Genomic DNA, 57,671 nt, shown 5'->3' on the forward strand with positions numbered 1-57,671 from the left:
TCGACAGGAATACGCCATCAGGATTTAAAGCCAGCACATCGGCAGCGCTTGACTGCGCCGGCAGCACGGTGACCTTGCAACCGCGCTCAGCCAGCATACGCAGGATGTTGCGCTTCACGCCGAAGTCAAAAGCGACGACGTGGAATTTCGGATCAGTGAGCTGACCGTAACCTTCGCCAAGCTTCCACTCAGACTCGGTCCATTGATATGCTTGTTTGGCCGATACGACTTTCGCCAGATCCATGCCGGACAGTCCCGGGAAAGACTTTGCCAGCGCAATCGCTTTTTCCGCATCATCTCCCACCAGAATCGCACCGCCCTGCGCACCTTTTTCACGCAGGATGCGCGTCAGTTTGCGGGTATCGATACCGGCAATCGCGACGATGTTCTGGGATTTCAGGTAATCGGAAAGGGAGGATTCAGAACGGAAATTAGACACCAGCAAAGGCAGGTCTTTAATGATCAGGCCGGCAGCGTGGATTTTTTCGGACTCAACGTCTTCGGCATTGATACCGGTATTACCGATATGCGGGTAAGTCAGCGTGACGATCTGGGAACTGTAACTGGGGTCGGTCAGAATTTCCTGATAGCCTGTCATCGAGGTATTGAAAACCACTTCGCCGACGGTATGGCCGGCAGCGCCGATAGCATATCCTGTAAAAATGGTTCCATCTGCAAGAGCAAGTATCGCGGTGTCCTGGCCGGAACGAAGAAGGGACTGCGGAATGGGCAGCAAGGGCAACTCCTGTATTGTTACCGCCGCTGCGACGCCCCAAGCTGTCGTTTTCCGCAGGCCGAGCAAAGATGCCGCGCAGCCTGAAAAAAGATGATGGAGCGATGTGAATTTGGGTAGGCGCTACGGCGAGATTTCGGATTAGTTAAACCCTCGAATTATAGCCCGAAACAGCCTTTCAGGCAAATTCCCGCCGCAGAAATCCTGCCCCGTCATCCACGAATTACGTCTGGCCGCACGAGGATGTGATCAATGTGCCATCATCTCGTGCAGCCTTGAACTGAAATTACAGCCCCAGTGCTGCAATCCCTGCTTTTGCAATCTGTGCATCTTCCTGGGATTTGACGCCGGAGACGCCGACTGCGCCTACGCAGAAACCATCTGCCATGATTGGTACGCCGCCTTCCAGCATCCCCTCCAGCAAAGGTGCGCTCAGGAATGAATAACGGCCATTATTGATAATGTCTTCATAAATCTTGGACTCACGCTTGCCCAACGCGGCAGTTGCCGCTTTGGCAGGTGCGATGTGTGCAGAAATCGGCGCCACGCCATCCAGACGCTGGAGCCACATCAGATGTCCGCCATCATCGACAATCGCGATGACCACCGGCCATTGATTCGCCTTCGCTTCCGCTTCGGCTGCTGCCGCAATTTTTTTCACATCATCCAGAGTCAGCATTGGTTTGGTTTGCATCTTTTCCTCCATGTCAAAGTGCCGCGATTGTACGCCAGAGATCGCTCATCAGGAGTAAAAACAGTTTTGCCTTCCAGCCCGAGTTTTCAGATTAACCAGAGAAACAGTCAAAAGGTTTACATTGTTTGGAACTTCGCTTAAAGTGGGGCGGTTTTCAAGGACAGGACCCCAAAGATGCAGAGAAACGTTTCCAGGATTGCCACTCTTAAAAGATTTGCGCTCTTAGCGCTGATCACTGCGTCCCTGCAAACCACTTTCTGCCAATCCGCCTCGGCTGTCGATGCCCTCACCTCCGGCACAGACACCTCTTCCACACTGAGCAAATTACAGGAAATCCGGCAACGCGCCGCCGATCTGACCATGAAAGCGATCGATTTCATGGGCATCCGCTATAAACGCGGCGGCAGCACTCCTGAAAACGGACTGGATTGCAGTGGATTCGTCCGCCTGGTGTTTAAAGACGCCCTCGGTGAAAACCTGCCCCGCACAGCGGCAGAAATCAGCCGCGTCGGAGAAAACGTGGATCAAAAAGATCTGCAGCCCGGCGATCTGGTGTTCTACAACACATTGCGCCGCGGTTTCTCGCACGTCGGGATTTATCTGGGTGACAATAAATTCATCCACTCGCCATCCGCCGGTGGACAAATTCGCGTTGAAAGTATGGATATCGCGTACTGGAAAAAACGCTTCAACGGCGCCCGCCGCATCAGTGAAGAAAACACCAAGCAGTAATCATGATGACCTCGCCGGCTATGCACCTCCGGCAAAAGCAGGTCAGGAGCGCGCTCCAAAAACACACCGCAGATGCTCCGTCCAGATTACAGGGGCGGCCAGCGCATCCAGAGCAGACGCAGATACTCCCCCTGCTTTTGAATCAATCCAGCCTGATGCCAGCATTAATATTAGCGTCTGAAACATACTCCCCCGGAGTATATTTTTCTCCGATTACCGCTCCTGCAACAATTTGATTTTTTGCCTTAACTCCGGCATCGCCAGCATGGCCGCTTTTTCACCAGCCAGGATCGCCAGATTACGCCCGGCAAAATCACTGCCTTTCATGCTCGGCAACTCTGGACGGATCACGATATCCGCCTGTTTCAGCTCAAACTGATTAATGCTCTGCCCCATGATGGTGACCGTCTGCAGCAGAATATCAATGGTACTGCTGCCATTCTGGGTTTCGGGTTGCTGGGATATATTGACCGCAATCACCAGATCCGCGCCCATATCACGCGTAAAACGAACTGGCACCGGCGCCACCAGACCGCCATCGACATATTGACGGTCATTGATTCTGACTGGCTGGAACACGGCAGGAACCGCCGAAGACGCGCGCACCGCGGTGCCGGTATTCCCCCTCTGGAACAACACAGCCTGTCCGGTGGACAGATCGGTCGCCACAGCACCAAACGGCTTTTTCAGTTTTTCAATGGGTACATGATTCACCATGCGGTTAACGTACGCCTGCAAAGCATCGCCCTTTAAAACACCGCTGGATTTAGAAAACAAAGGTAAAGACCAGTCAGAAATGGTCGCCTCATCCATTTCCAACGCCATCTTTTGCAGGGCAAAGCCATTATTCCCCGCCGCATACATCGCCCCGACGACACTGCCCGCACTGGTTCCCACGATCACGTCAGCAAAAATTCCCTGCGACTCCAGCGCCTTGATCACGCCGATATGCGCAAAACCGCGGGCGGCCCCGCCCCCCAGCGCCAGTCCGATCCGGACAGGACGAGGTGTTTTTTGCACCGCTACCGGCGCGACTTGCTGGGTAACCGCTCCCTGAGTCGCAAGCGGCGTCGTGCCGCAGGCAGACAACATCAGTGCCGTGGTTGCAGCCACCAGCAAAGGAAAAACATCAATGCGCCGACGCATTGCATTCAGTGAAGAAAATATCGACATAAACCTGCGGTCCCAGCACAAAAATCAGACACAAACAAAACAGGGCAAGAAATGACAACTGCCCGCGAGAGGATGAAAGCCATCCCAAAAGGCAGTGATTATATGACCTTCCCAATGGGGTTGCACGTCGTCACACGTGCGAACCATCATCGATCAGTTCATCTTGAGCGATTTTAGCGGTTGATCACTTTATTTTCGGCGCAATAAAAGCCAGACCTGACATCAGACGCCAGATGAAAATTTCACGACGATCAGCCATGGCGATATAAAGCTGTCATCATATTGACATATTCACCATTGATAATTGCCCGATCATCCGGTCCAGGATGAAAAATAAGCGGCCTGCTCAATAATGATTTACTTCAAAAAGCAATCGATTGCGCAATCGTTAAAATCATTTAAAACAAGTCTATAAAAATCCACTGGGAATCATCCAATGAAAAAACTTATCTGGCTTTCCCCGCTGGCAACGCTCACGCTTGCAGCCTGCGGTAACAGCAACATCCTCAGCACGACTCCGGCCATTCCTGAAGGCACCACATTGAAAGTAGCGTTGCTGGAAACGACAGACCTGCATCAGAATATCCTGAGCTATGATTATTACGGACTCAAAGCAGACACCAGCCTGGGGCTGGAGAGAACCGCGGCCCTGATCAATTCTGCACGCGCAGAAAACCCGAACACCGTTTTGCTGGATGATGGCGACGTGATTCAAGGCACCCTGCTTGGCGATTACCAGGCTATCGCCTCGCCGGTTCCTTGCAGCGGTACAATGGCGATTCACAAAGTCATGAATGCCTTGAAATACGATGGCGCCGGCGTCGGTAACCATGAATTTAACTACGGCCTGAATTTCCTGAGCCAAATCACGAATACTGATTTTGGTATCAGTGATGTGACCAAGCCAAGCAATTGCGGCGCCCCGAGTTTCCCAGTTGTGCTGGCCAACGTGGTCGGTGCTACCAGCCAGAAGCCGATTTTCAATCCCTACTCCATCATTCCGAAACAGTTTTCCGCCACCAAACCGGATGGCACTTCCATGAACGTCACGTTGAACGTCGGCATCATGGGCTTCGTACCACCACAGATCATGGATTGGGATCAGAAATACCTGGCCGGCAAAGTCATGGTCAACGGTGTCGTTGAAACTGCCAATCAGTATGTTCCTGAGATGCGCAACAAGGGTGCCGACCTCGTCGTCGCGCTGTCACACGGCGGGCTGGATGCATCGGCTTACAGCCCTAAAATGGAAAACGGCAGCCTGTACCTGTCCACCACCGGTATCGACGCCCTGATGCTGGGCCACTCACATCTGATTTTCCCGCAGGCTAAAGAAGTCAACGCGCCGAAAATCGATGCTTCGCTGGCTGCACTGCCTGCGGATAAAGTTGATACCGCCAAGGGTCTGATCAATGGCATACCGGCAGTCATGGCGCAAAGCTGGGGCCGCCGCCTGGGCATCATTCAGATGACCCTGAAATACCAGAGCGGAAAATGGGTAGTTCAGAAAGATCTGACCAACGTCGAAGCACGCGGTTTCAAATACAAAGACGGCATCACCATCGTTGATGCCGATGCGTCTGTAGCGCCACTGGTCGATACGGAACACAAAGCAACGCTTGCTTATGCCACTCAGCCGTTAGGCACCACAACCGACTTTGAAATGTCCGCCTATTTTGCACTGGTCGGCGATGTCAGCGCGATTCAGATCGTGAATCAGGCGCAGATCGATTATGTTAAAAACTTCATTGCCAACTCAACCGACGCCACGATCGCCAGCTATAAATCCATCCCGGTGATCTCCTGCAGCGCACCGTTCAAAGCTGGCCGTAATGGCGCAACCGACTTTACCGATGTGGCACCAACCGCCACCAGCACCAGTCCGGTCGGCCTCCAGGTGCGCAACCCGGGCGACCTCTATTTGTACGGCAATAACAATCTGCAAGCCGTTAAAATCAAAGGTTCCGATCTGAAAAACTGGCTGGAAACCTCCGCCAAACAGTTTGCCCAGATCAATCCGGCGCTGACCACCGAGCAGGATCTGGTTCCATCCTACTCAACCATCTACAACTATGATGTGTTCTACGCTGAAAACAATGCGCTGCAATACCAGATTGACGTCACTCAGCCAGTCGGAAGCCGTATCGTGAATCTGACCTATGCCGGCAAACCGGTCGCAGCCACTGATGATTTCATCGTCGGCACCAATGATTACCGCGCTGGCGGCGGCGGTAATTTCCCGGGAATCGACGGCAGCAAAACCATCATCAAATCGCCGGATGCCAATCAGGCCGTTGTCAGCAGATATCTGAAGAAGCAAAGCAAAATCACGCTGGCGAATAATGGTTCCGGCCAGAGCTGGAGTTTTGTCAAAGTCGCGACACAAGGTCCGGTCATTCTGCGTTCAGCGCCGGGCAAACTGGCCGTCGCGAATACCGCAGGTCTGGCACGTGTGAAGTCTGAAGGTGCACTGGATGCCAATGGCTTCTCCAAATATGCCATCGATCTGAGCAAATAAGTAACTGACTTTCAGAACCTTGCATGACCAACGCACTTCCATGTCCAGTGGAAGTGCGTTTTCCCGTTTAAATAAACCATGAAAATATTGTTGATCATCACCCTGTTCAGCCTGTTCGTCAGCGCATGCACGCCCGCCCCCAGCGCTCTGCCCACGACTGCTGAAATTGAATCCGCCGGAATGCGCGCCATGCACGGACAGCAAGACGAAGCTTTTCAGCATCTCCGCATCTGGGCAAAACAAGGCAATCCACAGGCGCAACGCGAACTGGGATTAGCGCTCAGCGCCAAGACAGATCAGTATCCGGAAGCCATTCACTGGCTGGAGCAGGCCGCCAAGGGCGGCGATGCACAGGCGCAATTCGCAGTCGCTGAAGCAAATTACAAATCCGGACTGGGATTAACCCAAAACTTCACGCTCGCCTGGCAATGGTATGAACGGGCAGCCAACCAGCACCACCCCAAAGCCAGCTTCATGCTGGCACGTATGGCGAAATATGGAGAAGGCACCAGACAAGATCTGCAAACATCCGTCCATTGGCTGCAAATCGCCAGCGATCAGGGAAATGCGCAGGCGATGTTCCTGCTGTCGAATGCTTATGCTGCAGGTGAAGGTGTACAAGTAAATCCCCAAAAAGCCAGAGAGTGGCTGGAACGATCAGCAGAAGGAGATTACCCGGTCGCCATCCATGCCCTCGCTCTGGAGCTGAGCGGATCCACAGAAAACCGGCCGACTGATTTGCAGACGTCGCGGCATCTGATCAAAGAAGCCTCAGATGAGCGATTGTTGAGATGGAACAGGTATCAATAACAAGAAAATAGGAAAGAAACGATCTTTTAGATCTTATTTTCGCATGTCATTTTTAATATACGGCAACAAAAAAGACGGCAGCATTGCACTACCGTCTTCTTATGCTTCGCCAAAAACAACGAGGAATCCGAGAAACCTCAATTCGCAATCATTGCGGAGTCATAATGCATCAATTTTCTTTCTACTTCGCACATAACCGGCACAACAGAAACAACCGGGGCTCAAAAAACAATAACTCTGAAAGTAAGATAATTTTTTATGCCAACCTCCCGTTTTGAACCAGTTACAGCTTCACTATAGGCTTTTCATCAAAAACCGGAAGAAAATTAAAACTATCTGCATCGGATACAAGATTGAGAAAATTAAATAAATTAAATAACTCAACCCTTGCCACCCCATCAGTGTAAAAAGTTTTTATTCCCCTTCCAGAGAGAGGTCATTGCAGCAGCCCCCATCGACGCACCGAATTTCTTCAAAACTCTCTCCGGCAAGCCATCTTTCTGCGTATAGTCGACAACGTTATCAGCCTTGAATACATCACGGGCAACTGTGTCGATCGTGCCAAAATCGTCTGCCAGTCCCATTTCAACAGCCTTGCTGCCAATCCAGAACAAGCCGGAGAATGTATCAGGTGTCTCTTTCAGACGTGCGCCCCGCCCTTTGCGAACGACATCAATAAACTGGGCATGTATCTCATTGAGCATTGCTTGCGAATAAGCCTTCTGCTTTTCCGTCTGCGGAGAAAACGGATCCATAAATCCTTTATTTTCACCCGCAGTCATCATCCGGCGCTCAACTCCCAGCTTACTCATTAAGCCAGTAAAACCAAAACCATCCATCAGCACACCGATAGAACCGACCACGCTGGCTTTGTTCACATAGATTTTGTCAGCCGCCGAAGCAATGTAGTAGCCGCCTGACGCACAAATTTCGTTCACGACAACATACAATTTTTTATCCGGATACTCTGTCCTGAGGCGAACGATTTCATCATTAATCATGCCGGCCTGAACCGGACTCCCTCCGGGACTGTTAATGCTGAGAATAACGCCAACCGATCCCTCGTCTTCAAACGCACGATCGAGCGCAGGAATCACCTCGCGCGCACTCGCATTACCTTCCGAATCAATTTCACCATCAATTTCGACTAATGCGGTATGCCGGCCAGGACTTTTCATTTCTATATCACTCAACCCTGCGATTTGGTAAATACTAAATACGATCAATATCAGGGTCGTCAATTTAAAGAAAATTCCCCAGCGCCGGCGCAAACGTTGTTCGCGCAAGGTTTCAAATGCCAGCTTTTCCAGGACATCCCGCTCCCAGCCAGCACTGGAAACATTTGCGCTTGCCGCGGACGTATCCGTTTGCGGTGTTTGTTCATTTATCATCACGTCAGTTTCAATCAGGCAATAACAGGTTGAATATAATCATCAGGATGCCAGTAAATCATTCCATCCGATTCGGTTACATGGATTTTTCTCAAACGGGCTCCGCGGCATGGTCCGCCTGAACAATGACCTGTTTCAGGTTCGTAAATAGCGCCATGCGTTGCGCACATGATGTAAAGCCCGCTCGATTCCAGAAACTCGCCGGGATTCCAGTCCAGCTCCACCGGCACATGGGCGCACCGGTTCAGATAAGCATGCACAGCACCCGCATAACGAATCACAAAACCAACTGCATCATCACTGCCGGCAGTCACCGGAAAGCGAATACCCAATCCGCCTTCAATTAAGGCATCAGACTGGCAAATTGATATCATTGTCACTCCCGCTCCACTCTTCTCAGGCGTTTTGCATCAGCCAGGCATGCAAATCACGTACAGTTTTTGCCGAATACAACGGGTTCAGCGCAGCCAGCGCATCGGCCTGGTGCGCGCCGTATTCAACCGCGACAGAAGCTGCGCCGGCATTGTTTGCCATCTGAAGATCATGCGTGGTGTCACCAATCATCAGTGTTCTCTGCATATCCTGCCCCAACTCCCGCGTCAGTTCCTGCAACATCGCAGGATGTGGCTTGGAAAAGGTTTCATCAGAGCATCGTGTTGCATCGAATACTGAAGTCAGTTTTGCTGTATGTAACGCACGGCTCAGACCAACCCTGCTTTTACCGGTTGCCACCGCCAGGAAATATCCCTCCTGCACCAGCTCATTCAGCATATCCCGCACACCGTCAAACAATGGCAGCTCGTGATCTTTAAGCAAATAATGGTAACGATAGCGCTCCACCATCCGCGGATAGTATTTAGGGTCAATGTCCGGTATCGCTGCTTTCATCGCATCAGCCAGCGACAAACCGATCACATAAGATGCAGCACTGTGATCCGGAACAGGCAACCCAAGATCCTTTGCTGCAGCCTGAATGCACTGCACGATCGTGGCAGTGCTGTCCATCAGCGTACCGTCCCAATCAAAGACAATAAAATCAAACTGCTTTTTTGACATGTTCTTAAATGCTCAGTTATTTCAAAATAGCAACTATGTTGCCGGAAAATAACGGCATCATACCACTTTGGCAAAGTAAGTTTTGAGCGACTGGCTCACGCCACGAGTCGCAAGATCATCCCAGGCTGAACAAAAATGCCTCGCAATCTTCAGGTAATCGGGCATTCACCGTCATGACCTTTCCATTTTCCGGATGCATAAAAGTAATCTGATGTGCATGCAGGAACATCCTTTTAAAAGCACCGTGATCCGTATTTGCCTTCTGTAAGGATTTATTCAAGGCGAAGTCGCCATATTTCTCATCTCCGACAATCGGAAATCCGCTGGCCGACAAGTGCACCCGAATCTGGTGGGTACGTCCCGTCTTCAACTCCGCCTCCAACAAAGCAAAACGCTGGTATTTTTTCTTCAGGGAAAATATCGTATGAGATGCCATCCCATCCGCCTGCACCCGTACCCGTCGCTCACCGTCTGCAGTCGTGTATTTATGCAATGGCAATTTGACATGCTGCCGGGCATTTTTCCAATCCCCGGCAATCAAGGTGTAATAGCGCTTGTCAGTGACGCCATCACGCATCTGTTCATGCAAATTAGTTAATGCAGTACGTTTTTTTGCAATTAACAGTATTCCGGAGGTTTCACGATCCAGGCGATGCACCAGTTCCAGAAATTTAGCTTCCGGCCGGGAAGCCCTCAGTTGCTCAATCACGCCATAGCTGACGCCTGAGCCGCCATGTACAGCGACACCTGCTGGTTTATCAATAATCAACAAATAAGGGTCTTCATACAAAATAGGAAATTCCAGCTTAGGCACCACCTGCACAGACGTTTCGGCGACACGGATAGGCGGAATCCTCACCACGTCCCCCTCTGCCAGGCGATACAACTGATCTATGCGCCCTTTGTTAACCCTCACCTCGCCGGAACGTAAAACTCGATAAATATGGCTTTTAGGCACCCCTTTGCAAATGCGCAGCAGGAAATTATCGATACGCTGACCTGCCTCTTCTTCTGAAATAGTCAGCAACTGCACGCGTGGCTGCGACGTCGAAGACTGCTCGGGGAAAGAATTTTGCATTTGTTTTTGCTTCGTTTCCCGATTAATTGTCGCTAAGTCCTTCATTTTGAATATATAATCATTTGTGCTTCAGCAATTACGCTTGAGCAGTGTAAGAGAAATAAACGACTATTTTACACAGGGGTCAGTTCATCAGCCTCGCCTGTTCGCAAATATGATGAAAAAGATGTGTATGCGACGGCATCTGCAACCAGGGTAATAACCGATTGTTATTATCGGGTCTGAGCAGAAGCGGTTGGATCAGAGAGTACAGATAGCAAGGATAAATAGGATAAGAGAGGCTGGTTCGCACTGCACCGCTGCGCTTATCCTGAAATTGATTTTTGTAGTAAAGGCGATTCCGTCAGGCACAACAGAAAAAGATGGCCTGACACCAAAGTTGCGCATCGCCTGGCGTTGACTTTAGCTATTGCACAAATATAGCTGAAGAAATAATGCGGGGAACGTGTGCACTCGGCTTTCTATTGAAATTTTTACGCGCCTGGCGCGAAGCAGAAAAAATGACAAATAATATTGCATGCAGCCTTGTGCTGATTGCAGTCATTCTGCTGCGCCACTGGCATTTACCCTGCCCTCATACTCCGTCCTGCATACATCCCCGATAGCACAGCTGCCTTATTATAATAAAGTGCGGCAAAAGATGACCAAAAGGTCACGGAGTAAAAAATGAAACGTATGTTGTTCAATGCAACGCAGCAAGAAGAGCTGCGCGTTGCCATCGTCAATGGGCAAAAACTCATCGACATCGATATTGAGACTGCCGGTCGCGAATTGCGCAAGTCAAATATCTACAAGGGTGTAATCACCCGTATCGAACCCTCCCTCGAAGCCTGTTTCGTCAACTATGGCGAAGAACGTCACGGTTTCCTTCCTTTTAAAGAAGTGGCCCGCACCTATTTCAAGGAAGGTATTGATGTACGCAATGCCTCCATCAAGGAAGCGCTGCGCGAGGGCCAGGAAATCATGGTGCAGGTTGAGAAAGAAGAACGCGGCAACAAAGGTGCCGCGCTGACTTCATTCATTTCACTGGCCGGGCGTTATCTGGTGCTGATGCCAAACAATCCTCGTGGCGGTGGCGTATCGCGCCGGGTTGAGGGCGAAGATCGCCAGGAATTGCGCGAAACCATGGACAAACTGGATTTGCCATCCGGCATGTCCGTCATTGCCCGTACAGCAGGCATCGGCCGCAATGTGGACGAACTGCAATGGGATCTGAACTACCTGATGCAATTGTGGCGGGCAATCGAAGGTGCCGGCAAGTCTGCACCGGGCGCCTTCCTGATTTACCAGGAGTCATCCCTGGTCATCCGTGCGATCAGAGATTACTTCCAGCCGGATATCGGTGAAATCCTGATCGATACCGACGATATCTACGAACAGGCTCAGCAGTTCATGAGCCACGTGATGCCTGACATGGTGCATCGCGTCAAGCGTTACAGCGACGATGTGCCGCTATTCTCACGCTTCCAGATCGAACACCAGATCGAAACCGCATACAGCCGTACCGTCCCACTGCCATCCGGCGGCGCGATTGTGATCGACCATACTGAGGCACTGGTATCGGTTGACGTCAACTCAGCCCGTTCGACACGCGGCGGCGATATTGAATCCACCGCGTTCAACACCAATCTGGAAGCAGCTGAAGAAGTTGCGCGCCAGTTGCGTCTGCGCGATCTGGGCGGCCTGATCGTGATCGATTTTATCGACATGGAAAATGCCAAAAACCAGCGTGAAGTTGAAACCCGCCTCAAAGATGCACTGCGCTATGACCGTGCACGCGTCCAGATGGGCAAAATTTCCCGTTTCGGCCTGATGGAGTTGTCGCGTCAGCGCCTGCGCCCTTCCCTGTCTGAAGGTAGCCATGTGACCTGCCCGCGCTGCAACGGTACCGGCCATATCCGCGATACCGAATCATCCGCACTGCAAGTCCTGCGTATCATCCAGGAAGAGGCTATGAAGGAAAATTCGGCAGCCATTCACGTACAGGTGCCAGTCGATGTGGCAGCTTTCTTGCTGAATGAAAAACGCGGCGAAATCCTGAAAATTGAAACGCGTCACCGTGTGACCGTGATCCTGATCCCGAACAAGCATCTGGAAACGCCGCATTACAAACTTGACCGTCTGAAAAACGATGATCCACGTCTGGAAGATCATCACGCCAGCTACGCCATGGCAGAGCAGGCAGATACCGACATCGGTTACAACAAACGCCAGAAAGAAGACGTCAAACCGCGCCAGGAAGCCGTCGTCAAGAGCATCACGCCTGAGCAGGCGCCGATCGTGGAACGCAAAGAACCTGCACCGGCAGCACCGGTATCTGCACCAGCAGCACCGGGCTTCTTCGGCAAACTGTTTGGTTTCTTGTTTGGCAAATCGGAAGCTGCGCCAGCGCCATCCGCTGAGGCAGAAGAGAAACCGGCAGAACGGGAACGCAACGGACGCAATCCGCGCAGCAATCAACGCAATCGCAACCGTCGCAACCGCGAAGACCGGGAAGACAAACCAGCATCCGCACGCAATGACAAAGCAGAAGTAACTAAACCTGCGGTCACCGAGCAGCCATCCCGTCCGGGCAAACAGGCAAAACCGCCAAGGGAAGAACGCGAGCCACGCGAAAGTAAAGAAGCCAAAGAACCAGCCGAAGGCCGCCGCGAACGCCAGCAGCGCCTGCGTGAGGAACGCAAGGAAGCGATGTTAACGGAAGCCAAAACCGAAGACAAAGACAGCATTCAGAAGCACGCTGATCCGGTGCCAGTTCAGGTCATGCCCGACGCGGCGCTGCAAAATCAGGAAACAGGTCCTGACAATGAGCTGGGCGAACAAGGTGAAGAGCGTCGTCGCCGCCGCCGCCGTGGTGGTCGCAACCGCAACCGCCGTGAACGTGAAGCAGGTGAAATGAACGAACAGGGCGAATTGCCTATTGATGCAAACGGTGATGCCGGCCTGTCTCCTGTATTTGAACCTGTGGCAGAAATTGCTGAAAATCACGTCGCCCCGGCTTCGCTTATCCAGCTTGATTCTCAGACTGAACAAGTTGCGGTGACTTATACAACCGAAGTCACGGCAACAATACCAGTCCAGACGGAGACAGCATCCGCTTCTCAGACTGCTGCTGACACTCACGTGGCAGTTGAAGCACCGTCGGCGGTAAAGCCTGTCGTTGATGTATCAGTGGCATCAGTAGCATCAGCGCCAGCAGTTGAACCGGAACAAGCCGCAGTCACTGCAGCTGCAATTGCAGACACAGTTCCTGCTGTACATCAGGAACCTGCATCCATTCCAGCACAACCGGTGAATGTAGCGCCTGCTGTAGCAACTCCGGTCACTCCTGAGATCACGGCTCCGGTACAGGTGGTTACAACGCCTGCTGCAGTCAAAGCGACCTCGACTGCAGCACCATCCGCAGCAATCATGCCCGTTGATGATTTGCGCCAGATGTTGCAGGCGGCCGGTCTGGAACTAGCAAGTACGGATCCGGTGAAGTTGCGTACAGCACAGGAAAGTACTGAGAAAATCGTACCTGTACAGCGTGTTCCGCGTGAGCGGAAACCGCTACCGCCAGCCTCCAGCGAACCGCTGGTTCTGGTTGAAACACGGCGCTGATCTGAGCGCCCGGAAAAACCGGCAAGCCCGAACAGGTCTTGCCGGTTTTTCTTTCAAGGGTGATGCTCGCTGATACAATGGACTTAAGAGCCTGACGCAATCTCAGTCACTGACTGCGTCTATAGGCTTGGATGTGCTGAAGATGCACTTAGGAAGCGCCAGCGCTTTCTGAACAGATGCCGTATCTGCACCGGATTTTAAAACCAGCGACTCTTCATCAATTCTATTTCCATGACCGTCAGTCAGACTCAAGAGCAACCGGAAACCATCTCACTCAGAACTGCCTTCTGGTACTGGCTCAAACTCGGTTTCATCAGCTTTGGCGGACCTGCCGGTCAGATTGCAATGATGCACATTGAACTGGTGGAAAAACGTCGCTGGATTTCGGAGAACCGCTTCTTACACGCGCTGAATTACTGCATGCTGCTGCCAGGACCGGAAGCAACCCAGCTTGCCGTGTATATTGGCTGGCTCATGCACAAGACTGCAGGCGGACTCCTTGCGGGAATACTTTTTATCTTCCCCAGCTTACTCATGCTGATTGGACTATCCTGGCTCTACGTGCTGTTTGGACAACATGCCATCGTCACAGGCATCCTGTATGGAATTAAACCTGCCATTGTGGCCATCGTGCTCGGCGCTGCATGGCGTATCGCGCAGCGTAGCTTAAAGACCAGAACGCTCATGGTCATCAGCTTTTGCGCGCTGATCGCAATCACTCTGCTTCAGGTTCCATTCCCCGCGATTATTGTCGCAGCAGCAGTTGCAGGAATACTGTTTCGCCATCAATGCAGCCCCATCAGCGCCAATCCCCATGCAGCAGGCAACACTCAGCAGCACGCGCCGGCACTCATCGACGATCACACTCCCACGCCGCCTCATGCCCGATTTTCCTGGAAAGGACTGTTTCGTTTTGCTGCCGCAGGACTATTGACCGGGAGCGCGGTCTGGCTGACCTTATTCCTGACACTGGGGCTGTCTAATCCACTGACGCAAATGGGCTGGTTTTTCACCAAAACGGCGCTGCTCAGCTTTGGAGGTGCTTATTCTGTATTGCCCTATGTATTTCAGGCTGCAGTCGGTGACTTTCACTGGCTCACAACCCCTCAGATGATGGATGGACTGGCACTCGGGGAAACAACGCCCGGACCATTGATTATGGTGGTCGCTTTCGTCGGTTTTATTGGCGGCTGGAGCACTCAGGCAATGGGCGCCGGCGCTACTGCGATGGCTGGCATTGCCGGCGCAACTGTTGCCTGTTTCTTTACCTTTTTACCGTCTTTCGTTTTCATTCTTGCAGGCGGGCCGCTGGTTGAGTCGAGCCGGCATCAATTTCATCTGACGGCACCACTCAGAGCCATTTCAGCGGCAGTCGTCGGTGTGATTATCAGTCTGGCGTTTTTCTTCGCCAACCATGTTTTTTTTAACCCTCTGCATCAACCTGATCTGCCCGCTATTGGGCTGACAGCCGCTGCCTGTATTGCGATATTTCGATATAAAACAGGTACCGTCATATTGCTGCTGATTTTTTCCTTTCTTGGATTTCTCATCCGGCAACTGACCTGATTCGCCGTATTCCAGTCACTTCGCTGCACTCATGGTATTGTGTGAGCCTATGCCTGACTTTTTTACTTTAGTATTGCAATGACGGAAAAATTCATCCCGATCACTGACATGCGCCTGCATGCTTCCCAGTCGGACATTCCCGCAGAACTGGTTGCTCCTGCCGGACATCTGGCCGACAGATTGCAACGGCCTTTACATGATCTTCGGATCTCAGTCACAGACCGCTGCAATTTCCGGTGCGTGTACTGCATGCCCAAAGAGCTGTTCGATAAGCATTACCAATACCTGCCGCATAACGATTTACTCAGTTTTGAGGAAATCACCCGACTGGCCCGGATTTTCGTTGCACATGGCGTCCGAAAAATCCGGCTGACGGGTGGCGAACCACTGCTAAGAAAAAATATCGAAGACCTGATTGCCATGCTGGCCGTCCTGCGCACTCCTGACGGTGAAAAGCTTGATCTGACATTAACCACCAATGGTTCCTTGCTGGCGAAAAAAGCCTCTGCCCTGAAAGCAGCAGGACTCAGCCGCATTACCGTGTCACTCGACTCGCTGGACGATGGCATTTTCAAGCGCATGAACGATGTCGACTTCCCCGTTTATGATGTCCTGGAGGGTATTGACGCAGCGCATGCCGCAGGCCTGGGACCGGTCAAAGTCAATATGGTAGTGAAAGCAGGCGTCAACGATCAGGAAATTGTGAGCATGGCGCGTTATTTCCAGCATACGCCGCACACACTCCGTTTTATCGAGTACATGGACGTCGGCGCTTCCAATGGCTGGCAATTGAATGAAGTGATTCCGTCGGACGAAATCGTGCGCCGCATACAGCAAGCCGGCATGCCTCTGATCCCGCTCAAATCCAGCCGTATTGGAGAAACTGCGGAACGCTGGCAACATGTCGGCAGAAGTAGCGAAATCGGCCTCATTTCCAGTGTGACACATGCGTTTTGTGGTGATTGCAACCGGATTCGGCTCTCCACGGAGGGCAAATTGTACACCTGTCTTTTTGCCAGCCATGGGCATGATTTACGCGCATTATTGCGGGACGCAAAACAATACAGCGATCTTCAGTTATCGAATGCGATCGCGGCCATCTGGCAACGCAGAACCGACCGGTATTCCGAATTGCGCAGCCAGCAAACTGAAGCGTTAAACGATCAAACGAAAAAAATTGAAATGTCTTACATCGGCGGCTGAATTCCCATCATTCAGCCACGATCTCAGCACAGGTATCCGAAAGCATCTTTTATGACAGGTATTGATCAGCAACTGATTACCGGACTGATTCTGGCAGGCGGGCGCGGTACCCGTATGGGACAGGTCGATAAAGGCCTGCAGAATTTTCGTGGCGCGCCAATGGCATTGCATGCATTGATGCGGCTATCCCCGCAGGTCGGTGAAATCATCATTAACGCCAATCAGAATCTGGCTGTCTATGAAAGTTTTGGCACCCAGGTGTGGCCGGATCAGATCGAAGGTTTTGCCGGCCCGCTGGCAGGTGTGCAAACCGGGCTGCAGCATTGCGAAACACCTTATATGCTGACCGTACCTTGTGATTCCCCCTTATTACCGGAAAATCTTTGCGCCCGCCTATCCGCAGCCCTGCTCAGTGACGATGCCGATCTCGCGCTGGCAGTGACGCTGGAACAGGAAGATGGCATTACCCGCCGCCAGACGCACCCAGTATTTGCGCTGATGAAAGCCAGCTTGCTACCCTCGCTGACAGATTTTCTTCAACAGGGCGGACGAAAAGTTGACGCCTGGTTTCAACACCTCCGCATTACTGAAGTGCTCTTTGAAGACAGCAGTGGCTTCAGGAACATCAATACCCTGCAAGAACTACGTCAATTTGAATGCTGATATCCCGCTATGAAATCCCTCACTTCCGCCTCCCCGTCCTGTTTGCAAGAAATTGTCAGCTGCTTGTCCGATTACGACCCAGATGCCCTGCCCGTCTCGCAGGCACAGGACATCATCCGGCAATTTATGACTCCCGTACAGTCAGTCGAAAAAGTCGCCATACGTCAGGCTCTGGGACGAGTCCTTGCCAAGGACATGATTTCCGGAATTGATGTTCCGGCACACAATAACTCGGCAATGGATGGCTACGCATTGCGCGGCAGTGATCTTCCAGCGACAGGCCAGCTGACATTCCGCATTATTGGCACGGCTTTCGCCGGGCGCGCCTGTGAAAGTGCCGTTACTGCCAACGAATGTGTTCGTATCATGACAGGAGCCGTTATGCCTGCCGGTTGTGATACCGTGATTCCACAGGAATTCACACTCGACAGCACCGATGCGTCAGTCATCATCCCCGCAGGAAAAGTGCACCCAGGCGACAACCGCCGGCTGAAGGGTGAAGATCTGACGGCGGGACAAGTGGCGCTGAAAAAAGGCAAGATTCTGCGCCCTGCCGATATCGGGCTACTCGCCTCGCTCGGAGTGGCCGAGGTGCCAGTCCAGCGCCGGTTGCGCGTTGCTTTTTTCTCCACCGGGGATGAGCTGCGGTCCTTAGGTGAACCGCTGGATACCGGCTGCGTTTATGACAGCAACCGCTACACACTGTATGGCATGCTGCAACGGCTTGGTTGCGACATCATTGATATGGGCGTCATCAAAGATGATCCGGCAGAACTCGAAGCCGCTTTTCGTTCTGCCTGTGAAAATGCGGACGCCATCATCACGTCGGGTGGTGTATCAGTAGGTGCGGCAGACTACACGAAGCAGATCATGGCAACGCTTGGCGATGTCGCCTTCTGGACCATCGGCATGCGCCCGGGCAGACCGATGGCATTCGGCAAAATCCACTCCGGCGGCAAAAGCGCGTATCTGTTTGGCCTGCCGGGTAATCCGGTCGCAGTGATGGTGACTTTCTATTTCTTTGCCCGTCAGGCATTGCTCTATATGATGGGGGCCGATGCTGCACCATTGCCGCTGCTTCCCGCCATCAGTAAAACCGCCATCCGCAAACGCCCCGGCAGAACCGAATACCAGCGTGGAATACTGAGCATCAATCAGGATGGACAGGCCGAAGTCGTCGTTACAGGCTCTCAGGGTTCAGGTATATTGCGCTCTATGTCAGAAGCAAACTGTATGATTGTGCTTCATCATGAACAAAATCAGGTACTGGCAGGCGATCAGGTGAGTGTTTTATTATTTGAAGGACTGATCTGAATGCCTTGTCATGGCATAATCCGGCAGACATAAAATCGTTTATTCGCTGCTGCGGCAGCGGTGGGCATCACGATTGTTCCTTGCGTTGCCATCTCCGGCAAGCAGGTACAACGCATTTTTCTATATATGGAGATCAGATTGAACGCATCAAAATGGTTATTAGGTGCCTGCGCATCCCTCGCTTTGCTGAGCGGCTGCGGCGGAAAAAGCACGGCAACCGTACTCGCCAGCGTCAGCAAAGTGACGATTGACCAGGTTGCTTACCGCCAACCGATGACGATGGTGATTACCGGCCAGAATCTGGATAAAGGCATTACCGTGACCAATCCCGGTTGCCTCAGCCTGACAGAAGTCGCTGGAGGCAGCCCTACTCAGCGCACATTCACCTGTAAAATTATCGCGGTGGGCACATTCAATGCCACGGTGACCAATGCAAATGGTGGCAGCCTGTATTTCGCCTCACTGACATCGACTCTGGCGGCGGCACCGCAAGTCACCCTCGGTACCAGTCAGGGCAATATCGTTGTAGAGCTGAATCCTGCAAAAGCACCAGTGACCGTCGATAATTTCCTGAATTATGTCGAGAGTGGTTTTTACCCCAACAAGATATTCCATCGCGTCGAAAAGAATTTCGTGATTCAGGGTGGCGGTTACACCAGCGATCTGACACTGGCCACCACCTCGGCGACCATCAAGCTTGAAACCGGACTCAGCAATACCCGCGGTACGATCGGCATGGCAAGGACTTCGGTTGCAGACTCCGCCACTTCACAATTCTATTTCAACGTGATCGATAACAGCGCCGCATTTGATGCAAGCACCACCAATACCGGTTATGCCGTATTCGGCAAAATCGTTTCCGGACTCGATGTGATGGATCAGATCAGCAATGTGCCGGTATCCGCACAAGGCGGTCTATCGAACGTACCGGTCACCCCGGTGCTGATTACCTCTGCCAAACGTACGCAATAAAAGGATGGCAGCATGCTATGCTGCCATCGTGTGCTGCCAGATTCTCACAAACCGTTTCATCGTCGTTCGCAGTACACAGGTTTCGTGCATCCCACCTTCACGGAACCTGCAGGACTTAACATCAAACTCATGAAATAAGGAGAGAAAATGAAGAATTACGGTCAACAACTTCTGGTACTCGCCAGTCTCTGTCTGGGTCTGCAAGGTACTGCACTGGCAGCTAAGGATGATGCAAAAAAAGCTCCGGCCAGCGCAACCGCCAGCGTCAGTGCCAAGGCAGAACTGATGGACATCAACAGCGCCAGCAAAAAAGAACTCGCAACACTGCCGAAAATCGGCGATGCCCGTTCCGATGCCATCATCAAGGGTCGCCCATATCGTGGCAAAGACGAATTATTGTCGCGTAAAATCCTGACCGAAGATGTTTATAATGGCATTAAAGACATGATCATTGCCAAGCAAAAAACTGCTGATAAAAAATAATTCTTGTCGCTTTGCCGGTATTCTGTATCAGGTCTGCACTGGAACAGGATACCGTTTACTAATCAGCGTTCCCTGCTGAGAAATGATTTGCAATGCAATTGAAGGATGCGTCTATGTTCAGTCTATTGCCTCGCTTTTTCATTTTCGCGTTCTGTACGCTCATTTCTCTAACTGCCCTCGCAGACGACAGCAGTAATTTCTCCATTACCGGATTTGGTACTATCGGCGTGGTGCATAACACCACCAGTGATGCCGATATCATCCGGGATCTTTCGCAAAATACCGGAACCGGCCATACGCGTCAGAATGATATTAATATGGACAGCAATCTGGGCTTGCAGGCAGACGCGCATCTGAACGATGTCGTTGACGCTGCTGTTCAGGTAGTCAGCCGTTACGGTCCAAATGAATACAAGCCGGAAGTCACCTGGGCTTATGCAAAATATTCTCCCAATGACACCGTGCAGCTCCGGCTGGGTCGTCTTGGCTTTGATGTTTATCTGCTTGCAGATTCGCGCAATATCGGCTATTCCTATACTTGGGTACGCCCGCCGATTGATTTTTTCGGCAATCTGATCGTTTCCTATTTTGATGGCTTTGATACCACTATCAGCCGGGATCTAGGACATGGTCAGGTCAGGCTGAAGTTTTTCTCCGGTATGGCGAGAGAAAAAGTCTATAACGGCATTCCTAATCAGTTTTTTTCACTCAATGGCTCCAGACTCACAGGCGGCCATGTGGAATACCAGCAAGGTAACTGGACATTCCGTCTTGGTCATTCACAGCTACGCTTCGCCAACGAAAACCCGGTTAATGATCTGATTACGCCGGTTCTGAATTCCCCCGCATTTCAACTCTTTTATCCGGGCGCATCCCAGCTATCACAGAAAGTGCTGATGCAGGATAAAAATGCACGCTACACCTCGTTGGGGATCGTGTATGATAAGGGCCCCTTGCAGGCACAATTGATGTTAAGCCGTATCAATTCAGGCAGTCTGTTTTTTCCGGGCTCAGATGCGGCTTATTTATCGGCCAGCTACCGGGTCAAAAACTGGACACCCTATGTGACCTATTCTGGTGTCCGCCCCAGCGGAGAGCGCGCCAACATTCAGATCAGTCCGCAATTGCCGCCTGAAATACAAGGATTCCTGCAAGCATTAAGCACTGGGCTGAATGATCAGCTCAGCAAGCAAAACACCATAACGGCTGGCGTCCGGTATGACCTGTCAGAGAATGTCAGCGTTAAAGTTCAGCTTGATCATATCCGCAGTCAGGACAGTTTCCTGATCCGGAATGACCTGCCCAACTGGAATGGCCGGGCGACGCTGCTGAGTCTTGCTGTTAATTTTATTTTCTGACCCATGACGACAACCCTGTTGCGTATTCTGTTATTACTGATGTGGCTGCTGTGTGGCAGTGCAGAGGCTGAACTCGTTGTCATCGCTAACCATAACAGCGGTATTGATAAACTGAGCAAAGACGAAGTCATCAACCTGTATATGGGACGTAACCGTAAATTACCAAACGGACTCACCGTGCTTCCGCTGGACCTGAATAGCGCCCATGAAGAAAAAGCGGCTTTCTATGAACAACTGGTCGGCAAGGAAATCGCAGAAATCAACTCCTATTGGGCGCGCCTGCGCTTTTCAGGGCAGGGTTACCCGCCGCGTCAGCTTGACTCCGCAGACGAAGTGCTTAATATCGTCAGCGAAAATAAAGGTGCAATCGGCTACATTGACAGGAAAAAAATAGACAAAAGAGTTAAACTGATTTACATCGTCAATCCTTAACTGACTACGTATCTTGCGCATGCGTGAACTGATCCGTAATAGTATCGTCTTTCGCAGTGCCTCCGCAGTACTTGGAGTCAGCTTCTTCATTGGTATTTTGTTTTCCGTTGCCAGCTACATTTATTTTGTCGACGAAGAACAGGACCAGACGGTTAACACAGTCTATGACTTGCTGGCATCCCTTGAAAATACCGCCAGCATCGCCTGCTACATCAACGATCAGAATCTTGCCAACGAGGTCGTGAATGGCCTGGGCAGAAACGCGGATATCAGCCAGGTCAGTATCAATGTCAAAGGAACGATCCTGGCTGAATTGGTCAAACCGACACCACCGCATCACCCCAGTATCGCGACTTTATTCCGAAAAAATATCAACCACATCGACCGGGATATTTCATCTCCGTTCAACAGTTCAGAAAAAGTCTGCACCGTCCATATGCAGATCAATCAGGATGCCGTTTTTGAACACAGCACATCCAAAGCGCGTTTCGTCGTTGCGCTGCTGCTGTTCCAGACCGTGCTGATCGCCCTGGCACTGGTTTATATCATGTACCGCATGGTGACCAATCCGATTAAATCGATTTCTGACCGGCTGCATACACTGCTCCCCCAGAACGGTGAATTACTGCAGCATCCGCACCGGCACACAGGTGATGAACTGGGACAGCTGGTCAATGATGTGAATAATATTATTTCCGATCTGGTGTCATCGCTGGATGAAGAAAGACATCTGCGGGTCCAACATGCATTGGGTGAAAAAAAGTTCCAGGCGATTTTCGATAATGCCGAAACCGGCATCTTCCAGATGAACGAACACGGCGAGCTGATTTCCTATAATCAGGCTCTGGCACGCATGCTTGATCTTCCCACCGGCCAGACAATTGCTTCACATGCGTTACTGGAGCGGATCAGCGGACAGGAACTGCGGCTGCATCTGATGATTCACTCAGCCATCAGCGAGGCACAGATTCTGTCTGAAGATTTTTATATTGAGCTCGGTCAGAATAAAAAGAAGTGGCTCAATATCGTTTTACATGCCGCCGAGAACGGCGTGCTGCAAGGGCTGATCAATGATGTCACTGAACGCAAGCAACAAGAGGAAAAAGCGCATCAGCTGGCAGTCACAGATCACCTTACCGGACTGAACAACCGGCTCGGGCTGGACAGGGAAATGGCGCGGCTGGCGAAAGAAAACGCCAATGGAACCGGATGCCCGTTCTTTTTACTGCTGATCGATCTCGATAAATTCAAAACCGTGAACGACACTTATGGCCACAGTGCCGGTGATATCGTACTGGTTCATTTCGCGAAAATCCTGTTGCGCACACTGAGAAAAACCGATTTCATTGCCCGTCTTGGCGGTGATGAGTTCGTGCTGCTGCTAAGAGGGCTGGATGACCTCAGTAAGGCGGAAGAGATTGCCCGGAAAATTATTTCCCAGGCATCGCGACGGATTGACATCAGCCCCGATACCCAGGTTCAGATCGGGACCAGTATCGGCATCAGCTACACGCCCGCGACCGCATTTTCACCGGAAGACCTGCTGGCGCAAGCAGATGCTGCTATGTATGAAGTAAAACAGCATGGCAGAAATGCTTATCAGGTCGCGCCGTATTTTCCGGATGATCCTGCCAGATAAATCAAGTATCGCTTTAATCCTGCCCCTGCTCTGACGGATCGTCCGTAATCCCCAGCAAATCCTGCGCAGCATCAACAGGTAAAGCCTCGACCTGCTTCAGTTTGCGAGTCATCTGACGGGTTCTGACTTCGGCCTGATCAATATTTTTTGCCGCCCGCTCCAAAGCAGTTTTAGTCTGCGCCAGTACGCTGCCGAACTTATCGAATTCTGTTTTGACTGCGCCCAGCACTTGCCAGACTTCAGAGGAACGACGCTCCAGCACCAACGTGCGGAAACCCATCTGCAAGCTGTTGAGCAATGCAGATAATGTCGATGGCCCGGCGATTGATACCCGGCAGCTGCGCTGCAAATCATCCGCCAGTCCGGGACGACGCATGACTTCAGCATACAGCCCCTCTGTCGGCAAGAACAGAATCGCAAAATCGGTCGTTAACGGTGGCGAAATATATTTATCTGCAATGGTTTTGGCCTCATTGCGAATCGCCCGCTCCAGCTCTTTACCGGCGGCAGCCACACCTTCTGCGTCCGCTTTTTCCGCTGCGTCGAGCAGGCGCTCATACTGCTCCTTCGGGAATTTTGCATCTATCGGCATCCATACCGGTGCCCGGTCATCTTCTTTTCCCGGTAATTTGATCGCAAACTCGACCCGCTCTCCGGTTCCGGGAACGGTTTCGACATTTTTGGCATACTGATCCGGAGTCAGCATCTGCTCCAGCACCATTTCAAGCTGTACTTCCCCCCAGGTGCCACGGGTTTTGACATTCGTCAGTACCCGCTTCAGATCACCGACGCCAATCGCCAACTGTTGCATTTCCCCCAGGCCCTGGTGTACTTTTTCCAGCCGGTCAGAAACCAGTTTGAAGGACTCTCCAAGACGTTGCTCTAATGTGGCGTGAAGTTTTTCATCCACTGTTTTACGCATTTCTTCCAGTTTTCCGGAATTTTCTGCCTGTAATTGCTGAATTTTTTGTTCCAGCGTTGCCCGGATTTCCTGCATGCGCTGTGCGTTGGATTCCGTCAGACTGTTCAGAGTCTGCTGCAAGGTATCGGCAAACAGCTTCAGGCTGGCACTTTGCTCCTCACGTGCGCTTTGCCCTTGCTGCATCAGAGTTTGTCGCATCTGTTCCAGCTGCTGGGCAAAACTGTCAATCTGTCCCTTCTGTAAAGTCGCGACACTGGCCATCTGTGTTACCAGGGATTGCTGGAAACGACTGAAATTTTCTGCCTGCTCCTGCCTTGCGGTCAACGCACCGGACAGCATCTGTTCACGCAAGGAGCGCTCGGTACGCTCCTGACTCATCATCTGCTGTTGCTGTCCCTGCTGCAAAGTCTGTTGCAAGGCCTGCAGTTCTGCTGTCTGCTCGGCGAGACCACCGTCATTCCGCCGTCGCAAAAACAGCATCAGATTCAATGCCAACAGCACCAGCAACACAGCCAGACTGATTAATTCATATACACGCATAGTTTCTCATCAAAAAATACAAAGCAAAGATTCCCGATAATGTATCAGCCGGGCGTATTTCTCATCCAGTCCGCAGTCTGATAAAAAGACTGCATCAGATGCTGCTGTAATTCTTCATTAACAGTGACATCCTGCAAGGCCCATGCCATGCAGCGCAACCACTGGTCGCGTTCATCGCTGGCAATCGCAAAGGGCAGATGACGGGCACGCAAACGCGGATGTCCGAACTGACTGATATACAGATCAGGCCCGCCCATCCAGCCGGACAAAAACCAGAATAACTTGTCACGTGAACTGTCGAGCGGTGTCGGATGCATCGCGCGAATACCCGCAAACTCAGGCTCCAGCTCCATCAGGTCATAAAAACGGTCGACCAGTTCGCGCAATTTATCGGCGCCGCCAATCAGGGTATATAAATTTTCAGGACGAGTTTCCTGATCTGTGTTGTTTGTTTCTGCATTCATTTTTTATTCAATTCTTACTCATGGGACTTATGCAAAATGACTCAGGCATTTCTGAGGCTGAGCAATGGCGGCTGCTTCAATACCTGTCGCAAGCCAACCCAGCCGCCGATCACGGCACAGATTCCGCCAGCGACCAGACCCGTCACCCAGACTAAAGCCGAAAAATGCCAGTCAAAATGAAAACTGTAGCGCGCCAGCGCCCAGCCAATGGCACTGGCGCCGCTGGCGCCAAGTAAACCGGCCAGACCGCCGGTCAGTAAAAACTCGACCCACTGCGCACGCGATAATTGTGAACGCGTCGCTCCCAGCGCACGCAGCAGCGCCGCTTCGCGCATCCGGATATCCTGCGACCCCGCCAGAGCGGCATACAGCACCAGAACACCGGACGCCAGCGTGAACAGAAACAAAAATTCGACCGCCGTCATCACCTGATTCAAGACGTCCTGAACCTGCCGTATCATGGTGCCGACATCCACGACGGTAAGGTTGGGGAAATCCTGCGTCAGCCGGTTAACGAAGACCTGATCTGTCACCGGCAGATGAAATGCCGTAATCCAGGTCTGCGGCATCTGACGCATCGCTGCCGGATTGATGATGACAAAAAAATTCACCCGCATCGAACTCCAGTCCAGCTTACGCAAACTGGTGATTCTGGCGCTGACCTGCTGACCGGCGACATCAAATGTCAGCTGATCACCCAGTTTCAGACGCAGGGTTTTGGCAATCCCCTCCTCCACGGAGGCTTCGGGCTCAGCTGCGTGACTGTCGTCATACCACTGACCGGCAACAATGCTGTTCATCTCCGGCATGTCATTCATGGTGGACAGGTTAAATTCACGATCCACCAAACGTCTGGCCTGATCTTCCTGATAGGTTTCCTGACTGATGGCTCGCTGGTTCACCTCAATCAGACGCCCCCGAATCATCGGGTACATGCGGGGTTGCCCAAATACCGAAAGGCGCTGCCGGATGAGGTCTTTCTGATCCTGCTGAATATTGATCACAAACTGATTGGGTGCATCAGCCGGAGTGGCCTGCTGCCAGGCAGTCATCAGATCACCACGGACCAGTGTCAGCAACAACAATGCCATCAGACCCAGCGCCAGCGCCACAATCTGCAGAACAGTCGCACCCGGCCGGCGTTGTAATGCATTCACGGCAAAACGCCATGCTGCCGCAGAAAACAGATTCCTCATCCGTTTCAACGACAAGACACTGAACCAGGCAATCAGCGCGAATACAGCGATGCCGGCAACAAATGCTGCTGAAATCAGCAACCCTATTCTGAGATCGCCGGTCTGCCACAATAACAAGCCGACGAACATCAGCAAGCCCAGCACATAAGTTGCCACGGTAAGCGGTTGCGGAGCATCCTGTTCACGCCGTATCACCCGGTTATGCGGCACGTTCCGTAACTGCAGTACGGGTGGCAAAGCAAATCCAAGCAACAACAGCAAACCGGTCAGTAATCCCTGCAGGGCAGGCAACAGGCTGGCGGCAGGCAAGTCTTTGGCCACCAGTTTCCCCAGCCATTCAAGCAGTACATAGTGTCCGGCATATCCCAGCAAAATTCCAGCCAGACTGCCGACGATACCGAGTATCAGAAACTCAGTCAGATAAATCTGCAAGACCTGATTCTGCGTCAGGCCAAGACAACGCAACATGGCACAGGCGTCCAGATGGCGCAGCATGAAACGCCGTGCCGCCATGGCAATCGCAACGGCAGCCAGCATGGCCGACAACAGGCTGACCAGCGACAGGAATTGTTCTGCACGATCCAGGGCCGTACGCATTTCAGGACGACCGCTCTCCAGTGACTCTAGCCGGATGCCTTTGATCTGCTGCTGCGCAATCGCCTGCTGCAACACATCCTGATATGTTTTGACTTTTTCAGGAGCCCCGGCCAGCAACAGGCGGTAAGTCACCCGTGAACCGTCCTGCACCAGACCGGTCGCAGCCAGATCATCGAGTGCAATCATTACCCGCGGCGCAAAGTTCATAAAACCTGCTCCACGGTCAGGCTCATTGGCAATCACACTGGTGAAACGGAAGGTTTTATCTCCCAGCCGGATCGGGTCACCAGGTCGCAAATTAAGCGCAACCTGCAATGCCGGATCGAGCCAGACTGTGCCTGAAGCCGGGATGTCTTTGGTAGCGACACCATTGCCTGTCATCATTCCTGGCTGCTGCAACTGCAGATTTCCGCGCAAGGGATAATGGTGGCTGACTGCTTTCAGCGAAACCAGCCGGGCGACCGCCTGTGCGCCCTCTCCTGCAATGGCCATACTGGGGAACACTACCGTTTCCGCCATTTGCAATCCACGTTGCCGTGCCTGTTCACGCCAGTCTCCGGCTATGGGCTGATCGGCACTGATCAAGAGATCCGCCCCGAGCAGCTGGTGCGCATCACGATTCAGTCCATTGCGCATCCGGTCCGTAAAAAATCCGACCGACGACAAGGATGCGACCGCAATCATCAGTGCCACGATCAGGAATCGCAATTCGCCGGCACGCCAGTCGCGCATGGTCATGCGCCATGATAAAACAAACATGATTACCCCTTGTCTGAAACTGGGAAAGCGGCCACACGACTAACCGCTACGCCTTCCGCCCGTGTCGGCAGCCTGGTGTTACTGTACAAACCACCTGCTGAAATGAGCATTCATGAGCATTCAAAAACCGTGATTTCAACCCTGGTCGGTGTCGTTCAAGGCCAGCCGGATCAGGCCTGTAAAGCCTGCGCAAAATCCTGCAATAAATCTGGTGTATCTTCAATCCCGACAGATACCCTGATGAGTGAATCGGCAATGCCCATCTTTGCCCGCTGCTCTGCCCCCATTTCGAAGAAGATGGTGTGCGCCACAGGAATCACAAGGGTACGGGTATCTCCCAGATGGGTCGCATTGATTGCCAGCTGCAGCCGGTTCAGATAATCAAAACAGTCGATTTCAGGTTGTAATTCAAAACTGAATAGGGCTCCGTAAGCACGGAATAATCCGGTTGCCAGCGCATGCTGAGGATGAGAAGCAAGCCCGGGATAATGCACTTTTGCCACTCTTGGATCAGCTTCAAGCATCGCTGCCAGCGCTGCCGCATTTGCGCAAGCGCGCTCCATGCGCAAGGCCATTGTTTCTGCGCCGATGGCAATCTGGTGCGCAGCTTCAGGGGACAATGAAGCGCCAAAATCACGCAAAGCCTTCGCACGTACCTGCGCCATGCCTTGCGCCGGTGCGGGCTGTTTACGGAAATTAGGCGCAATATTCGGAAAATTGGCCCAGTTGAACAAACCCGTGTCCGTCAGTGCGCCGCCCAGGACATTGCCATGACCAGCGATGTATTTAGTCAGCGAATTCATCACCAGGCCAGCGCCCACACTCCTGGGGCGGAACAGGTAAGGTGAAGTCATGGTGTTATCGACGACAAACAGTATCCCGCGAGCCTGGCATAAATCGCCGATACGCTTCAGATCGGCAATCTGGGTACGCGGATTAGCGACGGTTTCGACAAATACCATACGGGTGGCAGGCGTCAGTGCCGCTTCCACGTTGGCGACATCCGTCGCATCCACCATCGAGACATTCAGACCCTGCGCTGCCGTGGTCTGCCACAGGCTGTTGGTGTTACCGAATAAAAACCGGGAAGAAACAATATGATCCCCCTGCCGTAACAATGCCTGAAACACCGCACCGATCGCGGCCATGCCGGTGGCAAACGCAATCGTGGCAATGCCATCTTCCATTTTGGTGATTTTATCTTCCAGTGCCGAGACCGTCGGATTACCCTGGCGGCCATAACGATACCCGGATTGCTTGCCCTGAAAAACATCTGCCAGCGCGCGAGCATCTTTATAGCCAAACATGACTGCCGTATGTACAGGCTTATGAACGGAACCGTGCTCTATTTCTTTCTGACGGTCGTTATGCAGGATGGTCGTGGTAAAACCGCAGGAAATCTTGTCACTCATCTTTCAATACACCTTGAATTGGCCAGCATTAGCAAATACAGAATTTCAGGATGACACAAAAAAAAATCGCGGCAAAACATGGCGACGAGGGCAATGCAGATTGCGCAGCAGGGCTCTTAAATGCCGCTGTGGTGTTTTGTGTCAATCCTGAGCCTGTAAGTGTACCGCAGATACCCTTATTGCATGATGACAGGATCGGCCTGAGTACTATCGCATTCTGAACCTGATCATCGGCATCTGCCTCAACCTACCGTCTTTCACCGGACTGCAGGTGACGCGGAAAAAAGCGACGCCAACAAATCATCTGAATAAAAAAGCCTCGATCAGACTTGCCAGCAATTCCGGCTGGTCATGATGCAGCATATGCCCTGCATTGGTGATCATCTCTTTCTGTAATTGCGGAATATGCGTCAGGCGACGGTCAATCTCTGCCTGTGCCTGCTCTTTCGGCCCCATCCAGTGCCATACATCGGTATCCTCAGCCTGCATCCACAATACCGGTGCGGTGATCTGCTGCCAGCACGCCATGACTTCCTCGACATGGAATAACAACGGGCTGGTCTGCTTATGTGCAGGATCACCTAAAATGACCCAGCGCCCTTCCGCATCCTGCTTTGCCCAGCAACCGGAAAGAAATGCTGCGCGTTCATCCGACAAACGCGGATTGGTCTTTTGCAGACGTGCAGCAACCTCGGCCTGTGAAGCATAAGTCCTTAACGACGGCGGTCGCCGCAATTCATCAAGCCACTGGCGATAACGGCCCGGAGCCTGTTCCGCCCGGGTGGCAGGCAAACCGAAACCTTCCAGGTTCACCAGCCGGCGAACCCGTTCAGGGCGAGTACCAGCATACAGACCAGCCACATTCGCCCCCATGCTGTGACCCAGCAGATTCACCGGACCTTGCGGTACATAATGCTGCAGAATGGCATCCAGATCCCCCAGATAATCCGGAAACCAGTAAGTATCCGTTCCTGGCGCATCGGTCAGGCCGAAACCCCGCAAGTCCGGCGCGATGACATGCCAGTCCTGTTGCAGATGATCAACCACAAACTGAAACGAGGCTGACACGTCCATCCAGCCATGCAGCATGACAATTAATGGCGCGTCTTCATTACCCCAGTGGCGGACGTGGTAACGCAAACCACGGACTTGAATGAACTCAGAACGGGAAGGCAGGCGGGCAATAGACATGGCTGATTAATTCTTTTCATCAAGAAAATCTTTCCGGCAAAGCCTCAGGAAAGAACGATATGCAGTAGGATGCAGATATCTGAAATACAAGGATAACACTGACAACAATAGAACGACCGTTCGATAATTATAACGGAGACCCGATGAAACCGCAGGACACCCTCAAATCGCAGGTGACAGACATGACTGCCGATAGCGTCGATCATTATTCAGCGCTGTACCGGAACTTCCGGTGGGAAGTTCCGCTGTATTTCAATATCGCCGAAGCATGCTGCCGCCGCTGGGCATCTGAGACAAAACGTACCGCCATTTATCACGAAGACAGCGCTGGCAACACCAGTCGCCTGAGCTACGCAGGTTTATCCAAGGCAGCCAATCAACTGTCCCACCTGTTGCAATTACAAGGTGTGCAGCGTGGCGATGTCGTCGCCTGCATCATGCCGCAACGGCCAGAAACGGCCATTACGATCATGGCCTGTCTGCAGATGGGGGCAATCGTGATGCCGCTGTCTTTTCTGTTCGGGCCGGAAGCGCTGGAATACCGGCTGCAACACAGCGAAGCCAAAGCACTGATACTTGACAGCAGCGGGCTGGATGCCTATTTATCGATTGCCCGGAGCTGCCCGCATCTGCAGACGCTCATCACCGTCGATTGTCCGCATGCGCCTGCCGATTTCCCACATCTGGAATGGGAAAATTATCTGCCGCAAATGCCGGTCGATTTTGAAATGATCCAGACCCGCGCTACAGATCCAGCAATTCTGATTTACACCAGCGGCACCACAGGCGCACCAAAGGGCGCGCTGATCCCCCATTCGGCAATCATTGGAAATCTGACCGGCTTTGTCGCCTCCCAGAACTGGTTCCCGAAAAAGAAAGATGTGTTCTGGTCACCGGCAGACTGGGCCTGGACTGGCGGCCTGATGGATGCTTTGTTGCCATCACTGTATTTCGGTCAGCCGATTGTCGGCTATCAGGGTCGTTTCACAGCAGAAACAGCGTTCTATCTGCTGGAAAAATACAAGATCACCAATACCTTCCTGTTCCCTACCGCCCTCAAAATGATGATGAAAGCGGAACCCGCGCCGCGTGAAAAATACAAGCTGAAACTACGCGCCATCATGAGTGCCGGAGAAGCCGTCGGGGACGCTGTATTCCACTGGTGCGAACAGGCGCTGAATGTCATCCCGAATGAAATGTTTGGCCAGACAGAGATGAACTACATCGTCGGCAACAGCCACCAGCAATGGCCTGCCCACCCCGGCAGCATGGGACGCCCCTATCCGGGACATCAGGTTGCCGTGATTGATGATGATGGCAAACCGGTCGGCGCGGGAGTGACCGGTGAAGTGGCCATGCACCGCTTTGATATTCATGGACATCCCGATCCGGTGTTTTTTCTCGGTTATTGGAAAAATGATTCCGCAACCCGCGATAAATTTTCCGGCGACTGGTGCCGCACCGGCGATCTGGCCTATGCCGATGCCGATGGTTATCTCTGGTATCAGGGGCGTGCGGATGATATGTTCAAGGCAGCCGGCTACCGGATTGGTCCTTCAGAAATTGAAAATTGTCTGGTCAAACATCCTGCTGTCGCCAACACTGCGGTGGTTCCCAAGCCTGACAAGGAACGCGGTAATCTGGTCAAAGCATACGTCGTGCTGAGCCCTGGTTACAAGGCCAGCGACAAGCTGATTATGGAGTTGCAGAAACACGTCAAGGGGAAACTTGCTCCCTATGAATATCCGAAAGAAATTGAATTTATCGATGCCTTGCCCATGACGACAACGGGTAAAGTGCAGCGGCGGGTACTGCGCCTGCAGGAGCAGGAAAGGTCCAAACAAAAACGCACGTAATACGTAATATTGACAAGAAACAGACTGTCCGGCTCACCAACCGGCAGTCTTTCACATTCGGGTATATTCAGGCCATGCCGGGCGGCTGCATCACCTCAGGGCAAACTCAGGATTTTGGCGCCCAGTGTCTGTGCAATATCATCAAGCTGCCCACTGATGGCTTGTCCATAAGCTGTTGCCTGAAATCCGGTCCCATCAAATACATGTTCCCTGCCGATCTGCACATCACCGGCTACACTTGTAGAAAATTCATAACGCTGCACCAGCACTCCGGCCAGGGCATCATATAAATGGATTTCCAGTTGCAGCGTCCTGTGTTTTTTCTCCCGCAATCCCAGCCACACCGGCTCGGTATGAACCCCGGCGTTCAGCACCTGCCCTGCAATCACGTACTGCACATGATACAAAGCCGCAGTCTGCGCCAGTAATTGACTGTCCGCCTGACTGAACTGCCAGTCGAGCGATAATAAGTCCGGTGTTGTTTTGATCTGAAATGACGGAGTTTGTGCCAGACGGCGTGCCAGTGCCCGCGGCAATCCCTGTGCGATGTCATCAATATCCTGAACCTGCGCCGGCTTATTCACGGCAAACCCCGTCAGTAATACGGTAATTGCAGCTCCTCGATTCACCCTGACAGACTGTGCCGCAGCATCGGAAAAACTCACCAGTGTGCCGGAAGCACCAAGCAGAAACAACAGCCGGAACAGAACGGATATCAGAACTCGCATGATAATATTCACCACGTCAAAAGAGGAATGTGTGCATGTGCAAAATCTGCTGATGCGCTGCCAGCAGCCGTATTATTTAAACACATCTGTCCGGTGAAATACATTTTTGCCGGAGCTATCGCTTCTACAATATCCGGAACAGCATTCTGCAATGATTTCCTCAGCCCGCCTCCACATACGCCTGGCCCACACCGATGACAGTACTGCCCTGCTTGCTTTTGAGCTGGAAAACCGGGGGCACTTCGAACAATGGATCGCCAGTCGCGGCGCGGCATTCTACACGCCTGAAAATGTTCGCGAGAGCCTGCGGCAAGCACAGTGGCAGGCGCAAGCCCAACAGGAATTGCACTACCTGGCATGGAATGGAGATGAAATTGTTGGTCGCATCACTCTGCGCGGCATTGAAAAGAAAGATTATTTCAGGGCGACCCTGGGCTATCGTTTCAGCGCCCGCCATGGCGGACAGGGTTACGCCACCGAAGCCGTTAACGCGGTAGTGCAACATGCCTTTGCAACACTCGGCCTGTGGCGCATTGAAGCAATGGTCATCGCGGATAATCATTCGTCCCTGGCCATCATGCGGAAATGCAGTTTCACCCAATTTGGCCACGCACATTCCGCCTTGCTGCGAAACGGAAAGTGGATGGATATGCTGTATTTTGAACGGCACGCCAACCACCCTAAAGACCTTGCAGCCGATGCAGCAAGCGCAGATTGCTGATTGCATTCCTGCCAAAAAAGCATTCTGCACCACGAATTTTGCACTTTGTCGCAAGAAGGTTTCAGCACCGGTGGCGCAGGCAGATAATCGCTTTATCCCGGCTGACTCCGGTTTCACTTACTTTCTCTGGAGAACACGATGTGCACTCAACCAAACCGTTCTGCTGTCACGCTGTCTGGCCTGTTTTTCTCTGCGTTTTTATTCTGCCACGCCGCGATAGCGGAAGATTTCACCCGCAATGTCGCCAGCTTTAATGTCATCAAAAGCCGCAGTGCGATGAATGTGACGGTGGAAGTCGGTAAAACGCAGTCAATTACCATTAAAGGCAATGAAAAATTTGCTTCCAGAGTGATCACTGAAGTGATCGGTAATGAACTCATTCTGTCTTACAAGGAAAAGCACAACATCCATATCTCGGATGATGCGCAAGTCATCATTACCGTTCCGCAACTCAACCGCTTCAAAATGGAAGGCGCCGGCCTGACCAGGCTGATCAATATTAACAGCGATGATTTTGAGTTGTCATATGAAGGTGCAGGTATGCTGGTTGCAACGGGAAAGACAAAATATCTGCGGTTGCGCGCACAAGGTGTCGGACTGGTTGAAACCAAAGATCTGGTGGCGGAGCGGGCCGATGTGAATGTGGAAGGCATTGGCGCAGTTTCGGTCAACGCCCGCGAAAAACTGAATGCCAACGTGCAGGGTATCGGCACCCTGACCTATTACGGAAATCCGAAACAACTGGTGAAAAGCGTCGAGGGTATAGGCAGCATTCATGCCGGCGACTGAATAGCTCACTGAAACAGTTCAACACCACGCAACTAGTAAAAAATCAGTTTCCGCTCAGAAGTGCGCTGAACGCGGCAGTCTGGAATACATGATCAGCGCTCATTCATCGCTGCTGCGTCTGAACTGGAATACCCGGAGGTATTGGTACTGATGCGTTTATTCGGCCGCAGATGGCCGGTTCGCAGGCATTTGCGTCAGCGCCATCAGCTCATTTTCATCAAAACCGGCAGCACGCCTTCCCTCCAGATTGAAAGGTCCGCGCAAACGCGGGGCTTTGTATTTTTCGGCCAGCACGGCATAAGTGGCGACCGGATCAAGCTGCTGTTGCTGACACAATGTTTTATACCAGTCGTTACCGATGGCGACATGGCCAATTTCATCGCGGTAAATAATGTCCAGAATATCGGCAGCCACCTGATCTCCGGCCTGCGCCAGTTTGGCGGCAACGCCAGGTGTCACATCCAGTCCGCGCGCCTCCAGTGTGCGCGGCACCAGCGCGAGCCGGGCAATCAGATCCTGACTGGTTTTTGCTGCCATTTCCCATAAACTGTTATGCGCTGTAAAGTCACCGTAGGCGTAACCCAGCGCCTGCAAATGCGTTTCCAGCAGTTGAAAATGATAGGCCTCTTCCCTGGCCACTTTCAGCCAGTCGCGGTAAAAGCGTTCTGGCATACCGGGAAAACGCCAGAGGATATCGCAGGCCAGGTTAACTGCATTCAACTCAATGTGTGCCAGCGCATGAATCAGCACTGCCCGGCCTTCCACGGTATGCATGGCACGACGTCCGACCTGACCGGGTGCGACCAGTTCCGGTTTCGCCGGGCGGCCGGGAATACCTTCCGGAGCCATGATCTGACAACAGGTGTCGAGCGTCACCGTATCGGAGATAGCCAGCACACGCCGGCACTTGCTGCCGGTATCGCAATCAAGCAACGCCAGCAGGGCTTCGTGACGTAACTCCATCATCACTTCAGTATTCAAATCGTTCATATCAGTGCATGACTCCGGCACAGCAGGGCGCGGAGCGTTAAAATAGCGTTTCCGGGATGATTCCAGTCAACATCAGGGCAAAGTACCGTCCACAATCATTCCCTTGATGCCATTGCAATCAGTCGCGCTGGTTTCTGCCATCAGGCTGTTTTCTGGACCTGTGGACGAAAGCAGTTTTTTCAGCCGCTATTTTACGGAATTATTATGCCCATCTACCAATTAGGTGATATCGCACCGGAAATCGATGCCTCTGCTTACATTACCGATACGGCAAAAATCATTGGCAAAGTCCGCATTGAAGCCAGAGCCAGCATCTGGTTTGACGTCACCATCCGCGGTGACAATGAATTAATCACTGTCAGTAAAAACAGCAATGTGCAGGAAGCTTGTATTCTGCATACCGATCCCGGGTTTCCTTTGACGATCGGTCCCAATGTGACGGTTGGTCATCAGGCGATGCTGCACGGCTGCACTATCGGCGAAGGATCGCTGATCGGAATTCAGGCGGTGATTCTGAATGGCGCTAAAATAGGAAAAAACTGCCTGGTCGGCGCAGGAGCACTGGTTACCGAAGGTAAAGAATTTCCGGACAATTCGCTGATCATCGGTTCACCAGCCAAAGCTGTCCGCCAACTCAACGACGATGACCGCATGCGGATGCACATGAATACCGCTAACTACGCACAACGCGGCCAGCTTTACAAAACGCAATTGCGCCGCATCGACTAATTTTTCCGGACCAGCGCCGGTTCTGACGCAATCAGACTGGCTCTGTCCATCCGCTTTACCCCGGTCCCCTGGGATCGTACACAATCGCACTATGACTGATACTTTACAAAAATTTATGTTTGAACACGCCGGCGTCCGCGGCGAACTGGTGGAACTGGAAACGGCATGGCAGCAAATGCAGTCACACCGCACTTATCCAAAAGCGGTACAAATCGTTCTGGGTGAACTGATGGCGGCTTCAGCGTTGTTATCTGCGAATCTGAAATTCGACGGCACGATGATTATGCAGATTCACGGCGATGGCCCGGTCAAACTGATGGTCGTGGAATGCGACGATCAGCTGCGCCTGCGAGCCACGGCCAAGCTGGCCGACGATGCCGTCATTGAAGACCATGAGACCCTGCGCGATCTGGTTCATGCACATGGACAGGGACGTTTCGTGATTACGCTGGACCCTAACGATAAACTGCCTGGTCAGCAGGCCTATCAGGGTATCGTGCCGCTGGATGGCGATAACATTGCCACTATCATCGAAAACTATATGCTGCGCTCCGAACAGCTCGATACCAAACTCTGGCTGGCTGCCGACAATCAGGTAGCCCGCGGTCTGCTGCTGCAAAAACTGCCCCATACCGGCGGTATCGAAGTAAAGACAGAAAATCCCGAAGAGGCCTGGGACCATGCAGTGATGCTCGGAGACACACTGAAACGCGGAGAAATGCTGGAGCACAACATCAGCACGCTGATGCACCGCCTGTTCTGGGAACAGACGCTGCGGGTGTTTGATCCACTGCATCCGGTGTTCCATTGCAGCTGCACCCGGGAAAAAGTCGGTGACATGTTAAAAATGCTGGGCAGTACGGAAATTGAGAATACCCTCGCCGAACTCGGGAAAATCGACATCAACTGTGATTTCTGCGGTCAGCATTACGCCTTCGATCCGGTAGACTGTGCCCAACTGTTTGTCACCAGCACACTGGCAGACGGTACCCAGCCTGCCAGCAATATGAAGCACTGATCATCACAGCGTCAGCAGTGGCTGCTCTCCTCTAAGTTACTGCTGCCTCCTTTCCGGCAATGCTGATGGGCTACCGCACATCAGCACCCATCCTGCCAGCCTTTCCCCGACCGCTACAGAAACTGTTGTCAGCATCAAACCCTTGACCATGACGTAACGTCAGGCTTTATAGTATCAGCCATTGGATTATTGCGATGACGAAAAGCAGAAAGCACCCATGCGACTCAAGATCGGAGAGCTGGCAAAACGCGCCGGGCTGACAGTACGTACTTTGCATCATTACGACAGCATAGGACTGTTGCGTCCTACCGCCCGTTCAGATGCGGGCTACCGTCTGTATAACCGGGAAGATATTACCCGTCTGTTCCGGATACAAACCTTACGCCGCCTGCATTTACCGTTGGCCGAGATCGCCACCCTGATTGACCGGGAACCAACCGGCTTGCAGGCATTGATTAGCGAACAGCTGGAAATACTGGATCAGCAAATCAAAAAGCAGCAGTTATTACAGCAGCGTTTGCAGACTTTGCACCATCTGCTTGAAGCGGACGAGCAACTGCCACTGGATGACTGGTTGCTGGCGCTGGAAATGTACAGTGTTGCAGACCGCTATTTCACCTCGGAAGAATTGCACTGGTTACGCTCAGGTCAGCAGAAACAGTTACTCGATCAGGCCATCCGTCCATTGATTGCGGAAGCCCACGCGCTGATGGAAAGACAGCTTCCAGCTTCCGATCCGGCAGCACAGGATCTGGCAGTCCGCTGGATCAGCGCCATGAATAACGCGATGCCAAACATGCCGCGCTATTTACTGCATCTGTCGCGCCTGCACAGAAATGAACCGGGAATTCAGGCATTGACAGGCGTGGATGGTGAACTGATGGACTATATCAGCATGGCATCCATCGAAGTCCGGTATGGCATCTACCACCGTTATCTGACGGAAAAAGAGTTGCGCTTTTTTAAAACATCATCGTTTCAGAATGCAGATGCCTGGAATACCCTGTTTTCCGATATCCGGGAAAAAATGCTGGCAGGTATCCCGGCGGTGAACGACGAGATGCAGCCTTTATTCCTGCAATGGCGCAGCCTGTTTCTGGATGCCTGGGGCAATGACATGCAGGTCGTACAGAAAGTGCGTGACATCCATCGCCAGGAAACCGGTGTTCTCCTCGGCGGCGGCCTGTCTGACGGCCTGATGCGCTATGCGCGGGAAGGCCTGATGCATCTTGAAGCACAACTCCGGCAAGCTGCAGCAAAAGAAGAATAAGCATTAACAATCAATCAGAATCAGAAATGGAAAAGTTGATGGAAAAATCTGCCATGCCAACCCCACCGCTATCACCGCGCGCAGCCTTGCTGTCCAATCATTCTTTCCGCTGGCTGATCAGCGGCGGCATGATCTCCATGCTTGGAGACCAGTTCACCCTGATTGCCCTGCCCTGGCTGGTGCTGAGATTATCCTCAGATCCGCTGGCACTCGGCATTGTGCTGGCACTGCTGGGAATCCCGCGTGCTGTCTTCATTCTGCTGGGAGGTGCGATTGTTGACCGTTATTCACCAAAGCGGGTCATGATGCTGACCAAATACATTAATACGACATTGCTGGGATTGCTATCTGCCATCTTACTGAGCGGGGAGCTTCAGCTGTGGATGGTATATGGCTTTGCGCTGGGGCTCGGTATTTCCACCGCATTCAGCATTCCTGCGGGGACTTCCATGTTGCCGCATGTGGTAGAACCTGCGCAGTTTCCCATTGCGAACAGCATCATGCTGAGTCTGCGACAACTCACCATGTTTGCCGGCCCTGTGCTGGCAGGTCTGATGATCTCGCTGATGGCCAGCAGCAAACAGTTTCCGGTGACGGATTCCTATGGACTGGCTGCAGCTTTTCTGACGGACTGCCTCAGCTATGCCATTTCTGCCTGGACATTACGCCAGGTTGTTACCCGGAACTTATCCAAACCGCCACACGACGACAAGCAAACCCGGCATCTCCTGCATCAGGTATGGGATGGCCTGCGTTTTTGCTGGGAACTGAAAGAATTGCGCATCTGTTTTCTGTACTGGTCAGCGATCGCTTTTTTCATCATGGGGCCAATGCAGCTGGCAATGCCTTTGCTGGCAACCCAGTTGAATAACAGCGCCGGAACGCTGGGGCTGCTGAGCGGTGCGCACGGTGCCGGCACCTTGCTCGGCATGCTGATATCTGGCATACGCCCCGGTATGCGGCTCGGCAATCTGGGGCGCACGCTGCTGCTGATTGATCTGGTTGTCGGCCTGTTATTCATGCCGCTGGGACTGATTCATCACAGCTGGCAAGCCATGCTGTTACTGGTCTTGATTGCCAGCCTCGGGGGGTATCTGCAGGTGGCAGTTTTCACCTGGATACAGACACAGGTACCGCCGCAGATGATGGGACGTGCGATGAGCATGTTCATGTTTATTTTTCTCGGTATCGGCCCGGTGTCGTCGGCGCTGACCGGATGGCTGATGCGCAGTCTGTCTTTACCGCAGCTGTTTTTGCTGTGCGGAGGCATCCTGATCGTGATCGTTTTCATCGCATTCGCGGCATCGCCGATACGACATATCAGCGAACACCAGAAGGGAACCGCGTAAAACCCATTGGCAATAAAAAAACGCACAGTGATGTGCGTTTTTTCAATCAGAAAACTCCTGGCGTCATCAGAAAGCAGCGATGCCAGTTTGTGCCCGGCCCAGGATCAGCGCATGGATATCGTGGGTACCTTCGTAGGTATTCACCACTTCCAGGTTCACCAGATGGCGGGCAATACCGAATTCATCAGAAATCCCGTTGCCGCCCAGCATATCACGGGCAACACGTGCGATTTCCAGTGATTTACCGCAGGAGTTGCGCTTCATGATGGAAGTGATCTCAACAGCCGCAGTACCTTCGTCCTTCATTCTTCCCAGCCGCAGACAGCCTTGTAAACCGAGGGTGATTTCTGTCTGCATATCCGCCAGTTTTTTCTGCACCAGCTGATTGGCTGCCAGTGGTCTGCCGAATTGTGTGCGGTCAAGCGTGTACTGACGCGCCGTATGCCAGCAGAACTCAGCCGCTCCCAGGGCGCCCCAGGCAATACCATAGCGCGCAGAATTCAGGCAGGTAAACGGTCCCTTCAGACCTTCCACATGCGGCAGCAGATTTTCTTCCGGCACAAAAACTTCATCCATCACGATTTCGCCAGTAATAGAAGCACGCAAGCCGACCTTGCCATGAATCGCAGGTGCCGTCAGCCCTTCCCAGCCTTTTTCAAGAATGAAGCCGCGGATACGGCCATCATCGGTTTTTGCCCAGACGACAAACACGTCGGCAATCGGGCTGTTGGTAATCCACATTTTTGCGCCACTCAGCGCATAACCGCCAGGTACGGTTTTAGCTCTGGTCACCATACTGCCAGGATCGGAACCATGATTCGGCTCAGTCAGGCCGAAGCAGCCTATCCATTCGCCGCTGGCGAGTTTCGGCAGATATTTCTGCTTCTGTGCCTCGCTGCCAAATTCGTTGATCGGCACCATCACCAGCGAACTCTGCACGCTCATCATGGAGCGGTAGCCAGAGTCGATACGTTCTACCTCACGTGCCACCAGACCGTAGCAGACATAGTTCAGACCCGCACCGCCGTACTCAGCCGGAATCGTCGAGCCCAGCAGGCCAAGCTCACCCATTTCACGGAAAATCGTCGGATCAGTGCGCTCGTGACGGAAAGCATCCAGAACACGTGGTGCCAGTTTTTCTTCACAATAAGCACGGGCGGCTTCCTGCACCATACGCTCTTCTTCGCTCAACTGCGACGACAATAACAACGGATCTTCCCAACTGAATACTGCTTTGGCCATCTGATTTTCTCCTGAATCTGATTTTCATAGTGACAGCAGAATACCGCCGGCATGACTGTATTCTGCTCTTGAGCCTGTGTTTTTTTACTCTTTGTTTTTATCTTTCCGCCACATGCAGCAACGACAACCCCAACTGGGCGCGTCTGACCAGCCAGGGGCTCGGACGATAACGCGGATCACCGGTACTGTCATGCATGTTGCGCAAGACAGATAGTATACGCGATGGCCCCAGTTTGTCTCCCCATGCCAGCGGTCCAAACGGATAAGCCAGTCCTGCCACCACCGCCTGATCCAGATCCTGCGGGCTGCAGATCCCCTGCTGCACGATATCGCAGGCAATGTTGATAATGGTCGCCAGCACACGCTGCACGACGAAACCGGCACTGTCCTGAATCAGTGTTGCCGGCATTCCATGCTGAGCGCAGCGAAGCTGAACACCGTGTGCCAGCTGCAGCTCAGTCGCCGGATTCAGCATCAGGGTCAGATGACCGTGACAAGCATTCAGGCTGTCAATGCCAATGGTACGCCGTGGATTCAGCCCAAGCCGGGCTACGCAGGTACTGACATCCTCACCATCGGGACTCACAACAGCAACAGCATCTGCTGCTGGCAGATGGCCATAATCCACAGCAATACCAATCCGCTCACACAGATCGTTCAATGCATCCAGCGCCAGCGGATTTTCCGGACTGAGCCAGATACGCCCCTGCCAAACCGTCTCCTGCGGCAGCAGCGGGGCTTCGGGAACCGGCGGATAAGAATAAAACCCCTGCCCTGTCTTACGTCCCAGCACACCCGCCTGCACCCTTTGCGCGGCGATATAATTCGGCCGGTAACGCGGTTCTTCATAATACTGATGGTAAATCGACTCCATGACCGGATGCGACACATCCAGCCCGGTCAGATCCATCAGCTCAAACGGGCCGAGGCGAAATCCTGCCGCCCCGCGCATGATCTGATCGATTTCTGTAGAATCTGCCACATTTTCCTGCAATATTCGCAAGGCTTCCGTCACATACCCACGCCCGGCATGGTTCACGATAAATCCCGGCGTATCTTTTGCGAGCACTGCGGCATGACCTGTTTCACTCATCAGCGCCTGTAGCAACGGAGCGACATGAGGTGCCGTCAACAGACCGTTAATGACCTCCACCACCTTCATCAGCGGTACAGGATTAAAAAAATGCAGTCCTGCCACACGTGACGGCAAACGGCTGCCTGCAGCAATGGCGGTAACGGACAAAGATGAGGTGTTGGTCGCGAGAATGCATTCATCGCTCACGATCTGGTCGAGCTGACGGAATAACTGCTGTTTCACATCCAGTTTTTCGATAATCGCTTCAATCACCAGATCGCAGGCGTGCATCGCCTCAAGTGTCTCCACGACATGAAGATGCGACCTGGCGGTGGCTGCGACATGGGGAGTAATTTTCTGCTTCTGCTCCAGTTGATCCCACTGCGCAAAAAGCGCTTGCTTAGCCTTGTCCGCGACCTCGGGAGTGCTGTCAAATAACAGCACCTGAAAACCTGACTGCGCGATTAACTGGGCGATTCCCTTGCCCATTGCTCCTGCACCGACGATACCAATGACACGCAACATAGATAGACTCCGGATAGTGACCGTCACCGTAATGTTAAACCCCATACAGTTACCAACGGGGCAAAATACAGATAACGACCATGACTGAATGAAGTGTCTCTATGATAGCCCGATAAATGAAAGGTACTTTCTTTATTGAGTGCAATATTTTGAGCGTTTTCAGCCAGATAGCGCTGCCGCAGTTCATGGTCGTGTTTATGTCAGTTTATGCCAACATAAGCCCTGCATGGGTTGCAGCGACAACCATGTCAATACATGGGTAGATCAACACAGCTGAGCCATGTCCGAACCATATGAGGTATACGAAGGAAGGATTAATGCAGGTCAGGGGAATTACCGGCGGGCATGGCTGCGACGGAAGAAGCCGGTGCGCGCGGATCGAGAATCTGGACGAAAATCTCGTCTTTTTTAATCATACCCAGTTCAAAACGGGCCCGTTCCTCAACCGAATCAGTACCGGTTTTCAAGTCCGAAACTTCAGATTCCAGCTTGGCATTACGTTCCCTGAGTTTTTCATTACGGCCCTGCGCCTGCGCAACCTGGCGCTCAAATTCCCAGACACGCAGCCAGCCACCCTTACCCAGCCACAAGGGGTATTGGATCAGCAATAACAGCACAGCAAAAGAAACGGTAATCAGGCGCACAAAAACTCACATCGGAATCAGATTCACGGATAACTCACTGCCAGAAAAAAGGGGAACCTTGTTCCCCTTTTTTAAGATACCAGATTACTTCAGATTATAGAAGGCGTCACGGCCAGGATAACTGGCGATTTCTCCCAGGTCTTCCTCAATACGCAGCAGCTGATTGTATTTTGCCATACGGTCGGAACGGGACATGGAACCTGTCTTGATCTGCAAAGCATTCAGACCAACCGCGATATCAGCGATTGTGCTGTCCTCTGTTTCACCGGAACGATGGGAAATCACAGCGGTATAACCCGCGCGTTTGGCCATTTCAATCGCAGCAAAAGTTTCCGTCAGCGTGCCGATCTGATTGATCTTGATCAGGATAGAATTCGCAATCCCTTTCTGAATACCTTCTTTCAGAATCTTGGTATTGGTCACGAACAGGTCATCACCGACCAGCTGGACTTTCTTGCCGAGTTTTTCCGTCAGAATCGCCCAGCCTTCCCAGTCGCCTTCAGCCATCGCATCTTCGATCGAAATGATAGGGTATTTATCAACCCAGGTCGCCAGCAGATTGGTGAAATCGGCTGCAGAGAGAGTCAGGCCTTCACCTTCCAGATGATATTTGCCGTCTTTGTAGAATTCAGAAGCGGCGCAATCCAGACCCAGGGCAATCTGTGTTCCAGGCTCATAGCCGGCTGCTTCAATCGCCTGAATGATCAACTTGATCGCGGATTCGTGATTATCAACGGAAGGAGCAAAACCACCTTCATCACCAACGGCTGTCGTCAGATTTTTATCGTGCAGAATTTTTTTCAGCGCATGGAATACTTCCGCACCGTAGCGGATCGCTTCACGGAAAGTCGGCGCACCAACCGGGATAATCATGAATTCCTGAATATCGAGGTTATTGTCAGCATGCGCGCCGCCGTTGATGACGTTCATCATTGGCACGGGCAACTGCATCGCGCCGGAACCGCCGAAATAGCGGTACAGTGGCAGACCAGCCTCTTCAGCGGCCGCTTTGGCAACAGCCATAGAAACAGCCAGCATCGCATTTGCGCCGAGACGGCCCTTGTTTTCAGTACCGTCCAGATCAATCAGCGTACGGTCAAGGAAAGCCTGTTCGTTGGCATCCAGACCCATGATCGCTTCTGCGATTTCGGTATTGATGTGCTCGCAGGCTTTCAAAACGCCCTTACCCAGATAGCGTGATTTGTCGCCGTCGCGCAATTCAATCGCTTCGCGAGAGCCAGTCGAAGCTCCGGACGGGACAGCAGCACGACCCATGACACCGGATTCCAGCAATACATCACACTCAACAGTTGGGTTACCGCGTGAATCAATAATTTCACGGCCGATAATATCAACGATGGCACTCATTCAATTCTCCTAAACGATCAATATTGCGAACAAAGTAAAAAACAGCGCTGACCTGAGCAGACCGCAGATGTGGGTGACATGCTGCGAAGCGCCGGAACCTGATGCGGCAGGATGCTCATTCCACCCGGATTCCGGAAACATCAACGCGCTTCGTCGTTTCGCGACAGGTTACCGTCACGAAAACGAAGTCTGCCAACATCAATTAACTGAAACTGGATTCCAGAAATCCATTCTTCTTGACGACACGATCCAGATCGATCAGCGTTGTCAGTAATTCTTTCATGCGACCTAATGGCACCGCGTTCGGTCCGTCAGATTTTGCCTCGGCCGGATTCGGATGAGTTTCCATGAACAGGCCGGAAATACCAACCGCGACGGCAGCACGCGCCAGCACCGGCACGAATTCACGCTGACCGCCGGACGATGTGCCCTGGCCACCTGGCAACTGCACCGAATGCGTGGCATCGAATACGACCGGGCAATTGGTTTCCCGCATGATAGCGAGCGAACGCATATCCGATACCAGGTTGTTGTAACCAAATGAGACGCCACGCTCGCAAGCCATGAAATTATCTTCATTCATGCCTGCCGCTTTGGCGGCAGCACGCGCTTTGGCGATCACATTGATCATGTCATGCGGCGCCAGGAACTGGCCTTTTTTGATGTTCACAGGTTTTCCGGAACGGCCGCAGGCTTCGATAAAATCGGTCTGACGGCACAGAAACGCCGGCGTCTGCAGCACATCCACCACCGCAGCGACTGGTGCGATTTCATCGATCGCATGAATGTCGGTAAGAACTGGTACGCCAATCTGCTCTTTGACTTTTCCCAGTATCTCCAGCCCTTTGTCCATGCCTAAACCACGGAAGGAAGTACCCGAAGAACGATTCGCTTTATCAAACGATGATTTGTAGATAAAGGGAATACCGAGCTCCTGTGTCATTTCCTTCAGTGTGCCAGCTGTATCGAACGCCATCTGTTCCGACTCGATCACGCAAGGACCGGCGATCAGGAAAAAGGGATGGTCAAGACCAACATCAAATCCGCATAATTTCATGCTTTATTTTCCTTGTGCCTTTTTGTGGGCGAGCGCTGCTCTGGCAAATGCGATAAACAGCGGATGACCATCACGCGGTGTTGATTTGAATTCCGGATGATACTGAACGCCGAGATAGAAAGGATGCACATCACGCGGCAATTCCATGATTTCGCACAGGTCTTCTGTTGCAGTGCGCGACGACACCACCAGGCCAGCAGCTTCAACACGGCCCAGATAATGATTATTGGCTTCGTAACGATGACGGTGGCGCTCAGTCACAACATTGCCGTAGATTTCTGCAGCCAGCGTACCAGGCTTGATCGCGCAGGTTTGTGCGCCCAGACGCATGGTGCCGCCAAGATCGGAATTCTCGTCACGCGTTTCAACTTTTCCGTCCTGATTTTTCCATTCATTAATCAGGGCAACCACCGGCTGCTCTGTTTCAGGATCAAACTCCGTGGAATTTGCCATCGTCAGACCTGCCATGTGGCGCGCGTACTCAATCAGCGCAACCTGCATGCCGAGGCAGATGCCGAGGTAAGGGATTTTATTTTCGCGGGCATAGCGGGCTGCCATGATTTTGCCTTCAACACCGCGCTTGCCAAAACCACCGGGCACCAGAATCGCATCGTATTTTTCCAGCGACTTTGTGCCTTGCGCTTCGATTTCTTCCGAGTCCACATACTCAATGTTGACGCGGCTTTCGGTGTGGATGCCGGCGTGACGCAGCGCTTCGGTCAGCGACTTATACGATTCGGTCAGATCAACGTATTTGCCAACCATGCCGATCGTTACTTCTTCTTTCGGGTTTTCCAGCGCATAAATGAGTTTGTCCCACATCGACAAGTCCGCTGGCTTAGGATTCAGTCCCAGCGCATCGCAAACGATCTTATCAAGTCCCTGATCGTGCAGCATTTGCGGAATCTTGTAGATGGTGTCCGCATCCCAGACTGAGATCACACCTTCTTCCGGGATATTCGCGAACAGCGAAATTTTCGCACGTTCATCATCGGGAATACGGCGGTCGGCACGGCACAACAAGGCGTCCGGGAAAATACCGATTTCGCGCAATTTTTGTACGCTGTGCTGGGTCGGCTTGGTTTTCAGTTCACCGGCAGCTGCGACATAAGGTACCAGCGTCAGATGAACAAATGCAGCAGCGCTGCGGCCTGCACGCAGGCTCAGTTGACGGGCAGCTTCGAGGAAAGGCAGCGACTCGATATCACCAACCGTGCCGCCGATTTCGACCAGCGCAACATCGGCGCCGGCAGCACCGCGATGTATGAATTCCTGGATTTCGTTGGTGATATGCGGAATCACCTGCACGGTTTTGCCGAGGTATTCACCGCGCCGCTCTTTGCGAATCACGGATTCGTAAATCTGGCCGGTAGTGAAATTATTGACTTTCTTCATCTTGGAGCTGATGAAGCGTTCATAGTGTCCCAGATCCAGATCGGTTTCTGCGCCGTCGTCGGTCACAAAAACTTCGCCGTGCTGGAATGGGCTCATGGTGCCAGGATCAACATTGATATACGGATCCAGTTTGAGCATGGTGACTTTGAGGCCGCGCGATTCAAGGATCGCAGCGAGAGAGGCAGCGGCGATGCCTTTGCCCAGTGAGGAGACTACGCCCCCCGTAACGAATACAAACTTAGTCATTGCAGAAGGTGCCGGACGGCACAAGCGGGAAATTCGAATTATACATCACTCTGACGCATGTCCACGAATTCCCCCTGCCCTTCAGTTTGTTTTTTTGATTTTACATCATGCAAGAAAATTGCAATCTGACAAAATTCTGCGCACCGACGGCATTGGAAACTTCCTTGATTTCATTGGCACGCCGGATAATCGAAGCACTCAGGGCATAACGGTCACCTTGCCACAGATAGCCTGCCTCAATTTCTCCGCCGCTATGCTTTGCGTGAACTTTAGGAATTTCGTGATTGAAGTATCCACCTTCAATCGTAGCGTTATATCCGGTCACACTGGCCGCGATGCGTGCAAAACCATAGCTTGCCGGCTGATACGGTAAGGCATTCAGTTGCCCGGCACGGAATTCCAGCTGGGCGCCGGCATCGGTGATGACATTACCGAAACGGGCTTTGATGCGTGGCGTCAGATCAGTACCCGAAAAGGGGAGCAAACGCCCCGGCGAGTACTCGCCTGACAGGATTGCGCCAAATTCGCTGCGGTATTGAGTGCTCCAGCCTTGCGGCAAAGGCTGCTGAATCAGCCAGTGCAGATGATTTTGCGTCCATTCACCGCCGGCGCAATGACCGGAGCAGCCGAGGTCCAGCCCGACACGCCAGCTGCGGCCTGTGGCTGCTGTTTTCTGATGAAACATGCCGGCATACAGCCAGCCGGTATAAGGATGGTCAATCGCCGGAATCTGGGAAGGCGGTAGCTTGATATCGGTCGGGGTGTATAAATCCTGCCCGAAACGCCAGCCATATTCGGAGACTTCCAGATCAGACCGGAGATAGCTGGTCTGCTGCAAATGAATACCGCTGGTGTAGTAACGGTCGTCCCGGTTCAGCAGCAGACTGTCATTCTCGATTTCAAGTTGCCAGACCGATTTTCCCTGAGCCCGTGCCTGCTGCATTTCCTGCCACGAAAAAATATTGTCGCTGTCTGCAGCCAGCACCGCAGCGCTGCTCAGCCATAACGGGGAACACACAGCAAATACTAAAAATTTTCTGGTCATCATGTCTGTTTCACTGCCTGTAATTGAAAAGAATCGAGCATCGCCAAGACGGCCCCGGCGGTTTTTTCCGGGGCTTCCATCGGGATCAGATGCCCGCCCTGAATCAGCGTGTAATGCGGCTCCATCAGTTGCCGGGTATAAAAATCTCCAGCCTGCGCGCATTCTATCGATTCCGTGCCGCCGACAAAACCCACCGGCATCGCAGGCGGACGGCGCACCAGCCGTCCCAGTCCATGCGGCAGTGTCCGGTAAATCGCCGTTTCCACTTCGCGTTTAAAACGCAGCGTCACCCCTTCAGGACAAGGTTCAAGGCCGGCATGCAGATAATCCCACAAGACTTCAGGGGGCCAGATCGCAAAGATCTCTTTAGAGGAAAAATGCTGGTACGCGGCTTCTTTATCCTTCCAGATATGTTTGCGTTTTTCAGCAAAGCGGGCCGGGGAAAACTTTTTGTCCAACTTCAGCCATTTAAACATTCTGAGCAGGAAAGCACGCCAGCCGGCAACAATCGGCGAATCCAGCACCACCACTGCCCTGACGAGATCAGGGCGGGCGCGGGCCGCCATCAGCGACAGGATGCCGCCGAGAGAATGCCCAACCAGAATCACCGGTTCGCTATAACGGGCAGACAAGGTATCGATCAGTTCCTGCACCAGAAAGCGCCAGCCATCGGTGACAGGATATTTCGGATCATGACCGACCATATCGGTAGTCCACACCGTGTAGCGCTCACTAAGCTGTTCCAGAAAAACACGGTATGTCCCGGAGGGGAAGCTGTTGCCGTGAACGAAATGAATAATTGGTTTTACCGGGGATTCCATCATATCGGGTTGAATGTGTAATGCCTGCCTGATTGGTGTTGATGATTGATATCTGTTTTGCCTGTCTGGGTATGCCTGATCCGGATCGGATGATGGCGCGTTCAGCGCGTTCTTACTGATCGTACCAGTAACGCGCATGCGCCTGCCGGAATCTGGAAACATGCAATGATGCGCCGAATTCCAGCGTGATTGCACCTGATTCATCGGTTCTTAGACGATTTATTCCAAAATCGGCATAACGCTGAAACACCTCCGGTTTGGGATGATGGTAGCGATTCAGATAACCGACCTGAAAGATCGCCAGTGCCGGACTGACTGCACGCAGAAACGCCGGTGTGGAAGATGTGCCGCTGCCGTGGTGTGGCGCCAGCAACACATCGGCGCGCAGTTTTTCCGGCTGCATATGGATCAGTTCGTCCTCCTGCGTGGCTTCGATGTCACCGGGCAGCAGCATGGAAAAATCAGGTGCCGACACTTTCAGTGTGCAGCTGCGGGCATTGGATTTCCATTTGCTGCTCTCGTAACTGGCGGAAACGGGTTGCAATATCTCGAATTGCACGCCATCCCATTCCCATGACTGCCCGCTGATACAGCGCCGGTGCGCCTTTGCCTGCAATACCAGCGGCGCATCTTCCCTGAGCGAGCTGCTGACGAGCGTGACAGGCAGTTGCTGCAGAATACTCAGCGCACCACCGGAGTGATCACTATCCTGATGCGACACCATCAGCATATCGAGCTGGTGGATGCCGTGAGATTTCAGAAATGGCAGAATCACCCGGCTACCGCCATCCGAACCCGGTGCGTAAAACGGGCCGGTGTCGTAGAGTAAGCGGTGTTGCGCGGTTTCCAGCAGCAAAGCCATGCCCTGACCGACATCAAATGCCGTCACCCGCATTTTCCCCTGCGCCACCGGCTCAGGTGGCACCAGCAGTAACGGCAGGCAGCAAACAGCGCCGAGCCAGCGCATCGGCCAGCCGCGCGGCGCCAGCAGCCATACGATTCCGGCCAGCGCCAGAACAAAAATCCACCAGGATGGCAAGGCTGCATTCCAGACCGCAAATGGTAACTGACTGCACCAGCCCAGCACGCCTGCCAGTATTTGCACCAATCCGTGGGCGGCCAGCAGCAGCCATCCTGATAACGGAGCAGGCGCAATACTGCCCAGCAAGGACATGGGCGTCACCACCAGGCTGATCAGCGGGATTGCCACTGCATTGGCAACCGGACTGATGAGTGAAATCTGGCCGAACAATAACATCGTCAATGGCACCAGCCCCACCGTGACGGCATATTGCGTGCGGGCTGCCGCATTCAGGGTGGCATGCCAGCGGCGGCGCCTGCTGTCTGACGCGTTACCGCCCGGCCCATGGACTTCCTGCATTTCACCTCCGCTGCCAGCGGCGTAAATGATGACGCCAACTGCAGCAAACGACAGCCAATAACCCGGGGACAGCACTGCCCAGGGATCAGCCAGCACCACTGCAGCCAGCGCCAGGCACAGCACGGAAGATATCCGCGTGATGCGTCCGTTCCACATCGCCACTGCCACCACCAGCAGCATCACCATTGTCCGCTGTGCCGGCACGCCAAAACCTGCCAGCGCCACGTACAGAACCGCCATCAGCGCGCCTGCCAGCGCAGCAATTTTCTGCGCCGGAATCCGTAAAGGCAAGACGAGATCAAGGAAAAATGAGCGGCGCCACAACCACGACATCAGCCATGCAAACATGCCTGCCACCATCGTGATGTGCAACCCGGAGATACTGATCAGATGACCAATCCCGACCCGGTTGAATACTGTCCAGTCCGACTGTGGAATCTCACGCTGATCACCGATCACCAGCGCCACGATGACGCCGGCATACGGCGCATCCGGCAACGCAGCATGCATTCGCGCCCGGAGCAATGCGCGGCTGCGCTCCACCAGATTGCCGGCACTCCAGACAAATTCCTGCAGTTTCCGGTTTGGCGGCGATGCTGCGCCATCGGCTTCTGCGGCATTTCTCACGGTTCCCGTTGCGCGGATTCCCTGCTCCAGCAACCAGACTTCATAATCAAAGCCATCGGGATTCGCATTGCCATGCGGTCGTTTCAGGCGCACACGCAACTGCCAGCGCTGGCCGGGCTGCACCATCTGCCAGTCCGGGCTGATGTTTTGACTCTGCATACCGAAGCCATTATTCATGGCATACCAGGACAGGCTCAGCTTCTGCGGCAGATTTTGCCTTTCCTGTGGCGTCAAAGCACTGTCCTGCCAATCCTCGACGGTAAAATCAAAACGCTGTCCCTGAGCCAGTTGCAAAGGCAGGCTGGCGACTGTTCCGGTAACGCTCAGGTCGCGCCCTTCCCATGCTACTGGCAGCTGTTGCCGCATGGCCGCATGCGCTAATAGGGCGGCCCAGAGAAATCCCGCTAAGGCAGATAGCAGGAAAACGGCAAGCAGCCGCCCGGCATTTGCGGCACCTGCACGCCGTATTTCCAAAAATCGCGGTATGCGGCGGAACAGAAGCAAACCAGGCAACAGCAACGCCAGGAGCCAGGCCAGCTGGGACGGTTGCGGCAAATGCGCTTGCTGTTGCAGCAGCGCAGCGCCAGCCACCACACCGAGACAAGCCGTGCGCATCAGCCGGCCAGTGAAGCAGGAATCATCATACGCGGCAGAACTGCGAAGGCGTTCCGGGTCGTTGCCGCGGCGATCTCATGTACAGACAGGCCCCGCAGCTCTGCCAGCACCCGGGCAATGTGCGGCAATTGTTCCGGACTGTTGTGCTGATCCTGCAGCCAGCTGGGAGGAATATCCGGCGCATCGGTCTCCAGCACAATCGACTCCAGCGGCAATCCGGCTGCCAGCCGCCGGATCTGCAAGGCACGGGTAAACGTCATTGCACCGCCAAAACCAAGGCGGAAATTCAGCGCGATCAGCGATTCCGCCTGCTGGATGCTGCCATTGAACGCGTGGGCAATGCCGCCTGTCACAGGAAAACGGCGCAGATATTTCAGAATGATGTCGAGTGAACGGCGCACATGCAGCAAGACCGGCAAATCAAAATCACGTGCAATTTTTAATTGCTCGGTATAAAAAAATTTCTGTTTTTCCCGCAACGGACTTTGGGTCAGCTCGGGCACAAAATAATCCAGCCCGATTTCACCGATCGCCACCAGACGCCGGTCTTCACATCCCGCCTGCAGGCGCTGTGCGACTTGTTCACGCAAAAACACCAGATCCTGCTCCTGCGAAACGGCCACATACATCGGATGAATACCCAGTGCATAAAAGCAGGCAGGATGCTGGTGCGCCAGCCCCGTCACTGCTGCAAAATTATTCTTATGCACCGCGGGCAGCACGATACCGGACACACCGGCACCCGCCGCCGCATCAGCAATGGCAAGCGACGCACCGGCAAATTCGCTGGCATCCAGATGGCAATGGGTATCAATCAGCATCATGCCGCCTGCACAGTAAAATCAAAGGACGTGAAGATCATGCCCCGATTATGACGGATGTCGCCACCCGGACTCAAGCGGAATACCGTGCGGCACAGCAGCCCCTCTGGACAGGCTGTGTCTGCTGCGTGCTGAGCCCAGGTTCAGCCGCTCTCAGCAGCACCCGGCCTGTTCGAGTTCCTCACTCTCAGACACTGCTGCCCGCAACAGCTTCGCTGCCTGTACCATGTTCCCCAGTGCAGCTAATGTTTCCGGCCAGCCGCGGGTCTTCAGGCCGCAATCCGGGTTGACCCATAAGCGACTGTCAGGAATCACACTGCGCGCTTTTTCCAGCAGCCGCTGCATCTCACTAACGCGGGGAATGCGTGGCGAATGGATGTCGTACACACCGGGGCCGATCTCGTTCGGATAAGAAAAACTGCCAAAGCCATCCAGCAATTCCATATCCGAACGGGAAGTTTCAATCGTGATGACATCGGCATCCATTGCGGCAATCCAGGGCAGGATATCGTTAAACTCGGAATAGCACATGTGCGTATGAATCTGGGTCTCGTCCCGCACGCCTGCCGAGCAGACCCTGAAAGCATGCACCGCCCAGTCCAGATACGCAGCCCAGTCGCGCTTCTTCAGCGGCAAGCCCTCGCGGAAAGCCGGTTCGTCTATCTGTATCATGCCAATGCCCGCTTTTTCCAGATCACTCACCTCATCGCGCAAAGCCAGCGCAATCTGCAAGGCAGTCAGCGCACGCGGCTGATCGTCCCGCACGAATGACCATTGCAGCATCGTCACCGGGCCAGTCAGCATGCCCTTGACGGGTCGTACAGTCAGGCTCTGTGCATAGCGGCTCCAGCTGACTGTCATTTCTTCCGGCCGGTATACATCGCCATAGATCACAGGCGGCTTCACACAGCGCGACCCGTAACTCTGCACCCATCCATTCAGGGTGAATGCATATCCCCACAACTGTTCGCCAAAATATTCCACCATGTCGTTCCGTTCCGGCTCACCATGCACCAGCACATCGATATCGAGCGCCAGCTGTTGTCCGATCACATGGCGGATTTCGGCACGCATCGCCTCCAGATAATCGAGATGCGCCAGCGCTCCGCGTTTATACGCTGCCCGCGCCTGACGGATAGCCGCGGTCTGGGGAAAAGAGCCAATCGTCGTGGTCGGAAACAGTGGTAACTGAAAACGTTGCTGTTGTCCGATAATGCGTTGGGAAAACACGCTGCTGCGCTCCGCATCGGCGGCCGTCACCTGCGCCAGCCGTTTCTGCACCAGCGGATTATGAATGCGCGACGAATGACGCCGTTGCGCAAGCGCCCGGTCAGCAGCGGCAAACTGCGCCGCAACTGCGGCATGAATGACCTTTCCGACCGGTGCGGCAGCATGTATCAGTGCTTGCTTCAAAGCCTGAATTTCAGCCAGCTTTTGCACTGCAAATGCCAGCCAGTCACGAATATCGGCATCCAGCGCTGTTTCAGCCTCCAGATCAACCGGTACGTGCTGCAAGGAACAGCTGGCAGCAATCCATAAGTCATCGCCCAATCTGGCCTGCACCGGTTTCAGCCATTCCAGCAGATGGGACAAATCAGCACGCCAGATATTGCGCCCATCGACCACTCCTGCCGACAACACCCGGCCAGCCGGCCAGTCAGGCAATAAGGATTCCAGTTGCTGCGGCGCCCTGACCAAATCCAGATGCACCCCAGCCACCGGCAACGCGTGCAGCAAAGCGGCTCTGTCCTGTACAGACTCAAAATAAGTCGCCAGCAATATTTTGGGCGACTGCGCTGCCAGCAGCCGGTAAGCCACTGGGAAAGCATCCAGCCACTGCGGCGCCAGCTCCAGCGCGAGTATGGGCTCATCCAGTTGCACCCACTCCACCCCGGCAGCCAGCAAACGTGCCAACACGCGCTGATAGGCGGGAAGCAAACGTACCAGCAACTCCAGCGGATGCTGCAGCCCCTGCTTCACCTTCCCCAGATACAGCAGGCTCAATGGACCAAGCAGCACCACTTTCGCCCGGTACCCGTTTGCCTGCGCTTCAGCCAGTTCATCAAACAACCAGTCCGCGCCGCCATCAAATGAGGTGTCTGCCGTCCACTCCGGCACCAGATAGTGGTAATTGGTATCAAACCATTTCGTCATTTCCATGGCCACATGCTGCGTATTGCCACGCGCGGCAACAAAATAATCGTCCAGCGTCAGTGCCGCGGCATTAAAGCCGAATCTCTCCGGCAGAGCACCCAGCAAAGTCAGCGTATTGAGCACCTGGTCATACCAGGCAAAATCGCCGACCGTCACCATATCCAACCCCGCACCCGCCTGCTGCTGCCAGTGCCGGAGCCGTAATTCACGCCCGGTTTCCTGCAAAGTAGCAGCAGTCACATCGCCGCGCCAGTAGGCTTCCAGTGCAAATTTCAGTTCACGCTGCGCACCGATGCGCGGGAACCCCAGAATATGTGCCTGTGTCATGTTTTGATCCTTATTTCGTTCATCGTGCTTCCATCATGAAAGAAAGAGGATTATTATTCAAACGACATATTTTAAGAATTAACTTGAATTTCATTCATAATGCAATCGATACTCGAACTACGTCATCTCAAAACCCTGCAGGCTTTACGTGAGGCAGGTAATCTGTTACGGGCAGCGACGCTGCTCAATGTGACGCAATCCGCGTTATCTCATCAGGTAAAACTGCTGGAAGACCATTACGGCGTCGCTTTGTTTGAACGCAAGTCAACACCGCTGCGCTTTACACCAGCCGGTGAACGTTTGCTGCAACTGGCGGATCAGGTGCTGCCGCTGACAGCCAACACCGAACGTGATCTGGCGCGGCTGGCGCAGGGTGTCGCCGGCCAGTTGCGGATTGCGGTGGAATGCCATACCTGCTTTGACTGGCTAATGCCGGCAATGGATGTGTTTCGTCAGCGCTGGCCGGAGGTCGAGCTGGATATCGTTTCCGGCTTTCAGGCTGACCCGGTGGGGCTGCTGTATCAGCACAAGGCGGACGTCGCGATTGTGTCGGAAATCGATCATGCGGAGAGCGTTGCTTACCACCCGCTGTTCCGGTTTGAAATCGTGGCACTGATTGCAAAGGATCATGCACTGGCGAAAAAAGACATTTTGCAGGCCGAAGATTTTGCGGATGAAACCCTGATTACCTATCCGGTGCCGGACGAGATGCTCGATATTGTCCGTCAGGTGCTGAAACCGGCAAACATCGAACCGGCTGCCCGGCGCACTACCGAGCTGACCGTCGCCATGCTGCAACTGGTCGCCAGCAAACGCGGCATTGCCACACTGCCGCTATGGGCAGCACAGAATTATCTGAACCGGCATTACGTGCTGGGAAAGCGGATTACTCCGCAAGGTCTGACAGGCAGGTTGTATGCCGCCTGCCAGCCAGAACTGAGTGAAAAAGCCTATCTCGCGGATTTTGTGGAAATCATCCGCGAGACCAGCTATCTGAATCTGGAAAATATCGAACTGATCTGAGCGTTTGCATCTTGCGCAATGCAGTGTGCGGCGCAAGAAAATCAACTCGTATGCAGCGGCTTTCTGGAGACCAGCACACCATCGGCATCGGCATAAATCCAGTCACCGGGATGCACGGCCGTATTGGCAATCGTAATTTTCAGATCACGCTCGCCACCGCCGCGCTTCACACTTTTGACCGGCATCGCCGCCAGTGCACGAATGCCGACCGCACAGGCATTGAGCTCTTCGGTATCGCGCACGCAGCCATTGACGACGATCCCGGCCCAGCCGTTTTTTTCTGCCAGCACGCCGAGATTGCCGCCGACCATCGCACAGCGAAAGCTGCCGCCACCGTCAATCACCAGCACCTGGCCGTGACCGGGCGTTTCCAGTATCGTCCGGACCATGCCATTGTCTTCAAAGGCTTTCAGGGTGACTGCCGGTCCGCAAAACTGGCTGACTCCGCCAAAGCGGGTAAATACCGGCGGAATGGCGGCCAGTTCGCCACTGGTTAACAAATCTTCGTTGGCGTCACAAATGTCGCAGGTTGCAAAGCTCATGCTGGGTTCCTCGTTGGATAATGAAGTCGCTGATGCGCCCCATTCTAGCCGCCAATCAGGCAGCCGCCAATGCCCGGGTACGTCCGCCAACATTCACCGCCGTCAGGATCGCCAGCACCTGGAACGCGCCAACGCACAGGAACACCCAGGAGGGATGGCGGCCATCCATGATCATGCCAAACAGCAGCGGTGCAACGGCCAGCCCGGAATCCAGACCGGAATACACGATGCCATAGACGCGCCCTGTCGCATTTTTCGGAGCCGCAGCACGGATCATCAGATCACGCGACGGCCCCGCCATACCGGACCCGAAACCGACTGCCGCCATCAGCAGAATCGCCAGCGGCGCATTGGCCCAGCCGGTTGCCAGCACAACTGAAAAGATGCCGGCAAAACTGAAGGCCAGCGCAATGGTGCGGTCATGATTTTTAGCACGTGCCGCCAGAAAACCACCCCACAGCATGCCGCCCGCAGAAGCCAGCATGAACATCGTATATGCCGTGGTGGCAGACGCCAGCGACATGCCATACAGATCACGCAGGCTGGCCGCAGAAAAACTCTGGATACCGCCCAGTGCCATCGCACTGACAAAGAAAAAACCGAAACACATCCAGACCGCCGGTATTTTGAGAAAATCCAGCGCACCTGCCGAATGTGCCTGCTGAGTCGCTGCAGCATGTTGCGCCACGCCGGTATGCAGCAGATCCCGGTAAATCACCAACACAAGCAGCACGATCAGCGGCAGAAATGCCGCGCAGAACAGCGCCATGCGCCAGCTGCTGAACTGCGCAATCGTCACCAGAAAAACGGGTGC

The 57,671-nt window shown here is 53.2% G+C and carries 48 protein-coding genes (2 of these 48 cut by a window edge); 21 read left to right on the top strand and 27 right to left on the bottom strand.

All coding sequences use genetic code 11. From position 1 onward, the window contains the following. Nucleotides 1-727: the 5' portion of a glutamine-hydrolyzing carbamoyl-phosphate synthase small subunit gene (gene carA / locus H8K27_RS13645; RefSeq protein WP_186863791.1), read on the bottom strand. It extends 428 nt beyond the left edge of the window; 727 of the gene's 1,155 nt are visible here — the first part of the coding sequence; it begins with the start codon at nt 725-727; the stop codon falls past the left edge of the window. Between the two features lie 292 nt (nt 728-1,019). Then, nucleotides 1,020-1,427, bottom strand: coding sequence for a heme-binding protein (locus tag H8K27_RS13650; protein ID WP_186863720.1), 408 nt, complete (start codon nt 1,425-1,427; stop codon nt 1,020-1,022). Between the two features lie 174 nt (nt 1,428-1,601). Here H8K27_RS13650 and H8K27_RS13655 point away from each other — a divergent pair, with 174 nt between their 5' ends. Then, complete coding sequence (locus H8K27_RS13655) at nt 1,602-2,159, top strand: C40 family peptidase (protein ID WP_186863721.1); 558 nt, start codon at nt 1,602-1,604, stop codon at nt 2,157-2,159. Nucleotides 2,160-2,372: 213 nt separating this feature from the next. On the opposite strand, the gene H8K27_RS13660 is transcribed toward H8K27_RS13655, so the two are convergent. Next, nucleotides 2,373-3,251, bottom strand: a complete 879-nt coding sequence (locus tag H8K27_RS13660; RefSeq protein WP_408058455.1) for a patatin-like phospholipase family protein — start codon at nt 3,249-3,251, stop codon at nt 2,373-2,375. 517 nt (nt 3,252-3,768) lie between these two features. Between H8K27_RS13660 and H8K27_RS13665 the strand changes: the two genes are divergently transcribed. Both H8K27_RS13665 and H8K27_RS13670 read left to right on the top strand, forming a co-directional pair. Further along, on the top strand, nt 3,769-5,850 hold the full coding sequence (locus H8K27_RS13665) for a bifunctional 2',3'-cyclic-nucleotide 2'-phosphodiesterase/3'-nucleotidase (protein ID WP_186863722.1): 2,082 nt from the start codon (nt 3,769-3,771) through the stop codon (nt 5,848-5,850). Between the two features lie 78 nt (nt 5,851-5,928). After that, nucleotides 5,929-6,660, top strand: a complete 732-nt coding sequence (locus H8K27_RS13670; protein WP_186863723.1) for a tetratricopeptide repeat protein — start codon at nt 5,929-5,931, stop codon at nt 6,658-6,660. A gap of 398 nt (nt 6,661-7,058) precedes the next feature. Here H8K27_RS13670 and H8K27_RS13675 read toward each other — a convergent pair whose 3' ends face one another. From H8K27_RS13675 to H8K27_RS13690, 4 genes are all read right to left on the bottom strand, one after another. Then, a complete protein-coding gene (locus H8K27_RS13675; RefSeq protein ID WP_186863724.1) occupies nt 7,059-8,051 on the bottom strand; it encodes a S49 family peptidase in 993 nt (330 codons plus the stop codon). A 14-nt stretch (nt 8,052-8,065) separates the two neighbouring features. Next, nucleotides 8,066-8,425 carry a Rieske (2Fe-2S) protein gene (locus tag H8K27_RS13680; RefSeq protein ID WP_186863725.1) on the bottom strand — a complete coding sequence of 120 codons (360 nt, stop codon included), beginning with the start codon at nt 8,423-8,425 and terminating at the stop codon, nt 8,066-8,068. A gap of 22 nt (nt 8,426-8,447) precedes the next feature. Next, complete coding sequence (locus tag H8K27_RS13685; RefSeq protein WP_186863726.1) at nt 8,448-9,107, bottom strand: HAD-IIIA family hydrolase; 660 nt, start codon at nt 9,105-9,107, stop codon at nt 8,448-8,450. 115 nt (nt 9,108-9,222) lie between these two features. Continuing rightward, on the bottom strand, nt 9,223-10,185 hold the full coding sequence (locus H8K27_RS13690; RefSeq protein ID WP_230419308.1) for an RluA family pseudouridine synthase: 963 nt from the start codon (nt 10,183-10,185) through the stop codon (nt 9,223-9,225). A 666-nt stretch (nt 10,186-10,851) separates the two neighbouring features. Between H8K27_RS13690 and H8K27_RS13695 the strand changes: the two genes are divergently transcribed. The 10 genes from H8K27_RS13695 (at nt 10,852) to H8K27_RS13740 (ending at nt 23,418) form a co-directional block, all read left to right on the top strand. Continuing rightward, the gene (locus tag H8K27_RS13695; protein ID WP_186863728.1) at nt 10,852-13,788 is read left to right on the top strand and encodes an Rne/Rng family ribonuclease; all 2,937 of its coding nucleotides are present in this window, start codon (nt 10,852-10,854) and stop codon (nt 13,786-13,788) included. 231 nt (nt 13,789-14,019) lie between these two features. Then, nucleotides 14,020-15,354 (top strand): chromate efflux transporter, encoded by a 1,335-nt coding sequence (chrA, locus tag H8K27_RS13700; RefSeq protein WP_186863729.1) that lies wholly within the window; start codon nt 14,020-14,022, stop codon nt 15,352-15,354. A gap of 78 nt (nt 15,355-15,432) precedes the next feature. Further along, a complete protein-coding gene (moaA, locus tag H8K27_RS13705; protein WP_186863730.1) occupies nt 15,433-16,557 on the top strand; it encodes a GTP 3',8-cyclase MoaA in 1,125 nt (374 codons plus the stop codon). A gap of 51 nt (nt 16,558-16,608) precedes the next feature. Further along, nucleotides 16,609-17,220, top strand: a complete 612-nt coding sequence (mobA, locus tag H8K27_RS13710; protein ID WP_186863731.1) for a molybdenum cofactor guanylyltransferase MobA — start codon at nt 16,609-16,611, stop codon at nt 17,218-17,220. Nucleotides 17,221-17,229: 9 nt separating this feature from the next. Then, nucleotides 17,230-18,534: a molybdopterin molybdotransferase MoeA gene (moeA, locus tag H8K27_RS13715; RefSeq protein ID WP_186863732.1), complete on the top strand. Its 1,305-nt coding sequence runs from the start codon at nt 17,230-17,232 to the stop codon at nt 18,532-18,534. 138 nt (nt 18,535-18,672) lie between these two features. Then, nucleotides 18,673-19,506 carry a peptidylprolyl isomerase gene (locus tag H8K27_RS16635; RefSeq protein ID WP_268977369.1) on the top strand — a complete coding sequence of 278 codons (834 nt, stop codon included), beginning with the start codon at nt 18,673-18,675 and terminating at the stop codon, nt 19,504-19,506. Nucleotides 19,507-19,653: 147 nt separating this feature from the next. Continuing rightward, nucleotides 19,654-19,989 carry a ComEA family DNA-binding protein gene (locus H8K27_RS13725; RefSeq protein ID WP_186863733.1) on the top strand — a complete coding sequence of 112 codons (336 nt, stop codon included), beginning with the start codon at nt 19,654-19,656 and terminating at the stop codon, nt 19,987-19,989. A 113-nt stretch (nt 19,990-20,102) separates the two neighbouring features. Continuing rightward, nucleotides 20,103-21,347, top strand: a complete 1,245-nt coding sequence (locus tag H8K27_RS13730) for a porin (RefSeq protein ID WP_186863734.1) — start codon at nt 20,103-20,105, stop codon at nt 21,345-21,347. 3 nt (nt 21,348-21,350) lie between these two features. Further along, nucleotides 21,351-21,779 (top strand): type 2 periplasmic-binding domain-containing protein, encoded by a 429-nt coding sequence (locus H8K27_RS13735; protein ID WP_186863735.1) that lies wholly within the window; start codon nt 21,351-21,353, stop codon nt 21,777-21,779. Between the two features lie 19 nt (nt 21,780-21,798). Further along, nucleotides 21,799-23,418, top strand: a complete 1,620-nt coding sequence (locus H8K27_RS13740; protein ID WP_186863736.1) for a diguanylate cyclase domain-containing protein — start codon at nt 21,799-21,801, stop codon at nt 23,416-23,418. A gap of 13 nt (nt 23,419-23,431) precedes the next feature. Here the strand turns inward: H8K27_RS13740 and H8K27_RS13745 are convergent, their stop codons facing one another. From H8K27_RS13745 to H8K27_RS13765, 5 genes are all read right to left on the bottom strand, one after another. Beyond that, nucleotides 23,432-24,880 (bottom strand): DNA recombination protein RmuC, encoded by a 1,449-nt coding sequence (locus H8K27_RS13745; RefSeq protein ID WP_186863737.1) that lies wholly within the window; start codon nt 24,878-24,880, stop codon nt 23,432-23,434. Nucleotides 24,881-24,924: 44 nt separating this feature from the next. Further along, entirely contained in the window at nt 24,925-25,344 is a 420-nt protein-coding gene (locus H8K27_RS13750; RefSeq protein WP_186863738.1) for a group II truncated hemoglobin, read from the bottom strand. A 41-nt stretch (nt 25,345-25,385) separates the two neighbouring features. Further along, entirely contained in the window at nt 25,386-27,896 is a 2,511-nt protein-coding gene (locus H8K27_RS13755) for an ABC transporter permease (protein WP_186863739.1), read from the bottom strand. 170 nt (nt 27,897-28,066) lie between these two features. Then, nucleotides 28,067-29,308 carry a cystathionine gamma-synthase family protein gene (locus tag H8K27_RS13760; RefSeq protein WP_186863740.1) on the bottom strand — a complete coding sequence of 414 codons (1,242 nt, stop codon included), beginning with the start codon at nt 29,306-29,308 and terminating at the stop codon, nt 28,067-28,069. A 300-nt stretch (nt 29,309-29,608) separates the two neighbouring features. After that, entirely contained in the window at nt 29,609-30,499 is an 891-nt protein-coding gene (locus H8K27_RS13765; RefSeq protein WP_186863741.1) for an alpha/beta fold hydrolase, read from the bottom strand. 143 nt (nt 30,500-30,642) lie between these two features. On the opposite strand from H8K27_RS13765, the gene H8K27_RS13770 reads away from it, so the two are divergent. Continuing rightward, complete coding sequence (locus tag H8K27_RS13770; RefSeq protein WP_408058453.1) at nt 30,643-32,355, top strand: acyl-CoA synthetase; 1,713 nt, start codon at nt 30,643-30,645, stop codon at nt 32,353-32,355. 95 nt (nt 32,356-32,450) lie between these two features. Here H8K27_RS13770 and H8K27_RS13775 read toward each other — a convergent pair whose 3' ends face one another. Beyond that, entirely contained in the window at nt 32,451-33,083 is a 633-nt protein-coding gene (locus tag H8K27_RS13775; RefSeq protein ID WP_186863742.1) for a flagella assembly protein FlgT middle domain-containing protein, read from the bottom strand. A 151-nt stretch (nt 33,084-33,234) separates the two neighbouring features. Between H8K27_RS13775 and H8K27_RS13780 the strand changes: the two genes are divergently transcribed. After that, nucleotides 33,235-33,804: a GNAT family N-acetyltransferase gene (locus H8K27_RS13780; RefSeq protein WP_186863743.1), complete on the top strand. Its 570-nt coding sequence runs from the start codon at nt 33,235-33,237 to the stop codon at nt 33,802-33,804. 138 nt (nt 33,805-33,942) lie between these two features. Continuing rightward, nucleotides 33,943-34,593, top strand: a complete 651-nt coding sequence (locus H8K27_RS13785; protein WP_186863744.1) for a head GIN domain-containing protein — start codon at nt 33,943-33,945, stop codon at nt 34,591-34,593. 156 nt (nt 34,594-34,749) lie between these two features. Here the strand turns inward: H8K27_RS13785 and H8K27_RS13790 are convergent, their stop codons facing one another. Then, complete coding sequence (locus H8K27_RS13790; RefSeq protein WP_230419310.1) at nt 34,750-35,583, bottom strand: ferritin-like domain-containing protein; 834 nt, start codon at nt 35,581-35,583, stop codon at nt 34,750-34,752. A 204-nt stretch (nt 35,584-35,787) separates the two neighbouring features. Between H8K27_RS13790 and H8K27_RS13795 the strand changes: the two genes are divergently transcribed. From H8K27_RS13795 to H8K27_RS13810, 4 genes are all read left to right on the top strand, one after another. Beyond that, nucleotides 35,788-36,312, top strand: a complete 525-nt coding sequence (locus H8K27_RS13795) for a gamma carbonic anhydrase family protein (RefSeq protein ID WP_186863745.1) — start codon at nt 35,788-35,790, stop codon at nt 36,310-36,312. A 91-nt stretch (nt 36,313-36,403) separates the two neighbouring features. Then, complete coding sequence (hslO, locus tag H8K27_RS13800; RefSeq protein ID WP_186863746.1) at nt 36,404-37,330, top strand: Hsp33 family molecular chaperone HslO; 927 nt, start codon at nt 36,404-36,406, stop codon at nt 37,328-37,330. A gap of 217 nt (nt 37,331-37,547) precedes the next feature. After that, nucleotides 37,548-38,600: a MerR family transcriptional regulator gene (locus H8K27_RS13805; protein WP_186863747.1), complete on the top strand. Its 1,053-nt coding sequence runs from the start codon at nt 37,548-37,550 to the stop codon at nt 38,598-38,600. A 38-nt stretch (nt 38,601-38,638) separates the two neighbouring features. Continuing rightward, the gene (locus H8K27_RS13810) at nt 38,639-39,949 is read left to right on the top strand and encodes an MFS transporter (RefSeq protein ID WP_230419313.1); all 1,311 of its coding nucleotides are present in this window, start codon (nt 38,639-38,641) and stop codon (nt 39,947-39,949) included. 66 nt (nt 39,950-40,015) lie between these two features. On the opposite strand, the gene H8K27_RS13815 is transcribed toward H8K27_RS13810, so the two are convergent. The 11 genes from H8K27_RS13815 to metE all read right to left on the bottom strand — a co-directional run bounded on the left by H8K27_RS13815 (nt 40,016) and on the right by metE (nt 55,292). After that, the gene (locus H8K27_RS13815) at nt 40,016-41,191 is read right to left on the bottom strand and encodes an acyl-CoA dehydrogenase (RefSeq protein WP_186863748.1); all 1,176 of its coding nucleotides are present in this window, start codon (nt 41,189-41,191) and stop codon (nt 40,016-40,018) included. Between the two features lie 97 nt (nt 41,192-41,288). Further along, nucleotides 41,289-42,791, bottom strand: a complete 1,503-nt coding sequence (locus tag H8K27_RS13820) for a 3-hydroxyacyl-CoA dehydrogenase (protein WP_230419315.1) — start codon at nt 42,789-42,791, stop codon at nt 41,289-41,291. A 314-nt stretch (nt 42,792-43,105) separates the two neighbouring features. Continuing rightward, nucleotides 43,106-43,435: a cell division protein FtsB gene (gene ftsB / locus H8K27_RS13825; RefSeq protein ID WP_186863750.1), complete on the bottom strand. Its 330-nt coding sequence runs from the start codon at nt 43,433-43,435 to the stop codon at nt 43,106-43,108. Between the two features lie 84 nt (nt 43,436-43,519). Then, nucleotides 43,520-44,803: a phosphopyruvate hydratase gene (eno, locus tag H8K27_RS13830; RefSeq protein ID WP_186863751.1), complete on the bottom strand. Its 1,284-nt coding sequence runs from the start codon at nt 44,801-44,803 to the stop codon at nt 43,520-43,522. A gap of 202 nt (nt 44,804-45,005) precedes the next feature. After that, nucleotides 45,006-45,860 carry a 3-deoxy-8-phosphooctulonate synthase gene (kdsA, locus tag H8K27_RS13835; protein ID WP_186863752.1) on the bottom strand — a complete coding sequence of 285 codons (855 nt, stop codon included), beginning with the start codon at nt 45,858-45,860 and terminating at the stop codon, nt 45,006-45,008. A 3-nt stretch (nt 45,861-45,863) separates the two neighbouring features. Then, entirely contained in the window at nt 45,864-47,501 is a 1,638-nt protein-coding gene (locus tag H8K27_RS13840) for a CTP synthase (RefSeq protein ID WP_186863753.1), read from the bottom strand. Nucleotides 47,502-47,601: 100 nt separating this feature from the next. After that, nucleotides 47,602-48,549, bottom strand: coding sequence for a lipid A deacylase LpxR family protein (locus H8K27_RS13845; RefSeq protein WP_186863754.1), 948 nt, complete (start codon nt 48,547-48,549; stop codon nt 47,602-47,604). Next, nucleotides 48,546-49,370 carry an alpha/beta fold hydrolase gene (locus tag H8K27_RS13850; protein ID WP_230419319.1) on the bottom strand — a complete coding sequence of 275 codons (825 nt, stop codon included), beginning with the start codon at nt 49,368-49,370 and terminating at the stop codon, nt 48,546-48,548. The genes H8K27_RS13845 and H8K27_RS13850 overlap by 4 nt, the downstream gene beginning before the upstream one ends. A gap of 109 nt (nt 49,371-49,479) precedes the next feature. After that, a complete protein-coding gene (locus H8K27_RS13855) occupies nt 49,480-51,990 on the bottom strand; it encodes a DNA internalization-related competence protein ComEC/Rec2 (RefSeq protein ID WP_186863755.1) in 2,511 nt (836 codons plus the stop codon). Then, nucleotides 51,990-52,811 (bottom strand): TatD family hydrolase, encoded by an 822-nt coding sequence (locus H8K27_RS13860; protein WP_186863798.1) that lies wholly within the window; start codon nt 52,809-52,811, stop codon nt 51,990-51,992. Before H8K27_RS13860 ends, H8K27_RS13855 begins: the two co-directional genes overlap by 1 nt. 153 nt (nt 52,812-52,964) lie before the next feature. After that, nucleotides 52,965-55,292: a 5-methyltetrahydropteroyltriglutamate--homocysteine S-methyltransferase gene (gene metE / locus H8K27_RS13865; RefSeq protein WP_186863756.1), complete on the bottom strand. Its 2,328-nt coding sequence runs from the start codon at nt 55,290-55,292 to the stop codon at nt 52,965-52,967. 96 nt (nt 55,293-55,388) lie between these two features. Between metE and H8K27_RS13870 the strand changes: the two genes are divergently transcribed. Next, nucleotides 55,389-56,315 carry a LysR family transcriptional regulator gene (locus H8K27_RS13870; RefSeq protein ID WP_329604403.1) on the top strand — a complete coding sequence of 309 codons (927 nt, stop codon included), beginning with the start codon at nt 55,389-55,391 and terminating at the stop codon, nt 56,313-56,315. Between the two features lie 41 nt (nt 56,316-56,356). Here the strand turns inward: H8K27_RS13870 and rraA are convergent, their stop codons facing one another. Together rraA and H8K27_RS13880 are read right to left on the bottom strand one after the other, a co-directional pair. Continuing rightward, nucleotides 56,357-56,857: a ribonuclease E activity regulator RraA gene (gene rraA, locus H8K27_RS13875; RefSeq protein WP_186863758.1), complete on the bottom strand. Its 501-nt coding sequence runs from the start codon at nt 56,855-56,857 to the stop codon at nt 56,357-56,359. A gap of 55 nt (nt 56,858-56,912) precedes the next feature. Beyond that, nucleotides 56,913-57,671, bottom strand: the 3' portion of a protein-coding gene (locus tag H8K27_RS13880) for an MFS transporter (RefSeq protein WP_186863759.1). Its footprint extends 465 nt past the window's final position; the window shows 759 of its 1,224 coding nt (coding positions 466-1,224); its start codon lies beyond the right edge, outside the window; the stop codon is at nt 56,913-56,915.

This window comes from Cognatundibacterium griseum (genome assembly GCF_014284195.1).
Classification (GTDB): domain Bacteria; phylum Pseudomonadota; class Gammaproteobacteria; order Burkholderiales; family Burkholderiaceae_D; genus Undibacterium; species Undibacterium griseum.

Bases quoted from the DNA above. Each gene is read 5' to 3' on its own strand.
- H8K27_RS13655 (WP_186863721.1), top strand. From the start codon at position 1,602: ATGCAGAGAAACGTTTCCAGGATTGCCACTCTTAAAAGATTTGCGCTC.
- moeA (WP_186863732.1), top strand. From the start codon at position 17,230: ATGAAATCCCTCACTTCCGCCTCCCCGTCCTGTTTGCAAGAAATTGTC.
- eno (WP_186863751.1), bottom strand. From the start codon at position 44,803: ATGAGTGCCATCGTTGATATTATCGGCCGTGAAATTATTGATTCACGC.
- H8K27_RS13765 (WP_186863741.1), bottom strand. From the start codon at position 30,499: ATGTCTATTGCCCGCCTGCCTTCCCGTTCTGAGTTCATTCAAGTCCGT.
- H8K27_RS13785 (WP_186863744.1), top strand. From the start codon at position 33,943: ATGTGCACTCAACCAAACCGTTCTGCTGTCACGCTGTCTGGCCTGTTT.
- H8K27_RS13760 (WP_186863740.1), bottom strand. From the start codon at position 29,308: ATGAGTGACAAGATTTCCTGCGGTTTTACCACGACCATCCTGCATAAC.
- H8K27_RS13815 (WP_186863748.1), bottom strand. From the start codon at position 41,191: ATGGCCAAAGCAGTATTCAGTTGGGAAGATCCGTTGTTATTGTCGTCG.
- H8K27_RS13770 (WP_408058453.1), top strand. From the start codon at position 30,643: ATGAAACCGCAGGACACCCTCAAATCGCAGGTGACAGACATGACTGCC.
- H8K27_RS13685 (WP_186863726.1), bottom strand. From the start codon at position 9,107: ATGTCAAAAAAGCAGTTTGATTTTATTGTCTTTGATTGGGACGGTACG.
- H8K27_RS13745 (WP_186863737.1), bottom strand. From the start codon at position 24,880: ATGCGTGTATATGAATTAATCAGTCTGGCTGTGTTGCTGGTGCTGTTG.
- H8K27_RS13795 (WP_186863745.1), top strand. From the start codon at position 35,788: ATGCCCATCTACCAATTAGGTGATATCGCACCGGAAATCGATGCCTCT.
- H8K27_RS13810 (WP_230419313.1), top strand. From the start codon at position 38,639: ATGGAAAAATCTGCCATGCCAACCCCACCGCTATCACCGCGCGCAGCC.
- mobA (WP_186863731.1), top strand. From the start codon at position 16,609: ATGACAGGTATTGATCAGCAACTGATTACCGGACTGATTCTGGCAGGC.
- H8K27_RS13805 (WP_186863747.1), top strand. From the start codon at position 37,548: ATGCGACTCAAGATCGGAGAGCTGGCAAAACGCGCCGGGCTGACAGTA.
- H8K27_RS13780 (WP_186863743.1), top strand. From the start codon at position 33,235: ATGATTTCCTCAGCCCGCCTCCACATACGCCTGGCCCACACCGATGAC.
- H8K27_RS13820 (WP_230419315.1), bottom strand. From the start codon at position 42,791: ATGTTGCGTGTCATTGGTATCGTCGGTGCAGGAGCAATGGGCAAGGGA.
- H8K27_RS13735 (WP_186863735.1), top strand. From the start codon at position 21,351: ATGACGACAACCCTGTTGCGTATTCTGTTATTACTGATGTGGCTGCTG.
- H8K27_RS13695 (WP_186863728.1), top strand. From the start codon at position 10,852: ATGAAACGTATGTTGTTCAATGCAACGCAGCAAGAAGAGCTGCGCGTT.
- H8K27_RS13740 (WP_186863736.1), top strand. From the start codon at position 21,799: ATGCGTGAACTGATCCGTAATAGTATCGTCTTTCGCAGTGCCTCCGCA.
- H8K27_RS13665 (WP_186863722.1), top strand. From the start codon at position 3,769: ATGAAAAAACTTATCTGGCTTTCCCCGCTGGCAACGCTCACGCTTGCA.
- rraA (WP_186863758.1), bottom strand. From the start codon at position 56,857: ATGAGCTTTGCAACCTGCGACATTTGTGACGCCAACGAAGATTTGTTA.
- H8K27_RS13725 (WP_186863733.1), top strand. From the start codon at position 19,654: ATGAAGAATTACGGTCAACAACTTCTGGTACTCGCCAGTCTCTGTCTG.
- metE (WP_186863756.1), bottom strand. From the start codon at position 55,292: ATGACACAGGCACATATTCTGGGGTTCCCGCGCATCGGTGCGCAGCGT.
- H8K27_RS13670 (WP_186863723.1), top strand. From the start codon at position 5,929: ATGAAAATATTGTTGATCATCACCCTGTTCAGCCTGTTCGTCAGCGCA.
- hslO (WP_186863746.1), top strand. From the start codon at position 36,404: ATGACTGATACTTTACAAAAATTTATGTTTGAACACGCCGGCGTCCGC.
- chrA (WP_186863729.1), top strand. From the start codon at position 14,020: ATGACCGTCAGTCAGACTCAAGAGCAACCGGAAACCATCTCACTCAGA.
- H8K27_RS13660 (WP_408058455.1), bottom strand. From the start codon at position 3,251: ATGTTGTCTGCCTGCGGCACGACGCCGCTTGCGACTCAGGGAGCGGTT.
- H8K27_RS13845 (WP_186863754.1), bottom strand. From the start codon at position 48,549: ATGATGACCAGAAAATTTTTAGTATTTGCTGTGTGTTCCCCGTTATGG.
- H8K27_RS13690 (WP_230419308.1), bottom strand. From the start codon at position 10,185: ATGCAAAATTCTTTCCCCGAGCAGTCTTCGACGTCGCAGCCACGCGTG.
- H8K27_RS13750 (WP_186863738.1), bottom strand. From the start codon at position 25,344: ATGAATGCAGAAACAAACAACACAGATCAGGAAACTCGTCCTGAAAAT.
- H8K27_RS13680 (WP_186863725.1), bottom strand. From the start codon at position 8,425: ATGATATCAATTTGCCAGTCTGATGCCTTAATTGAAGGCGGATTGGGT.
- kdsA (WP_186863752.1), bottom strand. From the start codon at position 45,860: ATGAAATTATGCGGATTTGATGTTGGTCTTGACCATCCCTTTTTCCTG.
- H8K27_RS13850 (WP_230419319.1), bottom strand. From the start codon at position 49,370: ATGATGGAATCCCCGGTAAAACCAATTATTCATTTCGTTCACGGCAAC.
- H8K27_RS13755 (WP_186863739.1), bottom strand. From the start codon at position 27,896: ATGTTTGTTTTATCATGGCGCATGACCATGCGCGACTGGCGTGCCGGC.
- H8K27_RS13840 (WP_186863753.1), bottom strand. From the start codon at position 47,501: ATGACTAAGTTTGTATTCGTTACGGGGGGCGTAGTCTCCTCACTGGGC.
- H8K27_RS13860 (WP_186863798.1), bottom strand. From the start codon at position 52,811: ATGCTGATTGATACCCATTGCCATCTGGATGCCAGCGAATTTGCCGGT.
- moaA (WP_186863730.1), top strand. From the start codon at position 15,433: ATGACGGAAAAATTCATCCCGATCACTGACATGCGCCTGCATGCTTCC.
- H8K27_RS13855 (WP_186863755.1), bottom strand. From the start codon at position 51,990: ATGCGCACGGCTTGTCTCGGTGTGGTGGCTGGCGCTGCGCTGCTGCAA.
- H8K27_RS13675 (WP_186863724.1), bottom strand. From the start codon at position 8,051: ATGATAAATGAACAAACACCGCAAACGGATACGTCCGCGGCAAGCGCA.
- H8K27_RS13650 (WP_186863720.1), bottom strand. From the start codon at position 1,427: ATGCAAACCAAACCAATGCTGACTCTGGATGATGTGAAAAAAATTGCG.
- H8K27_RS13790 (WP_230419310.1), bottom strand. From the start codon at position 35,583: ATGAACGATTTGAATACTGAAGTGATGATGGAGTTACGTCACGAAGCC.
- H8K27_RS13775 (WP_186863742.1), bottom strand. From the start codon at position 33,083: ATGCGAGTTCTGATATCCGTTCTGTTCCGGCTGTTGTTTCTGCTTGGT.
- H8K27_RS13730 (WP_186863734.1), top strand. From the start codon at position 20,103: ATGTTCAGTCTATTGCCTCGCTTTTTCATTTTCGCGTTCTGTACGCTC.